General features: G+C 70.1%; 56 protein-coding genes, 1 pseudogene and 1 riboswitch. Of the genes and pseudogenes, 36 read left to right on the forward strand and 21 right to left on the reverse strand.

Features of this window, described 5'->3' with window-relative positions; translation table 11 throughout:
- The first annotated feature begins 196 nt into the window (after positions 1-196).
- The 10 genes from ACFYWI_RS21645 (at position 197) to ACFYWI_RS21690 (ending at position 10,290) form a co-directional block, all read left to right on the forward strand.
- The gene (locus tag ACFYWI_RS21645) at positions 197-805 is read left to right on the forward strand and encodes a CDP-alcohol phosphatidyltransferase family protein (RefSeq protein ID WP_389234859.1); all 609 of its coding nucleotides are present in this window, start codon (positions 197-199) and stop codon (positions 803-805) included.
- A gap of 112 nt (positions 806-917) precedes the next feature.
- Positions 918-3,413 (forward strand): sugar phosphate nucleotidyltransferase, encoded by a 2,496-nt coding sequence (locus tag ACFYWI_RS21650; protein ID WP_389234862.1) that lies wholly within the window; start codon positions 918-920, stop codon positions 3,411-3,413.
- 98 nt (positions 3,414-3,511) lie between these two features.
- Positions 3,512-4,441: a DUF881 domain-containing protein gene (locus ACFYWI_RS21655; protein WP_389234865.1), complete on the forward strand. Its 930-nt coding sequence runs from the start codon at positions 3,512-3,514 to the stop codon at positions 4,439-4,441.
- Positions 4,438-4,770, forward strand: a complete 333-nt coding sequence (locus tag ACFYWI_RS21660; protein WP_031069011.1) for a small basic family protein — start codon at positions 4,438-4,440, stop codon at positions 4,768-4,770. Before ACFYWI_RS21655 ends, ACFYWI_RS21660 begins: the two co-directional genes overlap by 4 nt.
- 5 nt (positions 4,771-4,775) lie before the next feature.
- Positions 4,776-5,642 carry a DUF881 domain-containing protein gene (locus ACFYWI_RS21665; protein WP_389234869.1) on the forward strand — a complete coding sequence of 289 codons (867 nt, stop codon included), beginning with the start codon at positions 4,776-4,778 and terminating at the stop codon, positions 5,640-5,642.
- A gap of 82 nt (positions 5,643-5,724) precedes the next feature.
- The gene (locus ACFYWI_RS21670) at positions 5,725-6,675 is read left to right on the forward strand and encodes an FHA domain-containing protein (protein WP_389235562.1); all 951 of its coding nucleotides are present in this window, start codon (positions 5,725-5,727) and stop codon (positions 6,673-6,675) included.
- A 17-nt stretch (positions 6,676-6,692) separates the two neighbouring features.
- A complete protein-coding gene (locus tag ACFYWI_RS21675; RefSeq protein WP_389234872.1) occupies positions 6,693-7,436 on the forward strand; it encodes a MerR family transcriptional regulator in 744 nt (247 codons plus the stop codon).
- Positions 7,437-7,489: 53 nt separating this feature from the next.
- On the forward strand, positions 7,490-7,963 hold the full coding sequence (locus ACFYWI_RS21680) for a bifunctional nuclease family protein (RefSeq protein ID WP_026281837.1): 474 nt from the start codon (positions 7,490-7,492) through the stop codon (positions 7,961-7,963).
- Positions 7,964-8,130: 167 nt separating this feature from the next.
- The gene (locus ACFYWI_RS21685) at positions 8,131-8,736 is read left to right on the forward strand and encodes a MerR family transcriptional regulator (protein ID WP_389234875.1); all 606 of its coding nucleotides are present in this window, start codon (positions 8,131-8,133) and stop codon (positions 8,734-8,736) included.
- Positions 8,737-8,772: 36 nt separating this feature from the next.
- Positions 8,773-10,290, forward strand: coding sequence for a DNA polymerase IV (locus ACFYWI_RS21690; RefSeq protein WP_389234878.1), 1,518 nt, complete (start codon positions 8,773-8,775; stop codon positions 10,288-10,290).
- On the opposite strand, the gene ACFYWI_RS21695 is transcribed toward ACFYWI_RS21690, so the two are convergent.
- Complete coding sequence (locus ACFYWI_RS21695; protein WP_389234881.1) at positions 10,200-10,583, reverse strand: PRC-barrel domain-containing protein; 384 nt, start codon at positions 10,581-10,583, stop codon at positions 10,200-10,202. The genes ACFYWI_RS21690 and ACFYWI_RS21695 overlap by 91 nt on opposite strands.
- A 113-nt stretch (positions 10,584-10,696) precedes the next feature.
- A riboswitch (glycine riboswitch) is annotated at positions 10,697-10,793 on the forward strand.
- A gap of 178 nt (positions 10,794-10,971) precedes the next feature.
- Between ACFYWI_RS21695 and gcvP the strand changes: the two genes are divergently transcribed.
- Positions 10,972-13,857 carry an aminomethyl-transferring glycine dehydrogenase gene (gene gcvP / locus ACFYWI_RS21700; RefSeq protein ID WP_389234884.1) on the forward strand — a complete coding sequence of 962 codons (2,886 nt, stop codon included), beginning with the start codon at positions 10,972-10,974 and terminating at the stop codon, positions 13,855-13,857.
- Between the two features lie 86 nt (positions 13,858-13,943).
- Here the strand turns inward: gcvP and ACFYWI_RS21705 are convergent, their stop codons facing one another.
- Positions 13,944-14,141: a DUF5999 family protein gene (locus tag ACFYWI_RS21705; RefSeq protein WP_389234887.1), complete on the reverse strand. Its 198-nt coding sequence runs from the start codon at positions 14,139-14,141 to the stop codon at positions 13,944-13,946.
- A gap of 297 nt (positions 14,142-14,438) precedes the next feature.
- Positions 14,439-15,026, reverse strand: a complete 588-nt coding sequence (locus ACFYWI_RS21710) for a hypothetical protein (protein ID WP_389234890.1) — start codon at positions 15,024-15,026, stop codon at positions 14,439-14,441.
- 479 nt (positions 15,027-15,505) lie between these two features.
- Here ACFYWI_RS21710 and ACFYWI_RS21715 point away from each other — a divergent pair, with 479 nt between their 5' ends.
- The gene (locus ACFYWI_RS21715; protein ID WP_389234893.1) at positions 15,506-17,017 is read left to right on the forward strand and encodes a glutamate-cysteine ligase family protein; all 1,512 of its coding nucleotides are present in this window, start codon (positions 15,506-15,508) and stop codon (positions 17,015-17,017) included.
- Positions 17,018-17,060: 43 nt separating this feature from the next.
- On the opposite strand, the gene ACFYWI_RS21720 is transcribed toward ACFYWI_RS21715, so the two are convergent.
- Positions 17,061-17,336 (reverse strand): hypothetical protein, encoded by a 276-nt coding sequence (locus ACFYWI_RS21720; RefSeq protein ID WP_389234896.1) that lies wholly within the window; start codon positions 17,334-17,336, stop codon positions 17,061-17,063.
- A gap of 419 nt (positions 17,337-17,755) precedes the next feature.
- Between ACFYWI_RS21720 and ACFYWI_RS21725 the strand changes: the two genes are divergently transcribed.
- Positions 17,756-18,511: a CPBP family intramembrane glutamic endopeptidase gene (locus ACFYWI_RS21725; protein ID WP_389234899.1), complete on the forward strand. Its 756-nt coding sequence runs from the start codon at positions 17,756-17,758 to the stop codon at positions 18,509-18,511.
- A gap of 97 nt (positions 18,512-18,608) precedes the next feature.
- On the opposite strand, the gene ACFYWI_RS21730 is transcribed toward ACFYWI_RS21725, so the two are convergent.
- Positions 18,609-19,430, reverse strand: coding sequence for a PhzF family phenazine biosynthesis protein (locus tag ACFYWI_RS21730; RefSeq protein ID WP_389234903.1), 822 nt, complete (start codon positions 19,428-19,430; stop codon positions 18,609-18,611).
- A 137-nt stretch (positions 19,431-19,567) separates the two neighbouring features.
- On the opposite strand from ACFYWI_RS21730, the gene ACFYWI_RS21735 reads away from it, so the two are divergent.
- Positions 19,568-20,170: a PadR family transcriptional regulator gene (locus tag ACFYWI_RS21735; protein ID WP_389234906.1), complete on the forward strand. Its 603-nt coding sequence runs from the start codon at positions 19,568-19,570 to the stop codon at positions 20,168-20,170.
- Between the two features lie 53 nt (positions 20,171-20,223).
- Here the strand turns inward: ACFYWI_RS21735 and ACFYWI_RS21740 are convergent, their stop codons facing one another.
- Positions 20,224-20,652 (reverse strand): SRPBCC family protein, encoded by a 429-nt coding sequence (locus tag ACFYWI_RS21740; RefSeq protein ID WP_389234909.1) that lies wholly within the window; start codon positions 20,650-20,652, stop codon positions 20,224-20,226.
- 315 nt (positions 20,653-20,967) lie between these two features.
- Between ACFYWI_RS21740 and ACFYWI_RS21745 the strand changes: the two genes are divergently transcribed.
- Positions 20,968-21,984 (forward strand): DMT family transporter, encoded by a 1,017-nt coding sequence (locus tag ACFYWI_RS21745; protein ID WP_389234912.1) that lies wholly within the window; start codon positions 20,968-20,970, stop codon positions 21,982-21,984.
- Between the two features lie 195 nt (positions 21,985-22,179).
- On the forward strand, positions 22,180-23,130 hold the full coding sequence (locus tag ACFYWI_RS21750) for a DMT family transporter (RefSeq protein ID WP_389234915.1): 951 nt from the start codon (positions 22,180-22,182) through the stop codon (positions 23,128-23,130).
- 186 nt (positions 23,131-23,316) lie between these two features.
- Here the strand turns inward: ACFYWI_RS21750 and ACFYWI_RS21755 are convergent, their stop codons facing one another.
- Complete coding sequence (locus tag ACFYWI_RS21755) at positions 23,317-23,997, reverse strand: pyridoxamine 5'-phosphate oxidase family protein (protein ID WP_389234918.1); 681 nt, start codon at positions 23,995-23,997, stop codon at positions 23,317-23,319.
- Between the two features lie 23 nt (positions 23,998-24,020).
- On the opposite strand from ACFYWI_RS21755, the gene ACFYWI_RS21760 reads away from it, so the two are divergent.
- A complete protein-coding gene (locus tag ACFYWI_RS21760; protein WP_389234921.1) occupies positions 24,021-25,352 on the forward strand; it encodes an aminotransferase class I/II-fold pyridoxal phosphate-dependent enzyme in 1,332 nt (443 codons plus the stop codon).
- On the opposite strand, the gene ACFYWI_RS21765 is transcribed toward ACFYWI_RS21760, so the two are convergent.
- A complete protein-coding gene (locus tag ACFYWI_RS21765; protein ID WP_389234924.1) occupies positions 25,343-26,353 on the reverse strand; it encodes a DMT family transporter in 1,011 nt (336 codons plus the stop codon). The genes ACFYWI_RS21760 and ACFYWI_RS21765 overlap by 10 nt on opposite strands.
- A 74-nt stretch (positions 26,354-26,427) precedes the next feature.
- Here ACFYWI_RS21765 and ACFYWI_RS21770 point away from each other — a divergent pair, with 74 nt between their 5' ends.
- Entirely contained in the window at positions 26,428-27,327 is a 900-nt protein-coding gene (locus ACFYWI_RS21770; RefSeq protein ID WP_389234927.1) for a LysR substrate-binding domain-containing protein, read from the forward strand.
- On the opposite strand, the gene ACFYWI_RS21775 is transcribed toward ACFYWI_RS21770, so the two are convergent.
- Positions 27,319-27,786, reverse strand: a complete 468-nt coding sequence (locus tag ACFYWI_RS21775; RefSeq protein WP_389234930.1) for a pyridoxamine 5'-phosphate oxidase family protein — start codon at positions 27,784-27,786, stop codon at positions 27,319-27,321. The two genes, ACFYWI_RS21770 and ACFYWI_RS21775, sit on opposite strands and share 9 nt — an antisense overlap.
- 126 nt (positions 27,787-27,912) lie before the next feature.
- On the opposite strand from ACFYWI_RS21775, the gene ACFYWI_RS21780 reads away from it, so the two are divergent.
- On the forward strand, positions 27,913-28,563 hold the full coding sequence (locus ACFYWI_RS21780) for a cysteine hydrolase (RefSeq protein WP_389234933.1): 651 nt from the start codon (positions 27,913-27,915) through the stop codon (positions 28,561-28,563).
- Between the two features lie 52 nt (positions 28,564-28,615).
- Here ACFYWI_RS21780 and ACFYWI_RS21785 read toward each other — a convergent pair whose 3' ends face one another.
- Complete coding sequence (locus tag ACFYWI_RS21785) at positions 28,616-29,071, reverse strand: Rieske (2Fe-2S) protein (protein WP_389234936.1); 456 nt, start codon at positions 29,069-29,071, stop codon at positions 28,616-28,618.
- Positions 29,072-29,473: 402 nt separating this feature from the next.
- On the opposite strand from ACFYWI_RS21785, the gene ACFYWI_RS21790 reads away from it, so the two are divergent.
- From ACFYWI_RS21790 to ACFYWI_RS21830, 9 genes are all read left to right on the forward strand, one after another.
- Positions 29,474-30,118, forward strand: coding sequence for a UdgX family uracil-DNA binding protein (locus ACFYWI_RS21790; protein ID WP_389235565.1), 645 nt, complete (start codon positions 29,474-29,476; stop codon positions 30,116-30,118).
- Between the two features lie 334 nt (positions 30,119-30,452).
- Positions 30,453-30,776, forward strand: a complete 324-nt coding sequence (locus ACFYWI_RS21795) for a plasmid stabilization protein (protein ID WP_389234939.1) — start codon at positions 30,453-30,455, stop codon at positions 30,774-30,776.
- A gap of 1,207 nt (positions 30,777-31,983) precedes the next feature.
- Positions 31,984-32,838 carry a HipA family kinase gene (locus tag ACFYWI_RS21800; RefSeq protein ID WP_389234942.1) on the forward strand — a complete coding sequence of 285 codons (855 nt, stop codon included), beginning with the start codon at positions 31,984-31,986 and terminating at the stop codon, positions 32,836-32,838.
- A complete protein-coding gene (locus ACFYWI_RS21805) occupies positions 32,835-33,218 on the forward strand; it encodes a DUF3037 domain-containing protein (protein ID WP_389234945.1) in 384 nt (127 codons plus the stop codon). Before ACFYWI_RS21800 ends, ACFYWI_RS21805 begins: the two co-directional genes overlap by 4 nt.
- Positions 33,219-33,421: 203 nt before the next feature.
- The gene (gene fabG, locus ACFYWI_RS21810) at positions 33,422-34,183 is read left to right on the forward strand and encodes a 3-oxoacyl-ACP reductase FabG (RefSeq protein ID WP_389234948.1); all 762 of its coding nucleotides are present in this window, start codon (positions 33,422-33,424) and stop codon (positions 34,181-34,183) included.
- 17 nt (positions 34,184-34,200) lie between these two features.
- A complete protein-coding gene (locus tag ACFYWI_RS21815; RefSeq protein WP_389234951.1) occupies positions 34,201-34,962 on the forward strand; it encodes an SDR family oxidoreductase in 762 nt (253 codons plus the stop codon).
- Between the two features lie 125 nt (positions 34,963-35,087).
- Complete coding sequence (locus tag ACFYWI_RS21820) at positions 35,088-36,668, forward strand: ABC transporter substrate-binding protein (RefSeq protein ID WP_389234954.1); 1,581 nt, start codon at positions 35,088-35,090, stop codon at positions 36,666-36,668.
- 83 nt (positions 36,669-36,751) lie between these two features.
- Entirely contained in the window at positions 36,752-37,435 is a 684-nt protein-coding gene (locus ACFYWI_RS21825) for a uracil-DNA glycosylase (protein WP_389234957.1), read from the forward strand.
- A gap of 124 nt (positions 37,436-37,559) precedes the next feature.
- Entirely contained in the window at positions 37,560-38,033 is a 474-nt protein-coding gene (locus ACFYWI_RS21830) for a hypothetical protein (RefSeq protein ID WP_389235568.1), read from the forward strand.
- 21 nt (positions 38,034-38,054) lie between these two features.
- On the opposite strand, the gene ACFYWI_RS21835 is transcribed toward ACFYWI_RS21830, so the two are convergent.
- The 3 genes from ACFYWI_RS21835 to ACFYWI_RS21845 all read right to left on the reverse strand — a co-directional run bounded on the left by ACFYWI_RS21835 (position 38,055) and on the right by ACFYWI_RS21845 (position 39,779).
- Positions 38,055-38,177, reverse strand: coding sequence for a hypothetical protein (locus ACFYWI_RS21835; RefSeq protein ID WP_389234960.1), 123 nt, complete (start codon positions 38,175-38,177; stop codon positions 38,055-38,057).
- A 404-nt stretch (positions 38,178-38,581) separates the two neighbouring features.
- A complete protein-coding gene (locus tag ACFYWI_RS21840; RefSeq protein WP_389234963.1) occupies positions 38,582-39,094 on the reverse strand; it encodes a DinB family protein in 513 nt (170 codons plus the stop codon).
- A gap of 40 nt (positions 39,095-39,134) precedes the next feature.
- Positions 39,135-39,779, reverse strand: coding sequence for a TetR/AcrR family transcriptional regulator (locus tag ACFYWI_RS21845; RefSeq protein WP_389234966.1), 645 nt, complete (start codon positions 39,777-39,779; stop codon positions 39,135-39,137).
- Positions 39,780-39,860: 81 nt separating this feature from the next.
- Here ACFYWI_RS21845 and ACFYWI_RS21850 point away from each other — a divergent pair, with 81 nt between their 5' ends.
- Together ACFYWI_RS21850 and ACFYWI_RS21855 are read left to right on the forward strand one after the other, a co-directional pair.
- Entirely contained in the window at positions 39,861-41,093 is a 1,233-nt protein-coding gene (locus ACFYWI_RS21850) for an FAD-dependent monooxygenase (RefSeq protein WP_389234969.1), read from the forward strand.
- Between the two features lie 11 nt (positions 41,094-41,104).
- On the forward strand, positions 41,105-42,028 hold the full coding sequence (locus ACFYWI_RS21855; protein ID WP_389235571.1) for a Gfo/Idh/MocA family protein: 924 nt from the start codon (positions 41,105-41,107) through the stop codon (positions 42,026-42,028).
- On the opposite strand, the gene lnt is transcribed toward ACFYWI_RS21855, so the two are convergent.
- Positions 41,934-43,592 (reverse strand): apolipoprotein N-acyltransferase, encoded by a 1,659-nt coding sequence (gene lnt, locus ACFYWI_RS21860; RefSeq protein ID WP_389234972.1) that lies wholly within the window; start codon positions 43,590-43,592, stop codon positions 41,934-41,936. The two genes, ACFYWI_RS21855 and lnt, sit on opposite strands and share 95 nt — an antisense overlap.
- A 174-nt stretch (positions 43,593-43,766) precedes the next feature.
- Positions 43,767-44,225 carry a nuclear transport factor 2 family protein gene (locus ACFYWI_RS21865; protein WP_389234975.1) on the reverse strand — a complete coding sequence of 153 codons (459 nt, stop codon included), beginning with the start codon at positions 44,223-44,225 and terminating at the stop codon, positions 43,767-43,769.
- A 285-nt stretch (positions 44,226-44,510) separates the two neighbouring features.
- Between ACFYWI_RS21865 and ACFYWI_RS21870 the strand changes: the two genes are divergently transcribed.
- Positions 44,511-45,128, forward strand: coding sequence for a flavin reductase family protein (locus ACFYWI_RS21870; protein WP_389234978.1), 618 nt, complete (start codon positions 44,511-44,513; stop codon positions 45,126-45,128).
- Between the two features lie 3 nt (positions 45,129-45,131).
- Here ACFYWI_RS21870 and ACFYWI_RS21875 read toward each other — a convergent pair whose 3' ends face one another.
- The 4 genes and pseudogenes from ACFYWI_RS21875 to ACFYWI_RS21890 all read right to left on the reverse strand — a co-directional run bounded on the left by ACFYWI_RS21875 (position 45,132) and on the right by ACFYWI_RS21890 (position 47,759).
- Positions 45,132-46,307 carry a methyltransferase gene (locus tag ACFYWI_RS21875; protein WP_389234981.1) on the reverse strand — a complete coding sequence of 392 codons (1,176 nt, stop codon included), beginning with the start codon at positions 46,305-46,307 and terminating at the stop codon, positions 45,132-45,134.
- Between the two features lie 64 nt (positions 46,308-46,371).
- Positions 46,372-46,584, reverse strand: a pseudogene (locus ACFYWI_RS21880) (hypothetical protein); the annotation flags it as partial.
- Between the two features lie 63 nt (positions 46,585-46,647).
- Entirely contained in the window at positions 46,648-46,821 is a 174-nt protein-coding gene (locus ACFYWI_RS21885; protein WP_389234984.1) for a hypothetical protein, read from the reverse strand.
- A gap of 62 nt (positions 46,822-46,883) precedes the next feature.
- A complete protein-coding gene (locus tag ACFYWI_RS21890; protein WP_389234987.1) occupies positions 46,884-47,759 on the reverse strand; it encodes an undecaprenyl-diphosphate phosphatase in 876 nt (291 codons plus the stop codon).
- A gap of 647 nt (positions 47,760-48,406) precedes the next feature.
- Here ACFYWI_RS21890 and ACFYWI_RS21895 point away from each other — a divergent pair.
- Positions 48,407-49,576 carry a thiolase family protein gene (locus tag ACFYWI_RS21895; protein ID WP_389234990.1) on the forward strand — a complete coding sequence of 390 codons (1,170 nt, stop codon included), beginning with the start codon at positions 48,407-48,409 and terminating at the stop codon, positions 49,574-49,576.
- Between the two features lie 54 nt (positions 49,577-49,630).
- On the opposite strand, the gene ACFYWI_RS21900 is transcribed toward ACFYWI_RS21895, so the two are convergent.
- Entirely contained in the window at positions 49,631-50,335 is a 705-nt protein-coding gene (locus tag ACFYWI_RS21900) for a TVP38/TMEM64 family protein (RefSeq protein WP_389234993.1), read from the reverse strand.
- Between the two features lie 49 nt (positions 50,336-50,384).
- Here ACFYWI_RS21900 and ACFYWI_RS21905 point away from each other — a divergent pair, with 49 nt between their 5' ends.
- The 4 genes from ACFYWI_RS21905 (at position 50,385) to ACFYWI_RS21920 (ending at position 53,446) form a co-directional block, all read left to right on the forward strand.
- Positions 50,385-51,083, forward strand: coding sequence for a DNA alkylation repair protein (locus tag ACFYWI_RS21905; RefSeq protein WP_389234996.1), 699 nt, complete (start codon positions 50,385-50,387; stop codon positions 51,081-51,083).
- A gap of 72 nt (positions 51,084-51,155) precedes the next feature.
- Entirely contained in the window at positions 51,156-51,290 is a 135-nt protein-coding gene (locus tag ACFYWI_RS21910; protein WP_389234999.1) for a hypothetical protein, read from the forward strand.
- 98 nt (positions 51,291-51,388) lie between these two features.
- Complete coding sequence (gene tuf, locus ACFYWI_RS21915) at positions 51,389-52,573, forward strand: elongation factor Tu (RefSeq protein WP_389235001.1); 1,185 nt, start codon at positions 51,389-51,391, stop codon at positions 52,571-52,573.
- Positions 52,574-52,600: 27 nt separating this feature from the next.
- The gene (locus ACFYWI_RS21920) at positions 52,601-53,446 is read left to right on the forward strand and encodes a spermidine synthase (protein ID WP_389235004.1); all 846 of its coding nucleotides are present in this window, start codon (positions 52,601-52,603) and stop codon (positions 53,444-53,446) included.
- Between the two features lie 74 nt (positions 53,447-53,520).
- Here the strand turns inward: ACFYWI_RS21920 and ACFYWI_RS21925 are convergent, their stop codons facing one another.
- A complete protein-coding gene (locus ACFYWI_RS21925) occupies positions 53,521-54,534 on the reverse strand; it encodes a hypothetical protein (protein WP_389235007.1) in 1,014 nt (337 codons plus the stop codon).
- Between the last annotated feature and the right edge of the window lie 85 nt (positions 54,535-54,619).

Consider the following 54,619-nt stretch of genomic DNA (forward strand, 5'->3'; position numbering starts at 1 on the left):
AGCGCCGATGGTACTGCAGGGGGGACCCTGTGGGAGAGTAGGACGCCGCCGAACAATCATTGTGGGAAAGCCCCGCACCATCTGGTGCGGGGCTTCCCTGCGTTCAGGAGGGCTCGGATACCCCTGTGTATGGGCCGGCGACGGCTGACGGTAAGGTCATGAGGCATCGTTGGCACGTTCCACAGGAGGCCCCCGGGTGGAGGTCCAGGAGACCCACGTTCAGACGGACCGGGTGCTCACCATCCCCAACATCCTCAGCATGGCCCGCCTCCTCGGCGTGCCTCTCTTCCTGTGGCTGATTCTTCGACCCGAGTTCGGCGGGCCCAAGAGCGATGGCTGGGCGCTGCTGGTGCTGATGCTGAGCGGCGTCACCGACTACCTCGACGGCAAGCTGGCCCGGCGCTGGAACCAGGTCAGCAGCCTGGGACGCATCCTCGACCCGGCCGCCGACCGTTTGTACATCCTCTCGACTCTGGTGGGACTGACCTGGCGGGAGATTCTGCCGCTCTGGCTGACGATGGCCCTATTGGCACGCGAGCTGATGCTGCTCGTGATGGTGGGAATCCTCCGCCGGCACGGCTATCCGCCGCCCCAGGTGAACTTCCTGGGCAAGGCCGCCACGTTCAACCTCATGTACGCCTTCCCCTTGCTGCTCCTGAGTGACGGGCCGGGGTGGCTTGCGTCACTCGCCGCAATTTTCGGATGGGCGTTCGCCGGATGGGGTACAACTCTGTATTGGTGGGCAGGGATCCTCTACGTGGTCCAGGTTCGCCGACTCGTCAAGGCGGACGCAGTGGCCGATTGACCTCGTCGCCGCGGTACCGAGCAGTGTCGCCGGCCGCGTATGACGCCAGAGCGCTCATTTGGGCGGGTGAAGTCGGCTAGACCGTCGTCTCTTCAAGGAGGACGCTTCCGACATGAAGGCCGTCGTGATGGCCGGTGGCGAAGGAACCAGACTTCGCCCCATGACTTCGAGCATGCCCAAGCCGCTCCTGCCGGTCGTCAATCGACCGATCATGGAGCATGTGCTGCGGCTGCTCAAGCGGCACGGGCTCAATGAGACCGTCGTGACCGTACAGTTTCTCGCCTCGCTGGTAAAGAACTACTTCGGTGACGGCGAGGAGCTCGGTATGGAGCTCACATATGCCAATGAGGAGAAGCCACTCGGCACCGCTGGGAGTGTGAAGAATGCCGAGGAGGCGCTGAAGGACGACGCGTTCCTCGTCATTTCCGGAGACGCTCTCACCGACTTCGACCTCACCGACCTGATCGCCTTCCACAAGGAGAAGGGCGCACTGGTCACCGTCTGTCTGACACGTGTGCCGAATCCTCTTGAATTCGGCATCACTATCGTCGACGAAGAAGGGAAGGTCGAGCGCTTCCTGGAGAAGCCCACCTGGGGACAGGTCTTCTCGGACACCGTCAATACGGGCATCTATGTCATGGAGCCCGAGGTCTTCGACTACGTCGAGGCCGATGTTCCCGTCGACTGGTCCGGAGACGTCTTCCCGCAGCTGATGAAGGAAGGCAAGCCGATCTACGGCTATGTCGCCGAGGGCTACTGGGAGGACGTGGGCACCCACGAGAGCTATGTGAAGGCGCAGGCCGACGTTCTCGAGGGCAAGGTCCAGGTGGAGCTGGACGGGTTCGAGATCTCCCCGGGAGTCTGGGTCGCCGAGGGTGCCGAAGTGCACCCCGACGCGGTGCTGCGGGGCCCGCTCTACATCGGCGACTACGCCAAGGTCGAGGCCGGTGCGGAAATCCGCGAGCACACCGTCATCGGCTCCAACGTGGTCGTCAAGAGCGGAGCCTTCCTTCACAGGGCCGTGGTCCACGACAACGTCTACATCGGCCAGCACAGCAACCTCCGCGGCTGCGTCATCGGCAAGAACACGGACATCATGCGTGCCGCGCGCATCGAGGACGGCGCCGTCATCGGTGACGAGTGCCTGGTCGGCGAAGAATCGATCATTCAGGGCAATGTGCGGGTCTATCCGTTCAAGACCATCGAGGCCGGCGCGTTCGTCAACACCTCGGTGATCTGGGAGTCCCGAGGGCAGGCCCATCTCTTCGGCGCCCGCGGTGTCTCGGGAATCCTCAATGTGGAGATCACCCCGGAGGTCGTGGTGCGCCTTGCCGGCGCGTACGCCACCACGCTCAAGAAGGGCGCCACCGTCACCACCGCGCGTGACCACTCGCGCGGTGCGCGGGCGTTGAAGCGAGCTGTGATCTCGGCGCTCCAGGCCAGCGCCATCGACGTACGGGACCTGGAGAACGTACCCCTGCCCGTCGCCCGGCAGCAGACCGCGCGCGGCAGCGCGGGCGGCATCATGATCCGTACGTCGCCGGGTGTGCCCGACTCCGTCGACATCATGTTCTTCGACGAGCGCGGTGCGGACCTCTCCCAGGGTGGGCAGCGGAAGCTGGACCGGGTGTATGCCCGCCAGGAGTACCGCAGGGCCTTCCCGGGCGAGATCGGTGATCTGCACTTCCCGTCCAGCGTCTTCGACTCGTACACCGGGTCCCTGCTGCGCAATGTCGACACGTCCGGGATCACCGATTCGGGCCTGAAGGTTGTCATCGACGCGTCGAACGGCAGTGCGGGGCTCGTCCTGCCCAGTCTCCTCGGACGCCTCGGTGTCGACGCGCTGACGATCAATCCGGGCCTGGACGAGTCACGGCCGACGGAGACCGTGGACACGCGCCGGTCGGGGCTGGTGAGGCTCGGAGAGATCGTCGCCTCCGCGCGGGCCGCGTTCGGCGTCCGCTTCGACCCCGTGGGTGAGCGGTTCTCCCTGGTGGATGAGCGAGGGCGGATCGTCGAGGACGACCGGGCGCTGCTGGTGCTGCTGGACCTGATTGCCGCCGAGCGGCGCAGCGGGCGGGTTGCCCTGCCGGTCACGACCACCAGGATCGCCGAGCAGGTGGCGGCCTACCACGGCACCCAGGTCGAGTGGACGACCACCTCGCCCGACGACCTCACCAGGGTCTGCCGGGAAGAGACCACGATCTTCGGGGGTGACGGCCGCGGCGGCTTCATCATCCCGGAGTTCAGCAGCGTCTTCGACGGATCGGCGGCGTTCGTGCGGCTCGTCGGTCTTGTGGCGCGTACGCAGCTCACGCTCAGCCAGATCGATGCCCGCATCCCGCGGGCGCATGTGCTGCGGCGTGACCTCGCGACGCCGTGGGCCGTGAAGGGCCTGGTGATGAGGCGAGTCGTCGAGGCGGCCGGCGACCGGGACGTGGACACGACCGACGGGGTCCGCGTGGTGGAGCCCGACGGCCGGTGGGTGATGGTCCTCCCGGACCCGGCCGAAGCCGTCACTCATCTGTGGGCAGAAGGGCCCGACGACGCTTCGGCGCAGGCCTTGCTCGACGAGTGGTCCGCCGTCGTGGACAGCGCAGGTCACTGAGGTGTGAACCGGTGTGCCAGGGGTCGTTCGCGGACGGCTTCCGGCACACCGGTGGGGCCATTCGGCGGTAGTGGCCGCGACGTGCGACGATGTGCGGCATGTCGCAGCAGCCCCCCGTTCGGAGCACCGGTTCCCCGCCCCCGCGCCCCGATGCGTCCATGTCGCTGCTGACGAACGTCATGGAGCACAGCCTCGACGACGGATACGCGGAGGCGACGGCACGCCGGGAGGCCGAGGGCGGGGGACTGCCGCGCACGCTGCGCGCCAAGCTCGGCCTGGCCGCGGGGCTGGTGCTCGCGGCCGTGATCGTCACCGTCGGCGCCGCGCAGGCGCAGATATCGGCACCGGTGCTGGCCAAGGAGCGCGAGGAGCTCATCGACCGTGTCGAGGCGCAGACCGATGCCGTCGACGAACTCGGGCGCAGCGTCGACGGGCTGCGCGGCGACGTCGAGGAGCGGCAGCGCAAGGCCCTCAAGGCGCAGGGCGGGGACCGGAGCGATCTTGTCGCGTTGCTGGCCGGGGCGACGGAGGTCACGGGGCCGGGGGTGAAGCTCGTCATCGACGACGCCAAGGAATCCGACCAGGGCGGCGGCGAGCCGCGGGAGAGCACAGGCTTCTCCGACACGGGACGGGTGCGGGACCGCGATATGCAGCGGGTCGTCAACGGCCTGTGGGAATCGGGTGCCGAAGCGGTCGCGATCAACGGGCAGCGGCTGACGGCCCTGTCGGCGATCCGCGCGGCGGGCGACGCCATACTGGTGGACAACAGGCCGCTGGTGCCGCCGTACACCGTGCTGGCTGTGGGGGACGGGAAGAAGCTGAGCACCGCGTTCCAGGACAGCGCCGACGGGCAGTACCTGCACGCTCTGCAGGAGAACTTCGGGATCCGTTCCAGCATCTCCGATGAGGAAACGGTGCGTCTGCCCGCGGCCCCGAGCTTGATCGTACGTACAGCAGAGCCGAAGACCGCCGACGCCGGCAAGAGCGACGGGCCGGAGACGGCAGACACAGGGAAGGGCACATCGTGATCGCCGTACTGGGCCTCGTCGTGGGAGTCGTGGTCGGACTGTTCGTCCGGCCCGAAGTGCCGGCGGTGGTCGAGCCCTATCTCCCGATCGCGGTCGTGGCCGCCCTCGACGCCGTGTTCGGCGGTCTGCGCGCCATGCTCGACGGGATCTTCGTCGACAAGGTCTTCGTCGTCTCCTTCCTGTCGAACGTCGTGGTCGCCGCGCTGATCGTGTTCCTGGGCGACAAGCTGGGTGTCGGCGCCCAGCTGTCCACCGGAGTCGTCGTCGTGCTCGGTATCCGGATCTTCTCCAACGCCGCCGCGATCCGTCGGCACGTCTTCAGGGCGTGAACCGGATGAACAGCGAGGAGAACCCGAAGGGCGAGGAGCCGGTGGTGCCGCAGCCGCAGCCGCAGCCGCAGCCGCAGCCTCCCGCCGCCCCGCAGTCCGACACGCGAGATGCCGATGAGCCGCCGACGGCCCCGGTGGTTGCCGCCGAGCCGCAGACCGGCCGTCAGCGGCTGCTTGCGGTTCTGTGGCCGCCCCGGGTGACGCGGGCCCAACTCATTGTCGCTGTACTGCTGTTCGTGCTCGGCCTCGGACTCGCCATCCAGGTCCGCTCGAACAGCGACAACAGCGCACTGCGCGGCGCACGCCAGGAGGACCTGGTGCGTATCCTCGACGAGCTCGACAACCGCACCCAGCGGCTCGAGGACGAGAAGCAGCGACTGGAGGACCAGCGCACCGAGTTGGAGAACAGCTCGGACCAGGCGGAAGAGGCACGCAGGCAGACGCTGCAGAAGGAGCAGCAGCTGGGGATCCTGGCCGGAACGGTCGCCGCCGAGGGCCCCGGCATCACACTGACCATCCTCGATCCGAACGGCATCGTGGAGCCGGACATGCTGCTGGATGCGATCCAGGAGCTGCGCGCTGCCGGCGCCGAGGCGATTTCGGTCAACGACGTGAGGGTGGTGGCCGACTCGTACTTCTCCGGGACGGCGGGCGACATCCAGGTGGACGGCAAGCGGATCACCGCGCCGTACCGCTTCAAGGTCATCGGCAAACCGCAGGACCTGGAGCCCGCCCTGAACATCCCGGGCGGTGTGGTGCAGACACTGGAGAAGGAGCAGGCCACAGCCACTGTGGCCCGTTCGGACAAGATCGTTGTCGATGCCTTGCGACCGGCGGAGCGGCCTGACTACGCTCGGTCGTCGTCGCAGTGAGACGGGGGAACATGAGGTCTGCCGGACCAGGGCAGTGGCATGCAGGGGGTCGACGCCTCAGAAGTGTGGCGCGTGGTGGAAACTGTCTGGCGGATACGGACGTTGTGAGGGTGTCCGGGTCGGCAGGTGTGTTCGTCAAGGATTCGTCCTGCCCCACGGGCGGGTCTATTTCGGTCAAGGGGAATCGCCCGTGAAGTTGTTTGGGAAGTTGTTCGGCAAGAGCGCACGCGAGGACGGCGGCAACGCCAGGCATCGCGCGCCGCGCGACGGCCAGAGTGAGGAGCGGGGCGCCGAGCGGCCGCTCTTCCGGGATGAGGTCGCTGGTCCAGGCGGTGACATTTCGGGTGGGCAGGGCGCGTCGTCTGTTGACCCTGCCGGTCCTGGCCGCATAGGTTTCGGGGAACCATCAACCTCAAGTACGGGTGGAGGGTTTACCTCCGACCCGTATGCCACCAACCCCCGCGCGGGACAGCCGGGGCAGGAGGATCCGTCCATGGCGGGCTTGCCGGTTTGTACGAGGTGCGGGCACCGGAACACCGAGGCCGGCCGATTCTGCTCCAACTGCGGTGCGCCGCTGCGTGGCGGAGCGCCGGCGGAGCGTCCCTCGGAGACGACCTCGACCATCTCCATCTCCGGTATCGAGGCGTATGACGCCGAGGTGACGGGTCAGACCGCGGTTCCTTCGCTCTCACCCGAGGCCCAGGCAGCCGTCGACGCCCTGCCGCTCGGCTCGGCTCTCCTCGTGGTGCGCCGCGGTCCGAACTCGGGCAGCCGCTTCCTGCTGGACGGCGAGCTGACCACGGCCGGCCGTCACCCGCAGAGCGACATCTTCCTCGACGATGTGACGGTCTCGCGGCGGCACGTGGAGTTCCGCCGGAGTCCGGACGGCCTTTTCAGCGTCGCCGATGTCGGCAGCCTGAACGGCACGTACGTCAACCGTGAGCGGATCGACTCGGTGGTCCTGGCCAACGGCGACGAGGTTCAGATCGGCAAGTACCGGCTGGTCTTCTACGCGAGCCAGCGGGGCGTGTGACCCCTCAGGGAAGGTCCATGCTGCGAACACCGACGGGAGGTGCCGGTCACGGCACCGTCACCGGGGGCGACAGGCTGATGAGCATCGGCACGGTGCTCGCGCAGCTGCGCGACGAGTTTCCCGAGGTCACGATCTCCAAGATCCGTTTTCTTGAGGCCGAGGGACTCGTCGAGCCGCGGCGGACGCCGTCGGGGTACCGCAAGTTCACCTCGCGGGACGTCGAGCGGCTGGCTCTCGTACTGCGGATGCAGCGCGACCACTACCTGCCGCTCAAGGTGATCAGGGAGCAGATCGACGCTCTCGAGCGCGGCGAGCCGCTCCAGCTGCCCGTGCAGGGACCGCAGCGGGAGCTGTTCGACGGCACCTGGGAGCCGGAGGGCGAGCGTCCCACCGCTGCCCGGGTCGGGCGCGCGGAGCTGCTGGCCGCCGCCGACGTCCCCGAGGAGCAACTGGCCGAGTGGGAGTCGTACGGCCTCCTGGCGCCGGATGAGGAGGGCGGATACGACTCCGAGGCGGTCACGGTCGCCCGGTTGGTCGCGGATCTGGGCAGATTCGGTCTCGAACCGCGTCATCTGCGCGCCATGAAGGCATCCGCGGAGCGGGACGCGGGTCTCGTCGAGCAGGTCGTGGCACCCCTTCGGCGGCATCGGAATCCGCAGACCAGAGCGCATGCCGAAGCGACCGTCAAGGAGCTCGCGGCACTGTCCGTACGGCTGCACGCCGCATTGGTGCAGACCGCGCTCGGGGTCCGGCTGCACTGATCATGGGGGAGCCCGACTACCCAAACCGGTCGGGCACGTCCTAGGGTTGCTGTGTGAACGAGCTCGACGTTGTGGGTGTCCGGGTCGAAATGCCCTCGAACCAACCGATCGTGCTCCTGCGTGAAGTGGGAGGCGATCGGTACCTCCCCATCTGGATCGGTCCCGGGGAGGCGACCGCGATCGCCTTCGCCCAGCAGGGCATGGCCCCCGCCAGGCCGCTGACCCACGACCTGTTCAAGGACGTGCTGGAGGCAGTCGGGCAAGAACTCACCGAGGTCCGCATCACGGACCTGCGTGAAGGCGTGTTCTATGCAGAGCTCGTCTTCGCCAGCGGCGTGGAGGTGAGTGCCCGGCCGTCCGATGCCATAGCGCTCGCACTGCGCACCGGTACGCCGATCTATGGCAGTGACGGCGTGCTGGACGACGCCGGCATCGCGATCCCGGACGAGCAGGAGGACGAGGTGGAGAAGTTCCGCGAGTTCCTCGATCAGATCTCGCCCGAGGACTTCGGGTCCAGCAGTCAGTGACGGTGCGGCCTTCCGGCCTCGGCGCATTCGCGGAGCCTTTCCCCGGATCGGGGCACGAGAAACCACTCTCAGGGTGATTATCACTCGGCGTGCCGAGTGTGGCGATCGTTGACGCACCCCTGGCGACTGCCTACCGTCGAGGAGGCAGGTCAAGGACGGAGGTCGGCGTGAGAAGCAGCGGCGACAGTACGGCTGGGGGCGGCACCGGACACGTTCCGGTGGAAGGCGGGCCGTATCCGCTGCACAGCAGCGCGGCCGACCCCTCCGAGGGTACCGAGGACACCATCGGGTACCGAGGACCCACCGCGTGCGCCGCGGCGGGCATCACCTATCGGCAGCTCGACTACTGGGCGCGTACGGGCCTGGTCGAGCCGAGCGTGCGGCCTGCGTACGGATCGGGCACCCAGCGGCTCTACAGCTTCCGTGACGTGGTGGTCCTCAAGATCGTGAAGCGATTCCTGGACACCGGTGTCGCTCTGCAGAACATCCGCACCGCTGTGCAGCATCTGCAGGCCCGCGGATTCCGGGACCTGGAACGCATGACGCTGATGAGCGACGGCGCCACCGTGTACGAGTGCTCGTCGCCCGACGAGGTGGTCGATCTCCTCCAGGGCGGCCAGGGCGTCTTCGGGATCGCCGTGGGCGTCGTCTGGAGGGATGTCGAGGCCGCTCTCTCGCAGCTGCACGGGGAGCGCGTCGACACCGGTGAGACGCTGATCGGGAACAACCCCACGGACGAGCTGGCCAGACGCAGGCGCGACCGCGCGGTCTGAACGCCGTTGTCAGTGGCGTAGGGCAGCATCGATGGTGTGAGAACCGCGCCGACGATTCTGCATCTGGACATGGATGCCTTCTTCGCTGCCGCCGAACAGGCGGCGAAGCCTTCGCTGCGCGGCAAGCCGGTGGTGGTCGGCGGGCTCGGGCCACGCGGCGTCGTCGCCACCGCTTCATACGAAGCCCGGCGCTTCGGCGTGCACTCTGCGATGCCGATGGCGCAGGCCAGACGGCTTGCGCCGAATGCGGCGTATCTGATGCCCCGCTTCTCTCTCTACCGCGCGGTGAGCGAGCAGGTGATGGAGCTGCTGGGCCGGCTCTCGCCGCTGGTGGAGCCGCTGAGCCTGGACGAGGCCTTCGTCGATCTGGAGGCGGGCGGCGCGGCGGACGACGCCGCATCGGCACGGGCGAGCGGCGAGCGGCTGCGGGAGGACATCCGAGTGGTCACCGGGCTCACCGGCTCGGTCGGTCTCGCCGGTTCCAAGATGCTGGCGAAGATCGCCTCCGAGCAGGCCAAACCCGACGGGCTTGTGCTGATAGCACCCGGCACGGAGCGTGAGCTGCTCGGCCCGCTGCCCGTGCGCACCCTGCCCGGCGTGGGGCCGACGACGGGGGAGCACCTGCGGCGGGCCGGTATGACGACGGTGGCAGACCTCGCGGAGGCGGGGGAGGACGAGCTCGTGCGGCTGCTGGGGAGGTCGCACGGGACCGCGCTGTTCCGGATGGCGCTCGGGTACGACGACCGGCCGGTGGTGGCCGAGCGTGATGCGAAGTCGGTGTCCGTGGAGGACACCTTCGACGTGGATCTGCATGAGAGGACGCGGATCCGGCTGGAGGTGGAGCGGCTCGCGGAGCGGTGTGTGCGGCGGCTGCGGGCTTCCGGCCACTCGGGGCGGACGATCGTGCTGAAGGTGCGGCGGTACGACTTCTCGACGCTCACGCGTTCGGAGACGCTGCGCGGCCCCACGGACGATGCCGGGGTGGTGCGGGAGACGGCGGGACGGCTGCTGGAGGCCGTGGACACCACCGGGGGAGTGCGGCTGCTGGGGGTCGGTGTCACGGGGCTCACGGACTACACCCAGGAAGATCTGTTCGCCCAGGCCGCCGCAGAGGAGCACGCCGGAGCAGCGGGGGCCGAGGCGGGCAGCGACGGGCATCAGGAGGCGTCGGTGGCGGGCCTGGGCGAGGCGCAGGGGCACGACGGGGACCATGCCGCCGGCATACCCGGAACCGGGCCCGGGCTCCCCGCCGAGCGGCGCTGGCCGGCCGGCCACGATGTGCGGCACGCGGTGTACGGGGCGGGCTGGGTGCAGGGCAGCGGCGTCGGCAGGGTCACCGTCCGTTTCGAGGAGCCCGGATCGCGGCCGGGGCGGGTGCGCACGTTCCGGATCGACGACCCCGAGCTGGAGCCCTCGGATCCGCTGCCGCTGGTGGCACCGCCCGCGCCCGGGAGTGAGGCGCCTCAGTCCTCCTGGCCACGGACACGGCCGAAGGTCCGGTCACCCGAGGAGGGAGCAGGCGTCTCGGGCGGCCCGGAGATGTCGAGTCCGTAGTGGTGGTAGAGCTGCAGCTCCTGCTCGGGCGATAGATGGCGGCCGACCCCGAAGTCGGGGGCGTCCTTGATCAGTGCGCGCTCGTAGGGCACGCGGAGGGCGTTGTCGACGACCTTGCTGGGCTCCAGAGGGACGAAGGCATCGCGGCCGAACAGGCCCGTGCGGACGGCCGCCCATTCGGGAATTCCGGTGGCATCGTCCAGGTACACCTCGTCAACGGTGCCGATCTTGGTGCCGTTGCTGTCGAACGCCTTGCGGCCGATCAGGCTGCGCGGATCGATGTCGGTCTGCACGGTCCCTCCAACAGGTCGCAACTGCTCTGTAAGCACTACAGAAGTGCACATTACGGGTGTCGGCCACTTGAGCGATCGGCGAGGGGGCGCGCTGGTACGCTGACATCGGCTGTTGACCCTGTGCGGGAGAGTCCCCGGTGAAAGTGCCGGCGGCGCCGAAGGAGCAAATCCTCCCCGGAATCTCTCAGGCCCCTGTACCGCACGGACGAGGTCACTCTGGAAAGCAGGGCGGGCGTCGGACGGCATCCGCTCTCACCGACGGTGAAAGCCGGGCCGCCTCAGGGCGTTCCGGTGAAGCTCTCAGGTTGAGATGACAGAGGGGGAGGCCGTCCGGGCATCCGCGCCGCGATGCCCCTCGTAGGTCGTGCAAGACCAGGAGGCCTCCCACATGACCGCCAACCGGATTCCGCTTACCCAGCTGGAGCGGGGCATTCCCTTCGAGCAGCGTCACATCGGGCCCGACGCCGAGGCGCAGGCGAAGATGCTCGCGCAGGTCGGCTACGGCTCGCTCGACGAGCTGACCGCCGCCGCCGTGCCGGATGTGATCAAGAGCACCGAGGCACTCGACCTCCCCGACGCTCGCACCGAGGCCGAGGTGCTCGCCGAGCTGCGCGCGCTCGCCGACCGCAACAAGGTGCTCGCTCCGATGATCGGGCTCGGCTACTACGGCACCTTCACTCCGCCGGTCATCCTGCGCAACGTCATGGAGAACCCGGCCTGGTACACGGCCTACACGCCCTATCAGCCGGAGATCTCACAGGGCCGCCTCGAGGCGCTGCTGAACTTCCAGACCGTGGTGGCCGACCTGACCGGTCTGCCCACCTCCGGCGCCTCGCTGCTCGACGAGGCCACCGCGGCCGCCGAGGCCATGTCTCTGGCCCGTCGGGTCGGCAAGGTCAAGGACGGCGTCTTCCTGGTCGACGCCGACGCCCTGCCGCAGACCATCGCCGTGATCGAGACCCGTGCCGAGCCGACCGGCGTCGAGGTCGTCGTCGCCGACCTCAGTCAGGGCATCCCCGCCGAGATCGCCGGGCGCGGTGTCTTCGGCGTTCTGCTCCAGTACCCGGGCGCCTCCGGTGCCGTACGGGACCTGAGGCCGGTCGTCGAGCAGGCACACGAGCTCGGTGCGATCGTCACGGTCGCCGCCGACCTGCTGGCGCTGACCCTGCTCACCTCGCCCGGCGAGCTCGGTGCGGACATCGCGGTCGGCACGACTCAGCGCTTCGGCGTCCCGATGGGCTTCGGCGGCCCGCACGCCGGCTACATGGCCGTCCGCGACAAGTTCGCGCGCAGCCTGCCCGGCCGCCTTGTCGGCGTCTCCGTGGACGCGGACGGCAACAAGGCCTATCGCCTCGCCCTGCAGACCCGCGAGCAGCACATCCGCCGCGAGAAGGCCACCAGCAACATCTGCACCGCCCAGGTGCTGCTCGCCGTGATGGCGGGCATGTACGCCGTGTACCACGGCCCCGACGGCCTGCGGACGATCGCGCGGCGGACCCACCGCTACGCGACCCTCCTCGCCGAAGGTCTGCGGGCCGGCGGCGTGGAGGTCGTGCACGGGTCGTACTTCGACACGCTGACCGTCCGGGTGCCGGGCAAGGCCGCGGACGTCGTGGCCGCCGCCCGCGAGGACGGGGTCAACCTGCACCTCGTCGACGCCGACCAGGTCTCCATCGCGTGCGACGAGACCACCGGCCGTACGCAGCTGGCCGCCGTCTGGGCGGCCTTCGGGGTGCGCGGTGACATCGACGCGCTCGACGCCTCCAATGCCGAGGCGCTGCCTGCCACGGTGCTGCGCAGCGACGACTACCTCGCCCACGCGGTCTTCCACCAGCACCGCTCCGAGACCGCGATGCTGCGCTACCTGCGCCGCCTCGCCGACCGTGACTATGCGCTGGACCGGGGCATGATCCCGCTCGGCTCCTGCACGATGAAGCTGAACGCGACCACCGAGATGGAGCCGGTGACCTGGCCGGAGTTCGGCCAGATCCACCCCTTCGCTCCCGTGGAGCAGGCACAGGGCTATCTCACCCTGATCCGCGAGCTGGAGGAGCGTCTCTCCGAGGTCACGGGCTACGACAAGGTGTCCATCCAGCCCAACGCCGGATCGCAGGGCGAGCTCGCCGGCCTGCTGGCCGTACGCGCCTACCACCGTGCCAACGGTGATGAGCAGCGCACCGTCTGTCTCATCCCGTCGTCCGCGCACGGCACCAACGCCGCCAGCGCCGTGATGGCAGGAATGAGGGTCGTGGTGGTCAGGACCGCCGACGACGGGGAGGTCGACGTCGAGGACCTGCGTGCCAAGATCGAGCAGTACCGCGACGAACTGTCGGTCCTGATGATCACCTACCCGTCCACGCACGGCGTGTTCGAGGAGCATGTCGCCGACATCTGCGCGCAGGTGCACGAGGCCGGCGGCCAGGTGTATGTCGACGGTGCCAACCTCAATGCGCTGGTCGGTCTCGCCAAGCCGGGCAAGTTCGGCGGCGACGTCTCCCACCTCAACCTGCACAAGACCTTCTGCATCCCGCACGGCGGCGGCGGTCCGGGCGTGGGACCGGTGGGCGTGCGCGCCCACCTCGCCCCGTACCTGCCCAACCACCCCCTTCAGCCCAGCGCGGGCCCCGAGACGGGCGTCGGCCCCATCTCGGCCGCCCCGTGGGGCTCCGCCGGCATCCTGCCGATCTCCTGGGCGTACGTACGCCTCATGGGTGGCGAGGGCCTCAAGCGCGCGACCCAGGTCGCGGTGCTGGCGGCCAACTACATCGCCAAGCGCCTTGAGCCGCACTACCCGGTGCTCTACACCGGGCCGGCCGGTCTGGTCGCGCACGAGTGCATCGTCGACCTGCGTCCGCTGTCCAAGGCGACCGGGGTCAGCGTCGACGACATCGCCAAGCGGCTCATCGACTACGGTTTCCACGCCCCGACGATGTCGTTCCCGGTGGCCGGCACGCTGATGATCGAGCCCACCGAGAGCGAGGACCTGACCGAGCTCGACCGCTTCTGCGACACGATGATCGCGATCCGTGGCGAGATCGAGAAGGTGGCGTCCGGCGAGTGGCCCGCCGACGACAACCCGCTGCGCAACGCGCCGCACACGGCGTCCGCGCTCGGCGGTGACTGGCAGCACGCCTACAGCCGCGACGAGGCGGTCTTCCCGGCCGGCGTGAGCACTGCGGACAAGTACTGGCCGCCGGTGCGACGGATCGACGGCGCGTTCGGTGACCGCAACCTCGTCTGCTCCTGCCCGCCGCTGGACGAGTACGACAACTGACGCGCCGGCGCGCGTACGAGCGCGCACATGTGTCGGGGCCGGTGCGGGGGAAACCTCCGGGCCGGCCCCTCGTCGTACCGGCCGTCCTAGGCGGCGGTCATGGCCTGCCGCGGCCGGTGCGGCGCGATGATCTGTCCGTCCGGCAGCAGCTCACCTGTGTCCTCGAAGAGCAGAACCCCGTTGCACAGCAGGCTCCATCCCTGTTCCGGGTGGTGCGCCATCAGGCGGGCCGCCTCCCGGTCGGCTGAGTCGGATGTCGGGCAGGCTGGCTGGTGCTGGCACATGGGTGGGTTCTTTCGCTGCGATGTGGTGAGTGTCCTGCGGCTTGATGAGGTGTTCATGGCCGCCCCCCGTATCTGTCGGTCCGATCCCAGTGTTGCCCCACGGGCGTCGATCCGCAGGGATTTCACGGCAGCAGTTCTTACTGGTTGATGACGTATCACCCGCGCGGACGGTTCAGTTCAACAGGCTGTCCTTTCGGGTGGTTCTGAGTGACCCGGACGGGCTAGTCCGGGCGGGCAGGCGTGCGCCCCGCGTCCGGGGGTGGACGCGGGGCGCGAAGTAGGCTGCTCAGCGGGCCGTCAGGCCGGCGTGCCGAGTAATGGGGCGGGGCTCAGACGCAGCGTCATCACCGGCAGCAGGTCGGCGACGAGGTGGGGCAGATGTGCGGCGATGCCCGGCGGTGCCGGCGCCAGTGGCACCAGCACGTCCGTCGGCCGGGGCGTGCCGGCCGATGCGTCACTTTCCGTGTCGCTATGGAGCCAGAGCGTGAGCATATAGAGCTCCGGGATGGACAGCAGGCGCGGCTGGAAGTCGGGGGCGAGTGACTCGGCCTGGCCCAGGGCTCGTTCCGTCGAGTTCAGATAGGGCCCCTCGAAGAAGTGCGAGAAGGTCCAGCCGTCCGGCGTCAGCACGGTATCCGCGGCCGCCACGGCGCGATCGCCACTGCGGATGAGGAAGCGCCAGCCGGTGAGGCGGGTGTACGGTGCGCGGCCGCTCGGGACGATCTGGTCCAGTACATGGACCGGGAGCGGAAGTTCGGGGCACAGAGTTCCCTGGACGGACCTCAGGGCCGGGGTACGGGCCTCGCTGACGGCTGTGGGGGAATGGAGAGCCGCGAGGACGCTGCGCAGGGCGGGCGCGGGGGCAGGGGGGACATGCAGCGGCATGGTGGGTCGCCTCTCGCTCAAGAGACACGGTGATGCGGGGCAGGTGCGGACGGCACTGTCGCGTGCGGGGCCAGAGGAAGGCCGGAAGGCCACCGGGCACCACTCTCTGCCTCGTTCGCGGAGTTTATACGACGCGTGTTCAGGCAGTGTTTCCGCTAGTCGACTCCCGTATTTCCGTGAAGGTCGCTATCGGACTTTCTTTCGCCGGAATTTCAGTAAATTTCACGGGGCGCAGAGCTGCGGCCTGCGGCTTCGTCGATTGCGCGGTAGGCCGAAACCGATCGTGTTATCGCCGGGTGCGCGGTGGCGGAAAGTGACGCCTGCATCATGCCGAGGGAATGTGCCGAGTGAGCGACGAGTCCAGACTATCGGTCGCGAGCCGCTCCCGGGGGCGTTATGGATCAGAGAGTCTGGGCATTATCGTCCGTGACATGAGCGGCCGAGGCTGCGTGGCTGCCCACTCGAGGAGGGACGCTTCGATGGGGGAGAAGGTCGTGGCAGGCGGATTCGACCTGTCCGATCGGCAAAGGTACCGGCGGAAGTTGCAGCAGTGCCTGGCGGGACTGGGGCGACTCCTGGAAGAGAAGAGGTTCGACCGGCCCAGGAATCTGATGGGGCTCGAGATAGAGCTGAATCTCGCCGGTGCCGACGGCATGCCCCGGATGAGGAATGCCGAGGTGCTGGAGCGCATCGCGAGTCAGGATTTCCAGACCGAGCTCGGGATGTTCAATCTGGAAGTGAACGTTGTGCCGCACCGGCTGGACGGGCGGGTACTGGATCAGCTCGCCGAGGAGCTGCGCACCGGTCTTGGATATGCGCACCGCAAGGCGCAGGAGGCGGGTGCCGGGATAGTGATGATCGGAATTCTCCCGACTCTGCGCCAGCACGATCTGGTCAGCGCGAATCTCTCCGAGGTCGACCGCTACATGCTGCTCAACGACCAGATCGTCGCCGCCAGGGGCGAGGACTTCAGCCTCGACATCTCCGGCGTGGAGCGCCTCAACTGCACCTCGGCCTCCATCGCCCCGGAAGCAGCCTGCACCTCGGTGCAGCTGCATCTCCAGGTGACGCCCGGACGCTTCGCCGACGTATGGAACGCTGCGCAGGCGGTGGCCGCGGTACAGGTCGCGGTCGGCGCCAACTCGCCCTTCCTGTTCGGCAGGGAGCTGTGGCGCGAGTCCCGTCCGCCGCTGTTCCAGCAGTCCATCGACACCCGCCCGCCCGAACTCCAGGCGCAGGGCGTGCGTCCGCGCACCTGGTTCGGTGAGCGCTGGATCGACTCGGCGTACGACCTCTTCGAGGAGAATCTGCGCTACTTCCCCGCCCTGCTGCCGATCTGCGACGAGGAGGAGCCGCTGCGGGCGCTCGACGACGGCCGCGTACCCGCATTGCAGGAGCTCGTCCTGCACAACGGCACCGTCTACCGCTGGAACCGACCGGTGTACGGGGTCGTCGACGGTGTCGCCCACCTGCGGGTGGAGAACCGGGTGCTGCCCGCCGGCCCCACGGTGACGGACGTCATCGCCAATGCCGCCTTCTACTACGGGCTGGTCCGTGCCCTCGCCGAGGAGTCACGCCCGGTGTGGACCCGCCTGCCCTTCGCCGCCGCGGCCGAGAACTTCGACATCGCGTGCCGTCATGGCATCGACGCCGAACTCAGCTGGCCACGCCCCGGCCGGGGCGGCGGCCTCACCACAGTGCCGGCCGTCAAACTCGTGCGGGAGGAGCTGTTGCCGCTGGCCGCTGCCGGGCTCGACGCATGGCACATCGAGCCGGCCGACCGCGATCTGTATCTGGGGGTGATCGAGGAGCGGTGCCGGCGGCGGGTGAACGGGGCGTCGTGGCAGGCGGAGACATACCACCGCGCACGGGAGGCCGGGTTGGAGCGGGACGCGGCGCTCGAGGCCACCACGCGGCGCTACTGCGAGCTCAGCCACGAAGGGGAACCGGTGCACACCTGGCCGGTGGGCTTCCCCGGATCCCAGTCCTGACCTGCGGGCCCCGTCCGACCGTTGGTCGGGATCGCCTTGAGGATCACGCCCTGGATCTCCCCGGGATCGCTGCCCGGCGGCCGGTGCCTCCCGTCACCTCGGCGATCCGACCGAGCTCCTGCAGGTCGGTGTCCGGTCCGACGGCGACGGCGATCACCGGCAGCGGGTGTCCGGGATCACCGGGCGCCTTCGGCTCGGAGATCGGCGCACCGCGGGGGATGCCGAACCGGTCCCGGTCGGATCCGTCGGCGAGGACGCTTCGGCGGCCCGTCGATGGCGTCCGCGTGTCCGCGAAGGCCGCCTGCTCCGCCAGGAACACGGCCTGGCTGCGCGTCGGATGGCCCCCGCCTTCGCCCGAGTCCTCGGGCCAGGGTGCGCGACGCCCGGGGCAGGCCGTCTGCGCGGCGGCCCCCCGTCCCCGCTGCGCGGCGGCACGAGCAGCGCGGTGACGGCGGCCGTACGGCGGTGGGCGGCCGGGACCTGCCTCCGTCCGCCATGTCGTCGTCGGGCAAGCTGTGATGTCCCATGCGGTGGCGACCCTCCTTGAGCGAAGTGCAAGGGACAAGAGGGACCCGCGTCGTCGCATGAGGTGTGTCCCCCGGCTTGTCGCGCACGATCTTCGTACCTGTATTCGAGACCCTGGCGGGGCGAGGATGAGGACGAGGCGGGATTACTCAACTGGAGGCAGGTGTGCAGGCGCAGGCGGGTGGCGTGGCTGGTTCTCTCCCCCAGGAGGGCATGTCACGAAGGACCCTGCGGTCCGAGACCGTACTTGTTCTCGCGCTCTCGCTGGGCGCGAGCGCGATGTCATCGCTGATCAGCTTTGTCGGATCGCTCACGAAACCAGGTGGTCTGAAGGAGCAGGCCGCGACGCTGAACGGGTCGTACGCACCGGGGCGTCCATGGCTCGACCTGGCCTGGCAGCTGTTCGGGATCACGACGGCCCTGGTGCCGGTCGCGCTGGTAGCGCATCTGCTGATCAGGGAGCGCGCCGGCGGGATGCGGGCGATCGGCTTCGACCGGACCAGGCCCTGGCAGGACCTGGGGCGGGGCGCACTGGTCGCCGCGGCCATCGGCAGTGCGGGACTCGCGTTCTATCTGGTGGCCCGGGCGGCCGGGGCCAATCTCACCGTGGTGCCCGAATCGCTGCCCGAGGTGTGGTGGAAGTACCCGGTGCTGATCCTCTCGGCGATCCAGAACTCCGTGGTGGAGGAAGTGATCGTCGTCGGGTATCTGCTGCGCCGGCTGGACCAGCTGGGGTGGACACCGATGGCCGCTCTGGCGGCCAGTGCGGCGCTGCGGGGCTCGTACCACCTCTACCAGGGCATCGGTGGTTTCGTCGGCAACATGGTGATGGGCGTCGTCTTCGTGCTGCTGTACCGGCGGTGGGGGCGGGTCGGGCCGCTGGTCGCGGCCCATGCGCTGCTCGACATCGTCGCGTTCGTCGGTTACGGGCTGCTGGCCGGGAAGGTCGGGTGGCTGCCCACGCCGTGAGAGCGGCGGGGTGTATCGGCGCAGGCTGCGTGGCATCGGGTGAGGGGCGTACGGCACAGGCCGTACGCCCCTCACCCGATATCGGTGCATCGCCGGGTCAGGGCGCGGTGAGCAGCTCGCCGTCGATCACCGTCACGGCCCGGCCGGTGAGCAGCGTGCGCTCGCCGCGCAGTGTGGTGCGGACCAGTCCGGAGCGGGCCGAGGCCTGCAGTCCGGTCAGCTCGTCGTGTCCGAGCCGGGCGGACCAGAACGGCGCGAGTGCCGTGTGCGCGCTGCCGGTGACCGGGTCCTCGTCGATGCCGACCCGTGGGAAGAAGCCGCGCGAGACGAAGTCGTAGCCGGCCGAGGGGTCATCGGCGGCGGCCGTGGCGATGATGCCGCGCTCGGACAGCTCCACGAGGGCGGCGAAGTCGGGGTCGAGGCCCCGTACGGCCGACTCGTCGGGCAGTTCGGCCAGCAGATCGCCGATGTGCGGGCCTGTGTCGTGCGCCGTGACCACCTCGGCGCCCAGTGCCTCGGCCAGGCCGTCCGGGATCTCGACGGGCGTGAGCGGCGAGGTCGGGAAGTCCAGGGTGAGTGTGCCGTCCTCGTCGGCGGCGGCGGTCAGGATGCCGCAGCGCGCCGCGAAGCGGACCGTGCCGCTCGCCGTACCGGTGGTGTGCAGGACATGGGCTGTGGCGAGCGTGGCGTGGCCGCACATGTCGACCTCCGTGGCCGGGGTGAACCAGCGCAGCGCCCAGTCCGCCTCGCCGCCGGCGGGCAGCGGGTGGGCGAACGCGGTTTCCGAGAGGTTCACCTCGGTTGCGACGTGTTGGAGCCAGGAGTCGTCCGGGAAGCCGTCGGAGTCCAGCAGCAGGACTCCGGCGGGGTTGCCGGCGAAGGGGCGGTCGGTGAAGGCGTCGACGATTCGAATCCGCATGCAGCGACGGTAGAGGCGCCCAAAGCCGCAGGCCAAGGCCAATTTGGGGCCGATGGACCGATCGCCCATTGCCAGGCGACACATTCCGATATATCGTTGACGCATCGCGACAGATCAACGATGGAAGGAGCGTAGCGATGCGTTCACATGGACACGAACACGGTCAGGGGCAAGGGCACTGCGGGCCCGGCCATCAAGGTCGTGGCGAGTACGAGGGCCGGCGCGCGGCATTCGGGCCGTGGGGACCGCCGTTCGGCGGGCCTTTCGGCGGCGGACGCGGTCGCGGCGGTGGCCGGGGCAGGGCGCGGCGCGGCGATGTGCGCGCCTCGATCCTGGCTCTGCTGAAGGACCGGCCGATGCACGGCTACGAGATGATCCAGGAGATCGGTGAGCGCAGCGGCGGGGCGTGGAAGCCCAGCCCGGGCTCGGTCTATCCGACGCTCCAGCTGCTCGAGGACGAGGGGCTGATCGTCAGTGAGAGCGAGGGCGGCAAGAAGCTTTTCACGCTCACCGATGCCGGGCGTACCGAGGCCGAATCGGGGCCGGAAGCCCCGTGGGAAGAGGCCGGGCGCGGCGTCGACTGGGACACCGTCAACGAGATCCGGCAGGCCGGATTCGGTTTGATGGAGGCGTTCGGGCAGGTCTGGAAGACCGGCAGTGCCGAGCAGCGGCAGAAGGCCGTCGCGGTCATCAACGAGGCCCGCAAGAAGCTGTATCTGATCCTCGCCGACGAGCACTGAGCCGATACGCCCCGAGGGCCCCGCGCGTCCGCGCGGGGCCCTCGGGGTGTGAGTCAGGTGACCAGGCCGCCCAGCTTGCGCAGCGACTCGTTGAGTGCGGCGGTCGCCGAGTCCTTGAGTTTGCCGGCCATCAGAGAGACCGCGGCGCCGGTGAACTCCCCGTCGATACGGACCGTGGTGGCGTCCCCGTCCGGAATGAGTACGTACCGGGTGCCCACGATGACGGACATGGGGCCCTTGCCCCTGATGGCGAACACCCGCTCCGACTCCAGCTCCTCGATGGTCCAGGTCACTTCGGCGGGGAAGCCCATCAGTTTCATGTTCTCCGTGAAGGTGGCGCCCACCGCGAGTGTGTCCGGACCGCCTTGGGGAAAGCTGGTGTGGGTCGCGTTCCAGCGGCCGTACGAGGTGAAGTCCGTCAGCTGCGCCCAGACCTTTCCGGCCGGGGCCTCGATGCGTGCCTCCGCGCTGACTTCGGCCATGCGACCACCCCTTCAGGTCGGGTTACCGTGTCGCGGAACGTAGCCGCAGGCGTGCGAATATTCAATACTGATGAACTGTCAGACTGCGGGGGAAGGCGATGTCAGGACGGTGCGCCCGGGCGCGGTCTCGCGGCGATGTGCGCGTCCAGGGCACCGATGTCCTCGCCTGTGTCCCATGGACCCCCGGCGCCGGGCCGCCGAGGTGCCACGGCGGGCCGGGATCGACACAGGGCTGCCGGCAGGGCGAATCCCCGACGCATCCCGACATGCGTCACCGGGGTGACGGTCCTGACTCGCCCCTGCCATGATGTGCGCATGCGTGCGTCTCAGGGAAGGAGCGCCGGCCTGGGACTCGCCCTGGGTTCGGCGTTCGCGTTCGGTGGATCAGGTGTGGCGGCCAAGCCGCTGATCGAAGCGGGGCTCGACCCGCTGCATGTGGTGTGGCTGCGGGTGGCCGGCTCCGCGCTCATCATGCTGCCGGTGGCCTGGCGCCACCGTGATCTGCTCATCCGCAAGCCGGCGCTGCTGGCCGGGTTCGGCCTGCTGGCCGTGGCGGGAGTACAGGCCTGCTACTTCGCGGCGATCTCCCGGATTCCCGTCGGCGTCGCCCTGCTCATCGAATACCTCGGCCCCGCACTGCTGCTCGGCTGGATCCGCTTCGTCCAGCGCAGGCCCGTCACCCGGGCCGCGGCGGTCGGTGTCGTCCTCGCCGTCGCCGGTCTCGCCTGTGTCGTCGAGGTGTGGTCGGGGCTCGGCTTCGACGCTCTCGGACTGCTGCTGGCGCTGGGGGCCGCGTGCTGCCAGGTCAGCTACTTCGTCCTCGCGGACCACGGCGCCGGTGACGAGGACGCGGCCGACCCGCTGGGGGTCATCGCCTACGGACTGGTCATCGGCGCGGTGGTGCTCACGGTCGTGGCGCGGCCGTGGACGATGGACTGGACGCTGCTGGGCGGCAGCGCGGACATGAGCGGTACGGCAGTGCCCGCGGCGCTGCTGCTCGGCTGGGTCGTACTCATCGCGACCGTGCTCGCGTACGTCACCGGAGTCCTCTCGGTGCGTAAGCTCTCGCCGCAGATCGCGGGAGTGGTGGCCTGCCTCGAGGCGGTCGTGGCGACCGTGCTGGCGTGGGTGCTGCTGAGCGAACATCTGTCGGCCCCGCAGATCGCAGGCGGTGCGCTCGTGCTGGCCGGCGCGTTCATCGCGCAGTCGCAGGCACCCAAGGCGCCGTCCGGGCCCGTCGCGTCGGGCGGGCCTCGGAGCACGCACGAGAGCGCTGGTGGCGAGGGCGCGCCCGCGGGACGCGAGTTGTCGGCCCAGAACCCCACGACGTAGGGTGGCGATCATGCATTCGACCGTACTTCCGCCGCCTGCCGCTTAGCGCGGGCGGTGCTTCTGTGACGAAGACCGGGCTCGGGTTGTCCCCGAGCGGTTCGTCGCTGCCCGCGTGACGGAGCCGAGCGACCAACCCTTCTGTTCTTCACACGGAGAAGTCACGTGTCGAATCCATCATCAACTCCTGCTGCCGGCATGCCTGTCGAGATGCCCGTCGCGCGGAGTCTCATTTATCTGATCCTGGCCGGGGCCGCCTGGGGGACCGCGGGCGCGGCCGCCTCGCTCGTCTTCGCGGTGAGCGACCTCGGACCTCTCGCCCTGTCGTTCTGGCGCTGCGTGGGCGGGCTGGTACTGCTGCTCGGTGTGCTGGCGGTACGCGGCCGGCGCCGTGACGTCGCAGCCGATGCGGAACCACGGCGCAGGCGGCTGGTGCGCATCGTCGGTACGGGCGTGGGGCTCACCGTCTTCCAGAGCGCGTACTTCTCCGCCGTGGAGGCGACCGGACTCGCGGTCGGCACCGTCGTCACCCTCGGCGCGGGTCCCGTACTCATCGCCCTCGGCGCGCGTCTGACCATGGGGGAGGGGCTCGGGCGCGGCGGAGTTCTCGCCGTCGCGGGGGCGCTCGCCGGCCTCGCCGTGCTGGTGCTGGGCGGCGACGGGGGCGCGGTGCGGCCCGCCGGCGTGCTGCTGGCGCTGCTGTCGGCGGCCGGGTACGCCGCGATCACGCTGCTGACACGCCGGCTGGGGCGCGAAGGGGGCGGCGGCGACTCGCTGTCCACGACGGCGTGGGCGTTCGCGATCGGGTGCGCCGGGCTGCTGCCCATGGCCGCCGGGGAAGGGCTGCTGCCGCACACGGCGGACCTGGCGCGGGTGGTCTGGCTCCTGGTGTACGTGGCCGCGGTGCCGACGGCGCTGGCCTACGTCCTGTACTTCGCGGGAGCGGCTGTGGTCCGTGCGGCGACGGTCTCCGTGATCATGCTCCTGGAGCCGGTGAGCGCGGCGCTGATCGCGGTGACGGTGCTCGACGAGCGACTGACGGCGGCGACCGTGGCGGGAACGCTGCTGTTGCTGACGGCGGTGACGGGGCTCGCGGTGGCGGAGGCGCGGGGGGCGGCTGTGCGGCGCAGGGCCGTCGCCCCGGCGTAGGGCCGCGCCTGCGGTGGACGATCCGGGACCGGGGTACGCCCCCGGTCCCGGATGTCCCGGGTGAGGGCGCGCGGACCGGACAGGGCGCTGACCCTCGCCCGGTGGCCGCCGTTGAGGGCCGACCGTTCGTCGGGACCGGTGAACCCGTCGTGCCGTTCGGCGACGGTACGGCGGAGGGAACGCTGGTCAGGGTCGGCCGGTCAGATACGAGGGGACGGGTGTCGCGTCCGACAGGTCCGCGGCCGGGATCGCGGCGCCGTACTCGGTCGCGACCGGGATGACGCCCGCCCAGTACGGCAGCGTCAGGTCCGTGAGCTCGTCGTTCGGGCCGCCGGTGCGGGTCTTGGCGGAGACCTCTCTCAGGTCGAGGCGGGCCACCGCCGTGGCTGCAAGTTCCTTCGCGTTCGCCGGGCGGGAGTCCGTGGAGCGGCCCGGGACGGCGTGGTCGACGAGGGCGTCCAGGGCCGTGCGCTTCTCCGCCGGGTCCGTGACCTGGTGGGCCGTGCCGTGGACCACCACCGAGCGGTAGTTGAGCGAGTGGTGGAAAGCGGAGCGTGCGAGGACCAAGCCGTCGACATGGGTCACCGTCAGGCAGACGGGCAGTCCCGGGTCCGCCTCGCCCGTCATGCGCAGGGGGCGCGAGCCAGTGGAGCCGTGGACGTACAGGGTCTCGCCCACGCGGGCGAAAAGTGTCGGCAGCACGACGGGCGCGCCGTCCCGTACGAAGCCGAGGTGGCACACATAGGCCTGGTCGAGTATCGAGTGCACCAGCTCGCGGTCGTACGACGCGCGCTCCCTGGCGCGGGTGGGCTCCGTGCGGGCGGTCGGTTCATAGGCTTCGGGGAGGTCCGGCATTGCGCTCTCCATTGCACTAGTGCATAATATTGTTTGTGCTAGGAGAGTATCGGATCGTCGGGCGACGTGCATCGGAGATTGCCGCGAGCATCGAACACGCCGTCGGCTCAGGAGACCTCGAACCGGGCCAACTGCTCCCGCCCATGCGGGAGCTGGCCACCGAGCTGGGTGTCAACCCCAACACCGTCGCGGCCGCCTACCGCACCCTGCGCGAGCGCGGAGTCATCGAGACCGCGGGCCGCAGGGGCAGCCGTGTCCGTCCCCGCCCGGCCAGTACCGCACGGGGTGCCATCAGGGTCGAGGCGCCGCCCGGCGTGCGGGATCTCGGCGAGGGCAACCCCGACCCGTCCCTCCTGCCGCCGCTGCACGAGGCGCTGGCCGCCGCGGCCCGGCACCATGCCGAGCAGCCCGGTCTGTACGGACAGTCGCCCCTGGACGCCGATTTCGCGCGGCTCGCCCGGGAGGCGATGGATGCCGACGGTGTCCCCGCCGGGCCTCTCGCCGCGACCTCCGGCTCCCTCGACGCCATCGAACGTGTGCTGACCGCGCATCTCAAGCCCGGTGACGCCGTCGCCGTCGAGGACCCGGGGTGGGGCAGTCTGCTGGACCTGGTGTCGGCCCTGGGTCTGAGGCCCTTGCCCGTGGCCCTCGACGACGAGGGCCCGCTCCCGGATGCCGTGGAGCGGGCACTGGCGGCAGGAGCCCGGGCGATCGTGGTCACGGACCGGGCGCAGAACCCGACCGGCGCGGCCGTGAGCCGCGAGCGCGCCCATCACCTGCGATCCGTCCTTGGGCGGTTCCCGCACGCCGTTCTCATCGAGGACGACCACGGCCACGCCATCGTCGAGCAGCCGCTGCACCCGCTCGCCGGGGTGAGTGACCACTGGGCGTTCGTACGCTCCACCGCCAAGGCGTACGGCCCGGATCTGCGCGTCGCCGTGCTCACCGGCGACGCCGTGACCGTGGACCGGGTGCTCGGGCGGCAGAGCCTCGGTCCCGGCTGGGTCAGCAGGCTGCTGCAGTGTGCGGTCGCCGAGCTGTGGAGGTCGGACGCGGTCGATCCGCTCGCGGTCGCCCGCGCCTACGGAGCCCGGCGCGACGCGCTCGTCGAGGCGCTCGCGCGGCGGGGCGTCGAGGCCCATGGGCGCAGCGGGATGAATGTGTGGGTGCCCGTCCCCGACGAGACCGGCGCGGTGGCGCGTCTGCTGAACGCCGGGTGGGCGGTGGCACCCGGGGCGCGGTTCCGGATGTCCGCGCCCCCGGGTGTACGGCTCACCGTCTCGGGCCTGGCGCCGTCCGACATCGAGCCGCTCGCCGAAGCAGTGGCCTCGGCGAGCGGCCCGCTGCCGGTGCGCAGCTACGGCTGATCCGCCGCGGAGGGCGTCGCGGGCCGCCTGGGCCGGCTCTGGGTGAGCGCGGCGCCCGCCAGGACGATCAGGGCGCCGACCGGAGTGTTCCAGCCGAGCTGCTCGTCGAGCAGGGCGACACCGGCCGCCGTGGCGATGACGGGGATGAAGTACGTGACCATCTGCGCGGTCGTGGGCCCCACTTCGACAACCAGCCCGTACTGGATCAGCAGGGCGAAGCCCGTTCCGAGCGTACCGAGCGCGAGCACCGCGAGCAGCGGAGCGAGGGGGAAGGAACTCGGGAAGGTGGTGAACAGAGGCGTCACAACAGCGAGTTGGATCGTGGCGAGACCCAGCTGCGCGCCGGTCAGTGACAGGTTCGAGTAGCTGGACCCGGCCAGTGTGCGGCGGACGTAGATCCAGCCGACCGGGTAGCACAGCGAGGCGAGCAGCGCCATCATCGTGCCGCCGACGTCCAGTCCGGAGAAGCCCTGCCAGGCTCCCAGGACGGTGAGGACGCCGAGGAAGCCGATGCCGAGCCCGGCGACCCGCCGCCGGGTGGGCCGGTCCTCCGAGAGCGCCACCAGGGAAAGGACCATGCCCCACAGCGGTGAGGTGGCGTTGCAGATACCGGCGAGGGTCGACGGGATCGTCAGCTCCGAGTAGGCGAAGAGAGAGAACGGCAAGGCGTTGAGCAGGAGCGCCGCGACCGTCAGATGGGCCCAGGTGCGCATCCCGCGCGGCAGCCGGTCCCTGCGCACCGCGATGGCGACGGCCAGCACCGCGGTGCCGAACAAGAGCCGCCCGAAGGTGACTTGAAAGGGTGCGAACGCCCCCGTCCCCACTTTGATGAACAGGAAACTGAATCCCCACACCGTGGAGAGGGCCGCGAACCGGATGCGCCAGTCGACGACGCGTCGGCGTGGGGGAGGGCCGACCGGGGAGGAGGTGGCCGACGCGGCGTCGGCGCGGGTGGTGCGGAGGTGGCCGGACCCGGCCCGGGAAGGGGTTGCGGTGGTCATGACGTCCACGATCCAGGCATCAACCTCGTAGCACAAGCGAGAAATAATTGAGCTGTTAGCTTAGAGTTGCTTACATGTTGAACCTGGAGCGCCTGCGCACACTCGACGCCCTCGCCCGGCACGGCTCGGTGAGCGCCGCCGCTGAGGGTCTGCATGTCACGACCTCGGCGGTCTCCCAGCAACTGGCCAAGCTGGAGAGGGAGGTCGGCCAGCGGTTGCTGGCCAAGAACGGCCGCGGGGTGCGTCTCACCGACGCCGGCCAACTGCTTGCCGACCACGCCGCGCGCATCCTGTCCCAGGTCGCTCTCGCCCAGTCCGACATCGAGGCACAGCGGGGACAAGTGGTCGGCGAAGTCAGGATCGGGGCATTCCCGACAGCGGCCCGCGGCCTGTTCCCGTCGGCGATCTCCGAACTGCGCCGGGCCCACCCCGATCTGCGCGTCCAGTCACGCGAGCTCGAGCCCGAGCAGGGCATCCGCGACGTCATCAGGGGCGACCTCGACCTCGCGGTGGTGCTCGACTGGAGCAACAAGCGCCTGCCCGTCCCCGGTGGACTCGCCCAGGCGCACCTCCTCGACGACGTGCCCGATGTCGCCATGCCCGAGGACCATCCGCTGGCCGGCCGGGCGGAGGTGGACCTCGAAGAGTTCGCCGACGACGAATGGGTCTCCTGGCCGGAGGGCGAGTTCTGTCATGACTGGCTGGTGTTCACCCTGCGCTCCAAGGGGTTCGAGCCGCGCATCGGGCATCTGGCGGGCGAGCACCACACCCAGCTGGCCCTGATCGCCGCCGGACTCGGTGTCTGCGTCGCACCACGTCTCGGCCGTGGCCCCGTCCCCGACGGCGTCGCACTCGTACCCGTACGCCAGCAGATGCGCCGTCATGTGTACGCGGTGTGGCGCACGGACGCCGACCGCAGGCCGTCCATCAGGGCGGCGGCCCGGGCGCTGCGCACGGCCGCGGGCTCAGAGTAATGACAGCTTCCGGAAGTCCCAGGACGCGACGGACTCGGGGGTCAGCCGCAACCAGGCGTGCCGGCCGTCGTGCGGCATGGTGTCCACGTCGAAGTACTTCCGGGCGAACAGGCGCTCCGGTACGTCCAGTTCGGGGCAGGGGGCGCCGGTGCGCGGGGCCTCGCCGACGAACACGGCCGCTCCGGACAACTCGGCGCCGCGCAGCTCCCCGTACTCCTCGCCGTCGTCGACCACGACGGCGATCCGCGGATCGCGGCGCAGCTGGGCCCAGCGGCGGCTGCGCGTGATGGAGTACAGCCACAGCGCATCGCCGTCCCAGGCGAACCACAGCGCGCCGACGTGCGGCCGGCCGTCAGTGGAGACGGTCGCCACCCGGCAGGTGCGCTGCTCGGTCAGGAAAGCGTCCAACTCGCCGGGCGACATCATGATGCGACGGCCCCGGCGTTGTGTGACGGCCATCTGCGACTCCTCCGGCGACAGCTGACTGATTGTCAGAAATCATGGACGCTCTTCCGCCGTCGCGCAATGGCGGATACTGTCGCGCGCCCGGTCCCGGCCGCAGGACATCCATCTCAGGGGGAGCCTTTGCCGTCCTACGAACAACTCGCGGAGCAGCTCGAGGCGTCCGCCACGGTCCTTCTCACCGTCGAGTGTCAGCAGGGCGTCGTCGGAACGGACAGCGCCCTGCCCGAACTGGCCGATGCGGCCCGGTCCTCGGGAGCCCTGAACAATGTCGCCCGTCTGGTGGCGGCCGCCCACGAAGCAGGCGTCCAGGTGATGCACGCCGTCGCCGAACGGCGGCCCGACGGGCGCGGCGCCAGCCACAATGCCCGGCTGTTCCGGGCCGCCGCCCGGCTTCCGGTGCAGCAGCACAGCGGCTCCACGGCGGTACGTGTCGCACCGCCGATCGAGGTCGCCGACGAGGATCTCGTGGTACGCAGGCTGCACGGGCTCTCGCCCCTCGCCGGTACCGACGTCGACGCCCTGCTGCGCAATCTGGGCTGCCGCACCCTCGTCGTCACCGGCGTCTCGGCGAACGTCGCCGTCCCGAACGCGGTCTTCGACGCGGTCAATCTCGGCTACACGGCGGTCGTCGTGGCGGACGCCATCGCGGGGGTGCCGGCCGACTACACCCCCGCGATGATCCGCAACACGCTGGCACTGGTATCCACGGTCGTCACCAGCGACGAGGTGCTCGCCTGCTGGAAACGGCAGCGCCGGGCCACGCGTGCCTGACCGAGCCCGCGTCACCCCCCGTGCGGCGCGGGCTCGATCGAGCTTCGGATCCCTACGCGAGCTTGATCGATTCGCCCTCGACCGTGATCGCGGCGGGCGGCAGCGGTGAGGTGGCGGGACCCGCCTTCACGCTGCCGTCCGCCACGTCGAACCGGCTGTTGTGGCACGGGCAGTTGATGGTGCCGTCGGCGATGCCCTTGACCGCGCAGCCCCGGTGCGTGCACTTGGACGAGAATGCCTTGAACTCGCCCGCACGCGGCTGCGTGACCACCACAGCGCCGATGACCTTCCCGCCGCCCTCGGGGATGTCGGTGGTCCTGGCCAGCACCGTGCCGGCCGCACCCCCGTCCGCCGTTCCGCCCGTCGGCTGCTGCTGCTGCGACGCGGGCGGGCCCGAGTCGTCCGCGTTGCCGCACGCGCTCAGCGCTCCGGCGAGACCGGCCCCGCCCACCGCGGCGACGACCGTTCGCCGCGCCACGGCCCGGGTGTTCCCCTGCGATCCGGTCATGCTGGCTCCCATCACTGCCGGCCCCTGCTCCGGCCGGTTCATGAGGGTGTACGGGCTGCCGCTGGGCGTTGTTCAAATGATCGAGGATTACTGTGGGGGCAATGCTCTCCGAAGTCACAGCATCCCGCTATGTCACGCCCCCGCGTGAGGGTGGCTCGCTCCCGGGCATCGTCGAGGTCGACGATCTCGGTACGTAGGTCATGAGGCCCCTCGGCCTGGCCTGCGGGGGTGGCCCTGCATCCGGATCCGGGAGCCCCGGAGCGGGTGTGCTGCCCAGCGCGGGGTACCCGGCCGACATGTGGAGCCCTGACCCGACCATGGCCGTACCCAGGCTGGAAACCCTGGGAGGAGGACGTGCCGGAACTGCCGGACATCGAAGGCTGGTACGGCGGGACGCTGGTCATGAGCGGAACCTCTGACGTGGCACCTGACGTGGGGGAGGGGCAGGCGTACGACGCCACGCCGTTCCTTCCCGGTCGGCGCGCGGGCCTGCCCGGGCTGCGGAAGGCGGCCGCCGACTGTCACGGATGCCCGTTGTACCGGGACGCGACGCAGACCGTGTTCGGCGAGGGCGACACGGGGGCGCGCGTACTGCTCCTGGGTGAGCAGCCGGGCGACCAGGAGGATCGGCAGGGCAGACCTTTCGTAGGCCCGGCCGGGAAGGTGCTGGCGCGGGCCCTCGCAGACGCGGGCATCGACCCGGAGCGGTCGTACGTCACCAACGCGGTCAAGCACTTCAAGTTCACCGTCCCGGAAGGCCGCAAGCGCCGTATTCACAAGGCCCCGAACCTGCGCGAGATGACGGCCTGCAGGCCCTGGCTCCTCGCCGAACTGCGGCTCGTGTCCCCCGAGGTGGTCGTGGCGCTCGGCGCGACCGCAGGAAAGGCCCTGCTCGGGTCGGCGTTCCGTGTGACCGAACAGCGCGGAGTCCTGCTGCCCTGGCCCGATCTCGACGAGGACGGTGAAGCCGATACGGGGATCAGGGGGCTGGTGGCGACGATCCACCCGTCCGCCGTGCTGCGTGCCGACGATCGCGAGCCGGTGTAGGAGGGACTGGTCTCCGACTTGCGGCTCGTCGCGGACGTCCTGGCCGGCGCCGGTAAAGGCGGCGCGAAAGGCGGCAGGAGCCGATGACGATTCAGCGCTCCGGCCTGCGGAAAGACAGGCCCGGTCGCGGGGAGCAGGACCGGGGCCTGCAGAGGGTGGCGACCCGGCCCGGTGAGGACCCTGCTCAGCATGTCGCGGTCGCGGTCGGTGTAACCGGAGAGGGATGGGGAACCGGCTTTGCCTACCACCATGTGCGGCCGTGTCCGGGGCCGCGCAGGGTGAGTGGCACATCAGGGTGAGTGGCACATCCCCACATCTGGTTCAAGGAGTGGTCATGCCTCGAGGTTCGAGCCCCAAGCGGGAACGTCAGTACGAGCACATCAAGGAAAGCGCTGAGCAGCGCGGAGAGAGCACGAAGCGGGCCAAGGAGATCGCCTCCCGCACCGTGAACAAGGAACGGGCCCGCTCGGGGGAGTCAAAGACGGCGAGCAAGACGTCGACGCAGGACAAGTCCTCGTCGAAGCGTGGCGGCGAGCGCTCGCACAGCGGGGCGGAAGGCCCCACCTACGACCAGCTGTACCAGGAGGCAAAGAAGCGCAACATCAAGGGCCGCTCCTCGATGAACAAGTCCGAACTGAAGCAGAAGCTCGGTCACTGAACCCGGTCACCGGACCCCGCCACGAAGGGGAGTGCCGGACGTCTCGTGAAAGCATTGATCACCAATTGCACCCTCAAGCCTCCAACACCCACGCCCTGGCGGAGGTCGTCGCCGAGAAACTCGGTGAACTCGGCACCGAGGTCGACTTCGTTCATTCCATTGATCTCGGCATCAAACCCGGCACCTCCGGCGCGGGCGACGGTGACCAGTGGCCCCGGCTGCGGGTGAAGCGCCTCCTGCCGTCGGGGAACAGTCCAATCGGCCCCGGCCACGTCCTGCGGAGGTGTCGAGACAGCCGGGATTCCAGAAGCCAGGACCCCGTTGCTAATCGTCACTGCGGACGATGTTCCATTCCAGCCCGGCGTCCGCAGGGCCTTCCGGCTCCCCCTCCCGTCGCGCGATCGCCGGGCGGCATGTTCGCACCCGTTCTTCAGCGGGAACCCGGTGGCTTATTGGCTCGGTGTGAGTCAGCGTGTCCACGGCGGCTGTCTCCTTGGGATGTGCGCTTCTCAGCAAGGTTGGCCGACGGTTGCTACCACGGCCACCATGCGGTTACCCCTTCGGAGGCCGCTCACTCAAGGCGCAGTAGGGCGGTGTGTGAGGGAGGGGAGCTGTGTGACGCCGGCCGCACATCTGACCTTTCGGCACCCGAACGGAGATGAACATGGATCAGCTCGGAGAAAAGCCGGAACAGGTCCGCAAGCGGCTTGAGGACGAGAAGCGCCAGGCTGAACGGAAGCAGAAGGCCAGGTCTGCCCGCGGCAAGGAGGCGAGGTCTGCAGACTGTCGGAGCCCGGGCGGGCCGAGGGGGACGACAGGGATGAGCCGTAACCCGTGGTTCGGCCGCTTCGCGAACCGGTCACCGACGCCGACCGTGACGCCGCCATGTGCGGCCCGGCCTGGATGGTGAAGGCGCCGTTCCGCAGGCAGTGGCGACTAATGATGCTGCCGCGCCCGGTGCGGGTGGCTCCGTGGGCGAGGTCGGGATTCGCCGGCAGCAACCGGCGTCGGTCGGCCTGCGTGATCCTCGAGGGAACGCGGCCGTGGGCGCCGGTCGTCCAACGTCCGCTGGGCAGCAGGAGAGTGAGGTTCGGAGCCGAAACTCCCCAGATTGTCCCCGGCTCACCCCAGGTTGCGGGGGAGGAGTGGGCTTCGGTCCGCACCGTTGCTCGTGAAGACCGGACGTTGGGCCCGATAGCTTGGGAAAATGCTCACAGAAGTCACCGCGACCCGCTACGTCACACCCTTGCGGGAGGGCGGATCACTGCCTGGAATTGTAGAGGCCGACGATCTCGGTACGTACGTCATGAAGTTCACCGGCGCGGGACAGGGCCGCAAGACCCTGGTCGCCGAGGTCGTCTGCGGGCAGCTCGCCCGCCGGCTCGGGCTGCGGGTGCCGGAGCTGGTCAGCATCCAGCTCGACCCGGTCATCGGACTGTCCGAGCCCGACCAGGAGGTCCAGGAGCTGCTGAAGGCCAGCGGCGGACTGAACCTCGGCATGGACTTCCTGCCGGGCTCGCTGGGTTTCGATCCGCTCGCGTACGAGGTGGATACGGCCGAGGCGGGCAGGGTCGTCTGGTTCGACGCGCTGATCAACAATGTGGACCGCTCCTGGCGCAACCCCAACATGCTGGTGTGGCACGGGGACCTGTGGCTCATCGACCACGGTGCCACGATGATCTGGCACCACAACTGGCCGGGTGCCGCCGCCTCCGCCGCGAAGCCCTTCGACGCCTCCGACCATGCCCTCGCCCGCTTCGGCCCCGACGTCGATGCGGCCGCCGCCGAGCTCGCGCCGCTGGTGACCGAGCAAATGCTGACCGAGGTCGCGGCGGATGTCCCCGACGAGTGGCTGGTGGACGAGCCGGGCTTCGAGTCCACCGATGCCCTGCGCCGGGCCTACGTGGAGGCGCTGCTGCCCCGTGCGGCGACCATCCATGAGCGCATCAGCCTCGGGCCGCGGACCGAGCGCAAGCCGTCGCAGGCTCCGGGCTGGCTGACCGAGCAGGCGACCCCCTGGCCCCACGCGACCAAGCAGAGCACTAAGGACAGCGACCAGTGAGCGACCGTGACGTCTTCGAGTACGCGGTGCTGCGCGTCGTGCCCCGCGTCGAGCGCGGCGAGTTCTTCAACGCGGGTGTGGTGCTCTACTGCCGGGCCAAGGCGTTCGTGGCCGCCCGTACCCATCTGGACGAGGCCAAACTGACGGCGCTCGACCCGCAGGCGGACGTGACCGGGGTACGGGCGGCGCTGCACGCCGTCGAAGGGGTCTGCCGGGGCGGCGAGGACGCCGGCCAGGCGGCGCGCGACGACGCCGGACGGCGCTTCCGCTGGCTTATCGCACCCCGCTCGACGGTGGTCCAGCCGAGCCCGGTCCACACCGGCCTGACAGCGGATCCCGAGGCCGAGGTCGAGCGTCTGCTCGATGTGCTCGTGCGCTGAGAAGGGGCCGTATGCGGTGTGACATGCGCCGGGCAGCCCTGGCGGCGTTGACACCGAGTGCCAGGGCTTCTAGCGTCACGTCTGCCGAAGGTACTAAGCGGTTGCTCAGTGAGCGAGCCGTGAGCGGCCACCGGCAGAGGATTCCACCGTTGCAAGCCAGGGCAACAAGGGCTTCAAGGACTTCAAGGGCGAGGAGAACCAGCATGTCGACCACCGAGCAGCGTGTCGCCATCGTGACCGGGGCGGCGCGGGGCATTGGCGCAGCGACCGCCGTACGGCTGGCGGCGGAGGGCCGCGCCGTGGCCGTACTCGACCTCGACGAGGCGGCCTGCAAGGACACGGTCGAGCAGATCACCGCGGCCGGCGGCAGCGCCCTGGCCGTCGGCTGCGACGTGTCCGACAGTGCCCAGGTGGAGGCGGCGGTGGCGCGGGTCGCGGCCGAGCTCGGCGCGCCGACGATCCTGGTGAACAACGCGGGCGTGCTCCGCGACAACCTGCTGTTCAAGATGAGCGAGTCCGACTGGGACACCGTGATCAACGTCCACCTCAAGGGCGCGTTCCTGATGGCGAAGGCCGTCCAGAAGCACATGGTGGACGCGGGCTTCGGCCGGATCGTGTCGCTCTCCTCGTCCTCCGCGCTCGGCAACCGGGGCCAGGCCAACTACTCCGCGGTCAAGGCCGGTCTGCAGGGCTTCACCAAGACCCTCGCCAAGGAGCTCGGCAAGTTCGGCATCACCGCCAACGCCGTCGCCCCCGGCTTCATCGTCACCGAGATGACGGCCCAGACGGCCGCCCGCGTCGGTATGGGCTTCGAGGACTTCCAGGCCGCCGCCGCCACCCAGATCCCGGTCCAGCGCGTCGGCAGGCCCGAGGACATCGCCAACGCCATCGCCTTCTTCACGGGCGAGGACGCAGGCTTCGTCTCGGGCCAGGTCCTGTACGTGGCCGGCGGCCCGCTCAACTGAATCGGGGTACGACGAACATGACTGCACAGATCGTGGACAGCGGAAAGGTCGCGCTGGTCACGGGCGCGAGCCGCGGCATCGGATACGGCATCGCCGAGGCGCTCGTCGCCCGTGGCGACCGGGTGGTCATCACCGGGCGCGGTGAGGAAGCCCTCAAGGAAGCGGTGGAAAAGCTCGGCGCCGACCGGGTGATCGCTGTCGCGGGCAAGGCCCACGACGAGGCTCACCAGGCCGCCGCGGTCGAGGCCGCGATGGACGCCTTCGGGCGGGTGGACTTCCTGATCAACAACGCCGGGACGAATCCGGTCTTCGGGCCCATCGCCGAGCTCGACCTCGGTGTGGCGCGCAAGGTGTACGAGACGAATGTGATCTCGGCGCTCGGCTTCGCCCAGCAGACCTGGAAGGCATGGCAGAAGGAGAACGGCGGTGCGATCGTGAACATCGCATCGGTCGCCGGCGTCTCCGCCTCGCCCTTCATCGGCGCCTACGGCATGAGCAAGGCGGCCATGGTCAATCTGACCCTCCAGCTCGCGCACGAGATGGCGCCGGGGGTCCGGGTCAATGCGATCGCTCCTGCGGTGATCAAGACCAAGTTCGCCGAGGCCCTGTACGAGGGCCGGGAAGCGGAGGCCGCGGCGGCCTACCCGCTGGGCCGGCTCGGAGTGCCGTCGGACATCGGTGGCGCGGCCGCTTTCCTCACCTCCGACCAGTCGGGCTGGGTCACGGGCCAGACGCTGGTCGTGGATGGCGGTATCTTCCTCAATGCGGGTGTCCACTGACACCACCGGCCCATCTGAGCCGGTTTGTTCCTGAATGATCCAAGTGCCCCGCCGGGCTCATGGCTTGACCCGGTGGGGCGCTGCGGTAAGGTCGGCCGACTCATGGCTGAACGAGGAGCGTGCACGTGTTCAACCGGACCTGTCTGCAGGCCGCTGCAGCCCTAGCGTCCATGTCTCTGCTGGCGGGATGCGGCCTCTTCTCCGACGAGGAAGCCGACCGCGAGCAGAAGATAGCCGTCGGTACGATGAGTGAGCCGACCACTCTCGATCCGGCCGCTGCCTGGGACGGTTCATGGGAGTTGTACCGGAATGTCTTCCAGACGCTGGTGAGTTTCCCGACCGGGAGCACCACTCCGCAGCCGGACGCCGCCGAGGGCTGCCGGTTCACGGACACCAGCAATCAGATATTCGAGTGCAAGCTCCGCGAGGGCCTGACCTTCTCCAACGGCGACAAGCTGGACGCGGCTGCCGTCAAGCACTCCATCGACCGCATCCGGAAGATCGACGTACAGGGTGGCCCCAACGGTCTGCTCGGCTCTCTCGACAAGGTCGACACGACCGGTGACCGCACCATCACGTTCCGCCTGAACAAGCCCGACGCCACGTTCCCGTTCATCCTCGCCACGCCCGCCATGTCGCTCGTCCCGCCGTCGGAGTACCCGGCCGACAAGCTGCGCGAGGACGGCAAGCTCACCGGCTCCGGGCCGTACCTCATGGACTCGTACTCCAAGGGCGAGCGCGCCGAGCTGACGAAGTTCGGCAAGTACAAGGGCTTCGCGAAGGTCCGGAACGATGCGGTCACCATCCGCTACTACCAGGACTCCGACGTCATGATGGGAGCCCTGAAGAAGAAGCAGATCGACGCGATCAACCGCGGTCTGACCGCGGAGGAGGTCGTCGAACTGCAGGAGAAGCGCCCCGAGAACGACCACCTCCAGCTTGTCGAGACGGTCGGCGCCGACATCCGCTACCTCGTCTTCAACCCCAAGGACCCGTTCGCCGGCAAGCTCGCCGTGCGCAGGGCGATCGCCCAGGTCCTCGACCGCGGCGCGCTCGTCAACAAGGTCTACCAGGGCACGGCCGAGCCGCTGTACTCCATGGTCCCCAAGGGCATCGCCGGGCACACCACCGAGTTCTTCGACCGCTTCGGTGAACCCAATGTGACCAAGGCGCGGGAGATCCTCGAGGCGGCGGGCATCACCGGGAAGGTGCCCCTGACCTTCTGGTACACCACCGACCGCTACGGCTCCGCCACCGCTCCGGAGTTCGCCGAGCTCAAGCGGCAGCTGGACGCCTCGGGTCTGTTCAAGATCACCATCCAGGGCAAGCCGTGGCAGGAGTTCCAGGAGGGCTACAAGAAGGGTGACTACCCGGTCTTCGGCCGCGGCTGGTTCCCCGACTTCCCCGACCCGGACAACTTCGTCGCTCCGTTCGTCGGCCCCAAGAACGTGCTGGGCACCCCGTACGAGAGCCCCGTGATCACCGAACAGCTGCTGCCGCAGTCCCGGCGTGAGAGCGACCGCGGCGCGGTCACCTCGCAGTTCGAGCGGGCCCAGAAGATCCTCGCCGACGACGTCCGGCTGCTGCCGGTGTGGCAGGGCAAGCTGTATGTGGCGGCCAGCGAGGAGATCGGCGGCGGCGAGCGCTCGACCGACCCGCAGACGATCATGATGATGTGGGAGCTGTACCGCAAGGCCAGCTGGTAGCCACGATTGTCAGTGGCCGCGGGTAGGTTCTGAGATCTCGGAGACGAGATCTCGGAACTGATCCCTTACCGGAGGTTGTTGACGTGACCGACACCGACATGCTGCCCGAGTCCTGGCGCGGCGTCCTCGGCGAAGAGCTGCAGAAGCCGTACTTCAAGGAGCTCATCGAGTTCGTCGAGAAGGAGCGGGCGAACGGTCCGGTCTACCCTCCCCGGGCCGAGGTCTTCGCCGCCCTCGAGGCCACCCCGTACGACCGGGTGAAGGTGCTCATCCTCGGCCAGGACCCGTATCACGGAGAGGGGCAGGGGCACGGTCTCTGCTTCTCGGTGCGGCCGGGCGTCAAGACCCCGCCCTCCCTGCGCAACATCTACAAGGAGATGCAGGCCGAGCTCGGCCACCCCGTCCCGGACAACGGCTATCTGATGCCGTGGGCCGAGCAGGGCGTCCTGCTGCTCAACGCCGTGCTGACGGTCCGCGCCGGTGAGGCGAACTCCCACAAGGGCAAGGGGTGGGAGAAGGTTACCGATGCGGTGATCCGCGCGCTCGCCTCGCGGCCCGACCCGGCCGTGTTCGTCCTGTGGGGCAACTACGCGCAGAAGAAGCTGCCGCTCATCGACGAGGAGCGGCACGTCGTCGTCAAGGGTGCGCACCCCTCGCCGCTGTCGGCGAAGAAGTTCTTCGGTTCCCGCCCCTTCACCCAGATCAACGAGGCGGTCACGGCGCAGGGCCATGCCCCGATCGACTGGCGGATCCCCGACCTGGGCTGAGCGCATTCGCGCACCCGGCTGACAGGCTCGGGCCCGCGCCCGAGCCTGTCCGGGATTGCCAGGACCGGCGGCTAGCGTCGGACCACGGGGGAGCGCAATCGCCGTTCTGATGTGGGAGGCCGCAGTGATGGAGCAGCAGGAGGCGTCGGAGGACGCCGTCATGACCCGGATCGGGCAAGCGATCATGCTGCTGCACGGCGGGGACCGTGAGGAGGCGCGCAATCGCTTCGCGGTGCTGTGGTCGGAGATCGGCGAGAGCGGGGATCCCCTGCACCGCTGCACCCTGGCCCACTACATGGCCGACACCCAGGACGACCCTGGCGACGAGCTGGCCTGGGATCTACGGGCCCTGTCGGCGGCCGACGGGCTGAGTGAGGAGCGGCTGGCCCGGCACCAGCAGGCGCCCGCGATGCGGGCCTTCTACCCCTCGCTCCATCTCAACCTCGCCGCCGACTATGTGAAGCTGAACCGTCCGGAGACGGCGCGGGTCCATCTGGACCTGGCGCGAACGGCGACGGGCGCCCTGACGGACGACGGATACGCAAGCGGCATCCGGACCGCGATCGACCGGCTGGAGCGCTCGCTGGACGCACCCTGACGCGTCGGGCGCCACCTGACGTCAACCCCCGTAGGCGTCCCGGCAGATCCTGGCCCCGGGGCTGTCCGGCCGCCAGCCGCCGTATCCCTCGCCCAGCGCGCAGACGTCCCGGCCGACGGCCGGCACCGGGGGAACGGAGGGCACGGCGGGCCGGCGTACATCCGGCACCCGTGGGGCCCGCGGCTCGTCGGCAGGCTCATGCGGCGGTGGAGGTGAGGTCGCCGCCCTGCGGGCCGGCGGCGGCGTGGGCGCGGGGGACGGGTCCGGAAGCGCCGCTTCGAGAGCCTCACGAGCCGGGCCCTGCACGATCTGCGGATCCCCCGCCTGCCCCGGCCGCGCGCTGGGTGCCGACGGCGATACGGGACCTGGCCGCGCCTCGACCGACACGCAGCCGGTCGCGGCCCAGGCCGCCGCCATCCCCACCATTACTCTCGCTGTGATCTTTGATCGGTGCACCCGCGTAACTCTGCTGTGTGCCCGGTGCGTTCTTCACCCGGACAGGCCGAGAATGGCCCGCACGGGTGATGCCGGACGTCAGGCGGGCGCGGTCACTCGCCGGTGGCGCCGTCGATCCGCTCGCGCAGGAGGTCCGCGTGGCCGTTGTGACGGGCGTACTCCTCGATCATGTGCGTGATGATCCAGCGCAGACTGAAGGACTTGCCGCTGGAGCTCTTCGCGCCGCTCAGGTCGTCGAGACCGATGTGAGCGACGGCCTCACGGGCCGCGGCGACCTCGGCGCGCCAGGTCTCGTGCGTCTGCGCCCATGTGTTCTCGTCCGTGACGCGGAAGTCCCCGTCCGGGTCCTCCTCGCTGTAGTACAGGGCCGCGATGTCCTGGCCGGTCATGATCTCGCGGAACCAGTAGCGCTCGACGTCCGCGAGATGGCGGACGAGGCCCATCAGCGTGAGCGCGGACGGCGGCACCGATGCCGTCCGCAGCTCCTCGTCGCTCAGGCCGGCGCATTTCAGGATCAGGGTCTCGCGGTGGTACTCCAACCAGCCCTCCAGCATGTCGCGTTCGGCGGCGGTGGTGGACGGCTCGGGGCGATCATCAGTTGTCATGACCGCCATCTTGTGGCACCGCCCCGCCTGCCGCCAGCGCTTATCTTCCCTGTCCGGCTCGTGGGCCGAGCATGCCGCGCAGCAGCTCGTCGAATCCGGTACGCAGTTCGTCGCGGCTGGGGACGGCGGAGTGGTAGGAGCCCACGGCGCAGGAGAACATCAGGCCCTCGCACCACGCGATCAACGACAGTGAGTGGCGCTCCGGTTCGGGTGATCCCGCCGCCGCCATCAGTGCGTTGAGCGGGCCTCGGAACCGGCTGCCGGCCTGGTCGTAGAACGTCCGCAGCTCCGGCCGCCGGCTCGCCTCCAACGCCAGCTCGTAGCGGGCGATGAGGAGTTCGCGGTGGGCGGTCAGGTACCGGTGCAGGGCGAGGGCGAGTCCATCGAGGATGTCGCCCCCGAGATCGCCACGACCGTCGAGACCGCCCCGGCCGTCGAGCGCCGCCGGCAGTTCCTCCACGGCCAGTACGGCCGCCTCGCGCTCGGCCAGCCGCCGCACTGCCGTCTCGAGCAGTGCCTGACGGGTGCGGGCGTGGTTGGACGTCGAGCCCTGCGGAAGCCCGGCCGTCTCGTCGACCGCGCGATGGGTCAGCCCGCGCATCCCGCGCTCGGCGAGGAGCCGCAGTGCGGCATCGGCGATCAGTTCGGCGCGGGGGGTGTCCCCGGCGGTGGTGCGTGCGGTCATGAGCACAACCTATCGCGCGAACTACGGCTGTAGTACGGTGTGGAGGTCACTACAGGTGTAGTTCGACTTCGAGGAGCAGCCATGCCCGCACCACGCGCCGCAGCCCACGCCGTCGTCATCGGCAGCGGAATCGGCGGACTGACCGCCGCGGTAGCCCTGCATCGGAGCGGCTGGCATGTCACCGTCCTGGAACGTGCCCCCTCGCTGGAGCCCGTCGGCGCCGGTATCGCACTCGCCCCCAACGCCCAGCGCGCCCTCGACGTCATCGGCCTCGGCGACGAGATCCGGGGCCTGGCCGCCTGGCAGGGCGACGGCAGCATGCGCACCCCCGGCGGCCGCCGGCTCGCCCTGACCAGCAGTGCCGCCGCGGCCGAACGGTTCGGCGGTCCTTTGGTGCTCGTCCACCGCGCCATCCTCATCGACGCTCTCGCCTCCCGGCTGTCCGCCGGCGCCGTCCGCACAGGCAGCCCGGCCCAGCTCACCGACCCCGGTGTCGCCGACGGTCGCGCGGCCCGCGTCGCCACACCGGACGGCGAGCTCGAGGCAGACCTCGTGGTCGGCGCGGACGGGGTCCACTCAGCAGTACGCCACGCCCTCTTCCCCGGCCATCCCGGCCCGACCTACGCCGGATTCACCACGTGGCGCGTCGTCGTTCCCGCACCCGACAAGCCCTTCGAGCCTCATGAGACCTGGGGCGCCGGACTGCTGTGGGGCACCCAGCCGCTGAAGGACGGCCGGATCTACGCCTATGGGGCCGCCGTCGCGCCCGCCGGGAGTCATGCCGCGGACGACGAGAAGGCCGAACTGCTGCGCCGGTTCGGCGATTGGCACGACCCCATCCCGTCGATCATCGCCGCCGCCGAACCCGACGGGGTGCTGCGCAACGACGTCCACCACATCATCGAACCGCTGCCGGCCTTCCACCGCGGCCGGACCGCGCTGATCGGCGACGCCGCCCACGCCATGGCGCCCACCCTCGGTCAGGGCGGCAATCAGGCAATCGAGGACGCGATCGTCCTTGCTCATCACGCGGCCCCGCGCGGCGACCTCGGCGGCTGCCTCGCCGTGTACGGCGCCGAACGCCTCCCACGCACCTCGGCGATCGTCCGCAAGTCCGCCCGGGTCTCCCGGCTGATGGCGCTGAGCAGCCCCCCGGCCGTCGCCGCACGCAACACCCTGATGTCCGCCGCCTCCCGGCTCGGCCCCGGCCTGGTGCTGCGTACCTTCGACTCCATCGCCGACTGGCGGCCGCCGCAGCGCACGTATGCTGCCGGAGCGAAGGACGCGCACCGGGAACTACCGGCACAGCAATGAGGGAGGCCCCTGTGAAGGTCGGCTGCATCGGGCTCGGCGACATCGCGCAGAAGGCCTATCTGCCCGTCCTCACCACCGTGCCCGGGGCCGAACTGCACCTGCAGACCCGTACACCCGCAACCCTCGCCCGGGTCGCCGATACCCATCACATCCCTGCCGCCCGCCGCCACACCGACCTCGAATCCCTCATCGCCCAGGGCCTGGACGCGGCCTTCGTGCACGCCTCCACCTCTGCCCACCCCGAGATCGTCACCCGGCTCCTCGAGGCGGGCGTCGCCACGTACGTCGACAAGCCCCTCGCCTACGAACTCGCCGATTCCGAGCGGCTGGTGGCGCTGGCCGAGGAGCGGGGCACCAGCCTCGCCGTCGGCTTCAACCGCCGTCTCGCCCCCGGCTACGCCCAGTGCCTGGAGCACCCGCGCGAACTGATCCTGATGCAGAAGAACCGCGTCGGGCTGGCCGAGGACCCGCGCACCCTCGTCCTGGACGACTTCATCCATGTCGTCGACACCCTGCGCTTCCTGCTGCCGGGACCCGTGGAGCACACCGACGTACAGGCACGGATCGTCGACGGCCTGATGCACCATGTCGTGCTCCAGCTCTCCGGGGACGGCTTCACCGCGATCGGGATGATGAACCGGATGAGCGGCTCCACCGAGGAGATCCTCGAAGTGTCCGGACAGGACTCCAAGCGCGAGGTCCGCAATCTCGCCGAGATCGTGGACCACAAGGGCCAGCCGAGCGTCCGGCGGCGCGGGGACTGGGTGCCGGTCGCCCGCCAGCGTGGCATCGAACAGGCGGTGCACGTATTCCTCGACGCCGTACGCGCGGGCAAGCTGCTCAGCGCGCGGGACGCGCTGGAGACCCATCAGCTGTGCGAACGGGTGGTTCAGCGAGCCCTGGAGCACTCCGGGACGGCCCGTCCGGGCGCCTGAGCCGGCGCGCCGCCCCGGTGGCACACAGGCCCGCGAGCACGGCCACCGCGCCGTAGACGGCCCAATCCCCATAGGTGACGTACAGCGTTGTACCGCGTGCCAGCGGGACCTCGTAGACGAGCGCACCGCTGCCGTCCGTGCCCATCCGCTCGCCCACCTGCCGGCCGCCCGGCCCGTACACCGCGCTGACCCCGGTGAGGGTGGCGTGCACCATTGGCCGGCCGCTCTCGGCCGCCCGCAGCGCCGCCAGCGAGGCGTGCTGCTCCGGGGCCCAGCTCCCCTGGAACGACGAGGTCGCCGACTGGGCGATCAGCACCTGTGCGCCGTCCCTGCTCAGCTGCCGGCTCATGTCGGGGAACGCCGACTCGAAGCACACGAGCGGCCCCAGCCGCAGCCCGCGCGGGCCGCCCTCCCGGTCGCCGGGCGGCAGCGTCATCACCACCGGAGTGTCGCCCCGCAACCGGTCCTCGCCCGCCGCCTTGCCCACCGACGTCGCCCAGCCCAGCACGGCACGGGCCGGGATGTACTCGCCGAACGGGATGAGCCGCATCTTGTCGTAGCGGTCCCCGGTCGGGCCCTTCGGACCCACGAGCACGGAACTCTTGTAGATGCCGGCCTGCCCGGACGTGCCCTCGCTCCTGGCGTCCACGTTCACCAGCACCCCGGCACCGACCCTACGGGCGAGTGCCGCGAGCCGCCCCGCGAGATCGGGACGCTGCCGCAGATCCGCGCCCACGCTGCTCTCGCCCCAGACCACCAGATCCGGTTGGCTGCCGCGCAGCCGCCGCGTCAGCTCCTCACCACGGTCGAAGCGCCGCTCGACGCTGTCCATGCCGTCCACGACTCCCGGCTGTACGACCGCGATCCGGACGGTCCCGGCCTCCCGCGGCTGCGGTGCCCACATCCACGCCGATGTCACGGCCAGACCGCACACCACCGTGCCGGCCACCGCGGGAGTCCGCGCCCCGCGCACCGCCACCAGCATCACGCCCGCGGTGTTCACCGTCAGCACGAGGAGGCTCACCAGCCAGACGCCGCCCACCGACGCGAGACGCAGGGCAGGCGTCACCTCCCACTGGCTGGCGCCGAGCAGTCCCCAGGGGCCGCCCAGGCCCTCCCAGGACCGCACAAGTTCGATCATGAGCCAGCCCGAGGGGACCACGGCGAGGGCGGCGGTCGCGCGGGCCGCCGACGGCGTCCCGCCGAGCATCGTCCGCACCAGCACGCCCCATGGCGCCCACATCAGCCCGAGCAGCGCGGCGATCACCAGCAGGAAGACATGCAGGCTCGGCAACAGCCAGTGATGCACCGCGATCACGAACCCGATGCCGCCCAGCCAGCCCTCGACCGCTGCCCGCCGCCCGGTGGGCGCGCTGCGCACCAGCAGCAGCCATGGCATCAGAGCGACGTAGGCGAACCACCACAGCGACGGCTCCGGAAAGGCGAGTGCCGGCAGCGCACCGGCCACGACCGCTGCCGCGCTGCGTGTCCCGGAGGACTCCAGCAGCCGCTCCGACCGCCCGCGCCACCGCTGTCGCGCCGGCCGGCCGACCGGAATCCGCATGCCGCGCCTCCTCGTCCCGCCTCGCAGGGCCGGCCGGGCCGCCCGCCGCCGGCAAGGCCGAAGGACCGCGGGTCAAGAGCAGCCCGAGATCCACGAGCCCGTTCACCACCAGTGTGCGGGAAGGACGCGGCCGGGGACAGGGCGCCTCGCCCGTCCCGCAGTTCGCCGCGCGCCTCAGCCGTCGCCGAGGCCCCCACCCGCGCGGCGCCATTTCTCCTGGATCGCCACCGAGCTCAGTCGCCAGCCGGCGTCCGTACGCAGCAGACCGAACGTGTATCGCCCGCCCGAGACGAAGTCCTCTCCGGACTCCGTCCGCATCGGATTGATGTAGTCCGCCCGCACCTCGGCGCGATCACCCGGATAGCCCCCGAGGTCCTGGAGGCGCAGCTGCCGGTTGACGATCAGGTGCTGGCGCACCGGGAACAGCCCCATCGCCTTCGCGAGCCACTCGGCGATCTGTGCCGCCGGGCCCTCGATACCGCCGGAGCCGCGGTAGTCGGCGCGCCCCTCAGGGGTGAACAGGGCACGGTAGGCACCCCAGTCGCCGTCGTCCACGGCCACCGCGTAACCGGTGACCACCTCGTCGATGGCCAGCCGGTCCATCACGGTCGCGAGATCCACACGCTGCGTCATCGGCACAGTGTCGGGGCAGGCGGCATGACACGCCAAGAGCCGTGCACGCCGTCGTGTCCGTTCGGGAAGGCGTAGGCGTCGGGCGGCGACAGGCTCCGCCGGACGTCGTTGTTGTCACGGCGCCGGTACCGGTGCGCGGTCGGCGGGTGCGCGGAGCGGCGAAGGCGCCGACCGCGCGCGGACCGTCCCGTGCGGGCGCTCGCGGGTCACGGGGGTGGTGGGCGGCGTGGAACAAGCCGTCCGGGCCGGGGATTTCGCCCGCGGCCTGCGTGGATACTGGTCGCCATGCGCATCGATTTCGACCCCGTCCACTGTGACCGGAACACCTTCTACCGGCTGATGACCGCCACCGTCGTGCCACGGCCGATCGCCTGGATCTCCACCACATCGGCCGAAGGCACCGACAATCTCGCCCCGCACTCCTTCTTCACCATCTCGTGCGTTCAGCCGCCGGTGGTCCAGTTCACGTCGGTGGGGCGCAAGGACTCCCTGCGCAACATCGAGGACACCGGAGCCTTTGTGGTCAACTTCGCGCCCGAATCGCTGTTCGAGCAGATCAACGCGACCGCCACCGACTTCCCGCGCGGCATCAGTGAGTTCGACACGGTCGGCGTCGAAAGGGAGTCGAGCCTGCGGGTGAAGCCGCCGCGGGTCGCGGCCTCACCGGTCGCTCTGGAGTGCGAACTGCACAGCACCGTGCGCCTTGGAGACTCGACCGTCGTGTTCGGCAGGGTGGTGCATGCCGCGGTCAGCGAGGAGGTCATGGTGGACAGGCACCCCGAAGTGACCAGGCTGGCACCGCTGTCGCGGCTCGGCAAGGACGAGTGGGGCACGCTCGGGGACGTACGCGAGCTCAGCCGCGTCCCTTACACGGAATGGCAGAGCCGCGGGGTGAGCGGCTGACGCTCACTTCCTGACCGCGCGCAGAACCACGAACTTCGGGTCGGCGGCGACGACTTCGCAGTTCCCGAAGAGCCGGCGCAGCCGTACGTGGTAGCCGAGGTGGCGGTTGCCGATGACCCACAGCTCGCCACCGGGCCGCAGAACCCGGCGTGCATCGGCGAACATCCGCCGGGCCGTTGTGTCGGTCGTCGCCCGGTGCGAGTGGAACGGCGGATTGTTGAGAACCAGGTCCGCCGACCCGTCCGCGAGCGCGGACAGGCCGTCGCCGACCAGGAACTCGGCCTGGGCGGCGGGTGCGTTGTCGTGGAAGGTGGCCTCGGCCGATGCCACGGCGGAGAACGACTCGTCGACGAACGTCACCTCGGCCTCGGGGTTGGCCATCGCCACGGCGGTGCCGACCACGCCGTTGCCGCAGCCCAGGTCCACGACCCGCTCCGGGCCGTGCCGGCGCGGCAGGCTCCGCAGGAAGAAGCGGGTGCCGATGTCCAGGCGCTCGGCGCAGAAGATGCCGGCGTGGTTGGTGACCGTGCGGCCCGCGAGCGTGCCGATGTCGGCGGGCAGGGCGTACCGGAGCGGCCACGGGCTCGGCGTGCGGACGAGCCCGGTGTCCGGAGTGCAGAGGATGAGCCGGGCCTTCTTGGCCGCCAGGGACGTCCTGGTCGGCCCGATGATCCGCTCGAAGAGTTTGAGGGTGGAGGTGTGGATCTCGCTGACCATGCCGGTGCCCACGACGACGGTGCTCTCGTGGACGGCCGGAGCGAGCCGGTGCAACTGGTCCTCCAACAGCGCCAGGCTCTTGGGCACCCGCACCAGCAGGACGTCGATCCGCTCCGGCGGTGTGTCCCTGGCCGACAGCAGCCGTACGCGGTCCGCGGTGATGCCGCCCCGCTCAAGATTGGCGCGGGTCGCCTGCTGGCCGAGGTAGGAGTCCGTGATCTGTACGACAGGGTGCTCCGGCCGGGCCGGACGGCGCGCGGCGAGCGCGGTGACCAGTGCGCCCCAGCGGTCGCCGACGACGCTCACCGCACCGGTCAGATCTGTCGGCGGCGCGTCCTCGGTGCCCTGCAGATGCCGCAGCAGATACTCGTCGGCGGCGTCCCAGGCGCGGAGCGTGTCCCGGGGGTCCTCGGGGAAGCGGGCGAGGTCGAACGCGCCCCATGGCGTGGTCAAACGGTTCATCGTGCACTCAGGCTAGCCGAGCGCGGACATCTGCCGGTCCCCTCGCACGTGCGAGGGGACCTAAGGCGGCGTACCCCTGGTGGGCGCTCCCGCCGCGCCACTCCACCAGGTGTGGATCGTCGAGGATCATGTCGGCGTCCTCGAGACCGGCCCTCCGCAGGAACTCCACGAGGTCCTTGTCGCTGCGTGCCAGTCCGACGATCTCACCGCGCACGGTGACGGGCCGCCCGCCTTCCGGAGACGGCGGATGCACCACGATCGGAGCCTGCCAGGCCATAACCCCAGGGTGCACGGGGGCAGCCGAAAGTGCAGCCCGAAGCTGGGCCGTGGCAGCCGGAGGCTACGCGGCGGGCTCTACGTCCTCGCGTGCCGCGGCGGCCCACTCCACCACCAGCGCCTCGTACTCCGGGCGCCGGTCCTCCGGCAGCTCCCCGTCGGCCCACAGCTCACGGATCCGGGCGTTCAGTTCGGCGGCGGACAACGCGGAAACGGACTCGCTGGGAAAGGCGGACATGGCACAAGGCTAAGGCCTCCCTGTGACAGCGTCTCCACCACGAAGCCGTCGGCCGGTGGGCCTCACTGGGCCGAATCGCCGGCGTGGGGGCTCAGCACATCCGTGCCGACCAGCACGAACAGCGCGATACCCAGCAGCACTCGGTAGATCACGAACGGCATGAAGCTCTTCGTGGTGATGTATTTCATGAACCAGGCGATCACCGCGTAGCCGACACCGAAGGCGATGATCGTCGCGAAGATCGTGGGCCCCCAGGAAACATGGCCACCCTCGCCCGCGTCCTTGAGTTCGAAGAGCCCGGACGCCAGCACGGCGGGGATCGCCAGCAGGAACGAGTAACGTGCCGCCGCCTCACGGGTGTAGCCCATCAGCAGACCGCCGCTGATCGTCGCACCGGACCGCGAGACACCGGGGATCAGCGCCATCGCCTGGCAGACGCCGTAGATCAGACCGTCCCGCACGCTCAACTCCTGGAGCGACTTGCGCTCCTTGACCGCGCGGTGCTTGCCGCCGTCCTCGTCGCGCGCGGCCAGCCGGTCCGCGATGCCGAGCACAAGGCCCATGACGATCAGCGTGGTTGCGATGAGCCGCAGATCGCGGAACGGGCCCTCGATCTGGTCCTTGAGCGTGACTCCGAGCACACCGATCGGGATCGAGCCGATGATCACCAGCCAGCCCATCTGCGCGTCATGGTCGCGGCGCATCTCCCTGTCGGTGAGCGAGCGGAACCACGCGGAGATGATCCGTGCGATGTCCTTGCGGAAATAGATGAGAACGGCCGTCTCCGTGCCGATCTGCGTGATCGCGGTGAACGCGGCACCCGGGTCGTGCCAGCCGGCGAATGCCGCGGTGAGCCGCAGATGCGCGCTGGAGGAGATCGGAAGGAACTCGGTCAGCCCCTGCACGAGCCCGAGGATGAATGATTCGAACCACGACATGAAAGCTAAGCCATCCCCGTGCTGGTCAGGTTGGAAGATACGGTGCGGGCCGCGATCATGCGTCCGTCGCGTGGCAGCGTAGCGTCATCGGATGAACGGTCCACGAGCGGGCTGTCGCCCGGGGGAGCAGCACAAGATCAACGCTGCGCCGCTCGCGGAGATCCGGCCGGTGCCGGTGCCGGGGCGGCACGTCACTCCATCCGCGTCCTGAGCGCCCTCAAGTGACCTGTGGTCCCGGCTTGTTCGGGTCCGGGTCTGCCGACGCCCCGCCGATCAGGCCTTGATGGGCTGCCTGGAGCCCGGCCACGAGCCGGCGCATCCATGTCTCTGCGCGCCCCCGCTCGACGGTGTGCCGGGCGACTTCGAGGCGGCGGGCGAATGCCTGGTCGCGAGCCTCGGGTCCGGGCGCCCGATGCCCATGATCCGCTCCCTCGCGCACTGCCTGTCGGGATACCGGCTCCGACGGCAGGCGGGGGCGATGGCCCCGACCGCCGACCGCCGACCGCCGACCGCCGACCGCCGACCGGCGACCGGCGGGCTTCGGGCTTTGTTCCCTCCGAGGGTTTGAATTCCCAACTTACATGGCTACTGTTGGGTAGTAAGCGAGTTCAGATTTCCAACTCACCCGTAGCGAGGAGGCGCGCTCCATGCGTGACGCCGTCATCGTCGAAGCAGTCCGCACACCGATCGGGAAGGGCAAGGAGACCGGAACCCTGGCGGGATTCCACCCGACCGAGCTGCTGTCCCACACCCTGCGAGCCCTCGTCGAACGGAGCGGAGTCGATCCGGCCCTGATCGACGACGTGATCGGCGGGACCGTCGACCAGGTCGGTGAGCAGGCCATGAACACCACGCGGTACGCCTGGCTGGGCGCCGGGTTCCCCGACTCCGTGCCTGCCACCACCGTCGACCGCCAGTGCGGCTCCTCGCAACAGGCCGTGCACTTCGCGGCGCAGGGCGTGATGGCGGGCGTGTACGACGCCGTCATCGCCTGCGGCGTCGAGTCCATGAGCCGCGTACCGATGTGGTCCAACGTGCCGGCGGGCGTGGACCCCTTCGGGCCGGGGGTCGCCGCACGCTACCCGGAGGGACTGGTGCCGCAGGGGATCAGCGCCGAACTCATCGCCGCCAAGTGGTCCATCGATCGCGAGGCGATGGACCGGTTCGCGGTGGATTCACACCAGCGCGCGGCACGGACCTGGGCGGACGGGCTGTTCGACGCCGAAGTCGCGCCCATCGGCGGCCTGACGCGGGACGAAAGCGTACGGGCGGACACGACGGCCGCGATTCTCGCCGGGCTGCGGCCCTCGTTCGAGGACCCCGTCTTCGCCGAGCGGTTCCCGCAGATCGAGTGGTCGGTCACGGCGGGCAACAGCAGCCCGGTCAACGACGGCGCCTCCGCCGTACTGATCACATCCGGCGAGGCCGCAGAGCGGCTGGGTCTGCGCCCCCTCGCCCGGCTGCACAGCTTCGCCGTCACCGGATCCGATCCCCTGCTGATGCTCACGGGGGTGCTGCCGGCGACCGAGAAGGTCCTCGCGAAAGCCGGCCTCGCGCTCGACGACATCGATCTGTTCGAGGTGAACGAGGCGTTCGCGAGCGTGGTGCTGGCCTGGCTCCAGGAGACCGGCGCCGATCCCGCCAAGGTCAATGTGCACGGGGGCGCCCTCGCCCTCGGCCACCCCCTCGGCGCGAGCGGCACCCGCCTGATGACCACCCTGGTCCACGCGATGCGCCTGCGCGGCGCGCGCTACGGCCTCCAGACGATGTGCGAGGCCGGCGGCCTCGCCAACGCCACCGTCCTGGAGGCGATCTAGGGCCGGGGCCGCGACCCCGGCACAAGGGTCGCGGACCCTGCCCGCCGTCGTGGGTCAGGCGCTGCGCAGGCGGTGGCGCTTGGCCCACGCGACCGCGACCGCGGCCAGGGCGGACACCACGATGAAGCCCGTCGCGGCGAGGAACACCGGTGAGGTCGGGGACGCCGCGCTGCTGCCCGCGACGACGTACGCCGCCGTGTTCGGCACGGAGCCGATACCCGTCGCCAGGAGGAAGGGCAGGCAGCCCATCCGGGACACCGCTGCGCAGTAGTTGGCCGCGGCGAACGGGACACCCGGGAACAGCCGGACGGCCAGCATCGAACGGAAGCCGTGGCGGCTCAGCTGCCCGTCGGCGGCCTTCAGCCAGCGCCCCCGCAGCAGGGGCCGCAGCGCGTCCTGTCCCAGCAGCCTGCCCAGCGCGAAGGCGATACCGGCCCCCAGCACCGTCCCCGCGATCGCCGAGACCAGACCGGCCTGCGAGCCGAACAGCGCGCCCGCCGCCAGATTCAGCAGGGGGCGCGGCACGAACGCCGCCGTGCACACGCCGTAGCCCACACCGAACAGCACCACCGCGGCCGGACCGCTCACCTGGGGCGGCCAGCCCGCCGAGAGCAGCCGCTGCGGCTCGTACAGCACCACCGTCACCACCGCGGCGGCCAGCACCATCACGAGCAGCGACAGCCGGGACCACGGCGAGAACAGCGCTCTGGAGCAGCGGACGGCAAGACCGGATGCCGGCCTGGGGACGGGGTCGAGCATCCGGGGAGAGTAACCGACCCGGGCATGTGATCGCCGTAATGTGGGCTCCATGAAGTACGCCGGCCCGCGCAGCCATCTTGCCGACACGGTCATGGAACGGCTCACCGCCGTGTACCCCACCGGGGCGGACGCGGCCAGGGCCGTGCGGGCCGCCGCGTACATGAAGGACGTCGCACCTTTCCTCGGCATCCCCACACCGGAGCGCCGCGCGCTGTCCCGGACCGTCCTCGCGGGGACCGGCCGGCCGGGCGAGGCGGACTGCGCCGCGATCGCCCTGCGCTGCTGGGAACTGCCCGAGCGTGAGTACCACTACTTCGCGTCCGACTACCTGCGCCGCCATGTCGGGCGCTGCTCGTCGGGCTTTCTGCCCGTCGCCCGGCGCCTCGTCGAAGCGGCCCCCTGGTGGGACACCGTCGACACGCTCGCCGTGCATGTCGTCGGCCCCCTGGTGGCCGCCGACCCCGTGCTGACAGCCGACATGGACGCCTGGATCGACGACGAGAACCTCTGGGTCTCGCGTACGGCTCTCCTGCACCAGCTGCGCCGCAAGGAGACGACCGACGCCGAGCGGCTCTTCGGCTACTGCCTGCGCCGCGCCGGCCACCCGGACTTCTTGGTCCGCAAGGCGATCGGCTGGGCCCTGCGCGAATACGCGAAGACCGACCCGCAGGCGGTGCGGGACTTCGTCGCCGGATCCCGTGACAGGCTCTCACCTCTGTCCGTACGCGAGGCGCTCAAGCACCTGTGACGGGTGTGACCTGAACTCCCGCACCGGGAAAACCGTTCGACGCCGCCCGGGCCGTGAGCGATGATCAGCGACATGTTCCGGTACGCCTTCCTCGCAGCGCCGTCCGCAGTCGCGGACGCGCCGAAGGCTGCCGCGTTCCCCGCGACGGCCGCGGCACCCGCCGCAGCAGCCGTTGCCGCAGCGCCCTTCGACGGCGCCCGAAGCTGACCCTTCCCGGATCGTCCGGCGGACCCCACAGGGGGAGGGTCGGCAAGGCCCAGGGGTCCACCACACGCTTCGAGTTCCGGGAAGGAACCATCCCAGTCATGCCCAAGACGGCATACGTGCGGACCAAGCCGCACCTGAACATCGGCACCATGGGCCACGTCGACCACGGCAAGACCACCCTGACCGCCGCCATCACCAAGGTTCTCAGCGAGCGCGCCGGCAGTGGCACCTCGTACGTCTCCTTCGACCGGATCGACCGGGCGCCCGAGGAGGCCGAGCGGGGCATCACCATCAACATCGCGCACGTCGAGTACGAGACCGAGACCCGTCATTACGCGCATGTGGACATGCCGGGCCACGCCGACTACGTCAAGAACATGGTCACCGGTGCCGCGCAGCTGGACGGGGCGATCCTCGTCGTCTCCGCGCTCGACGGCGTCATGCCGCAGACCGCAGAGCACGTCCTGCTCGCCCGCCAGGTGGGCGTCGACCACATCGTCGTCGCCCTGAACAAGGCGGACGCCGGGGACGACGAGCTCACCGACCTGGTCGAGCTCGAGGTCCGGGAGCTGCTCACCGCCCATGGATACGGCGGGGAGGCGGCGCCCGTCGTCAGGGTGTCGGGGCTGAGGGCGCTACAGGGCGACCCGCGCTGGACCGCGGCGGTCGAGGCCCTGCTCGACGCCGTGGACACGTATGTACCCATGCCTGTCCGGTACACGAACGCGCCCTTCCTGCTGTCGGTGGAGAACGTGCTCACCATCACCGGACGCGGCACGGTCGTCACCGGAGCCGTCGAGCGCGGCACCGTACGGGTCGGTGATCGTGTGCAGGTGCTCGGTGCGGACGCCGGTCCGCAGATGAGCACGGTCACCGGGCTGGAGACCTTCGGCAAGCCGATGGAGTCCGCCGAGGCGGGGGACAGCGTGGCGCTGCTGCTGCGCGGAATGCCGCGCGACGCTATACGGCGAGGGCATGTGGTGGCCGCGCCCGGCAGCGTCGAGCCCCGCCGGCGCTTCACGGCGCGGGTCTACGTCCTCTCCGCGCGCGAGGGCGGCCGGACCACCCCGGTCTCCACCGGATACCGGCCGCAGTTCTACATCCGCACCGCGGACGTCGTCGGTGACATCGACCTCGGCGAGACGGCCGTGGCGCGGCCGGGTGACACGGTCACACTGACCGTGGAGCTCGGACGTGACATACCGCTGGAGCCGGGCCTCGGCTTCGCGATCCGCGAGGGCGGGCGCACGGTAGGGGCCGGGACGGTCACCGCCCTGCTGTGAGGGGTTCCCCGCAGGCACAATGAGACGGTGAACGAGCAGATCCCCGTCCTGCGGGCCGTCGACGGCGGCACCGCCAAGCTCATGCCCGACGTGGACCGGGAGCGGGCCTGGCTGCTGACCGTCGACGGTGCGCCGCAGTCGTACGTCGACCTGGACGAGCCCACGCACCTCGAATTCGAGTACGCGCGCAGGCTCGCCCATGTCGTCGACTGCGCGGCCGAGGAGGACGCGCCGCTGGATGTGCTGCACCTCGGGGGCGGGGCGCTCACGCTGGCCCGTTATGTGGCGGCCACCCGGCCGGGCTCGCGCCAGGACGTGGTCGAGGTGGACCACGGCCTGCTCGCGCTCGTCGCCGAGCATCTCCCGCTCCCCGCGGACGCGGGCATCACGGTCCACGCGGCGGATGCGAGGGCCTGGGTGGAATCCGCGCCGCCGTCCTCGGCGGACGTGCTGATCGCGGACGTCTTCGGCGGCTCGCGGGTCCCGGCGCCTCTCACGACGCTGGCCTACGCCCGCGCCGCGCAGCGCGTACTGCGACCGACGGGCATCTACGCGGCCAACCTCGCGGACGGCGCGCCGTTCACCTTCCTCCGCTCCCAACTGGCCACCTTCGCCGAGGTCTTCACCGAGCTGGCCCTGATAGCGGAACCGGGAGTGCTGCGGGGCCGCCGCTTCGGCAACGCGGTGCTGCTGGCGTCCCGGGCCCCGATCGACACGGCGGCCCTGGCCCGTCGAACGGCATCCGACGCGTTCCCGGCGCGCGTGGAGCACGGCAGTGCGCTCGCACGGCTGGTGGGCGATGCGGCGGCGGTCGAGGACGCGCACGCGGTGGCGTCACCCGAGCCGCCGGACGGGGCGTTCAGCGTGGGCTGAGCGGGCGCTGCGGTGACGGATCGTGATCGTCGTCCGTCACCGCCACCCGGCCGTTGCCGGTGGGCGCCCGCCGGTCAGGGGGCCGTGGGTTCGACCAGGCGCACCGTGCTCAGGATCTTCTGGATGGTCGTGTCCGGGATCTCGTCGGGGATGCCTGTGTGACCGAAGAAGACCCAGCTGGCGAAGTCACCCTTGGAATTCTTGAAGGAGAACGCGACCGCCTTGCCGTCCGTCGAGCACTTGTTCTTCTTCTTGACGCCGGGAGCCTTGGCCGTTGACACGCTGCCCTTGAGCCCGGACTTGGTGGTGTAGTCCACGGACTTGGTGACCTTGACCGTGCCCTTGGGCTCTGTCTGGGCGTATCCGGCCCAGACCCAGTTGCCGGCCTCGTTGTACGCGGCGTTCGCCGTGTCCTTGGCGCCCTTGCCGCCCTTGGTGCCGACCGAGCCCAGGCCGAACTCCTCGACGGTGCCGTCCTTGTCGGTGTCGATCGTGCACCACTTGCTCTTGTAGTGCGCCGGTGCCGACATGACGACGACCGGGGTGCCGTCGCCCTTCTTCTCGTCCTCGAAGAAGGTGCTCGTGCCCGACCCCTGGACCTCCCACTCGGCCGGAACGTCGAACTGCGTGCCGTGCTTGGGGTTGGTGACGACCTTCCAGCCTTCGATGGTCGGCTTGGCGCCCTCACCGCCGCGCGGGTTCGCGGTCGGTGAGGGTGAAGTCTCCTTCGCCGGGGGCGTCTTGGACGCCGTGGCCTGTCCGCCCTTGTCCGAGGCGCCCTTGTCGTCGTCCTTGAGCACGATCACGCCGGTGACGACAGCGGCGGCGACCACGGCCGTCGCGGCGACGATGGCGACGATCGTCGTCTTCTTCCGGTCGTCGTTCGGCGGCTGCGGCGCTCCGGGCATCTGACCGGGCACCGCGTACTGCGGAGCTGTCGGCTGCTGGTAGCCCTGCTGCGGGTAAGGGTTGGGCTGTTGGTACCCCTGCTGCTGGTACGGGTTGGGCTGTTGGTACCCCTGCTGCTGGTACGGGTTCTGGTTCTGCGGGTTCTGCTCGCCCCCGGGCGGCTGCTCTCCTGGCCACATGGCCCGTAACGATAGAGGTGCACCATGACCGGATCCACGGCCGCCCCCGCAGAGGGATTCCCAAGCGCGGCTACTCATGGGTAAC

It is taken from the genome of Streptomyces sp. NPDC002889 (assembly GCF_042888425.1).
Taxonomy (GTDB): domain Bacteria; phylum Actinomycetota; class Actinomycetes; order Streptomycetales; family Streptomycetaceae; genus Streptomyces.

What these genes read in the sequence shown, in the direction of transcription:
- ACFYWI_RS21845 (WP_389234966.1), bottom strand. Translation starts at nt 39,779, where the DNA reads ATGACCGCACGCACCACCGCCGGGGACACCCCCCGCGCCGAACTGATC.
- ACFYWI_RS21730 (WP_389234903.1), bottom strand. Translation starts at nt 19,430, where the DNA reads ATGCGGATTCGAATCGTCGACGCCTTCACCGACCGCCCCTTCGCCGGC.
- ACFYWI_RS21865 (WP_389234975.1), bottom strand. Translation starts at nt 44,225, where the DNA reads ATGACGCAGCGTGTGGATCTCGCGACCGTGATGGACCGGCTGGCCATC.
- ACFYWI_RS21870 (WP_389234978.1), top strand. Translation starts at nt 44,511, where the DNA reads ATGCGCATCGATTTCGACCCCGTCCACTGTGACCGGAACACCTTCTAC.
- ACFYWI_RS21840 (WP_389234963.1), bottom strand. Translation starts at nt 39,094, where the DNA reads ATGACAACTGATGATCGCCCCGAGCCGTCCACCACCGCCGCCGAACGC.
- ACFYWI_RS21785 (WP_389234936.1), bottom strand. Translation starts at nt 29,071, where the DNA reads ATGACCGGATCGCAGGGGAACACCCGGGCCGTGGCGCGGCGAACGGTC.
- ACFYWI_RS21655 (WP_389234865.1), top strand. Translation starts at nt 3,512, where the DNA reads ATGTCGCAGCAGCCCCCCGTTCGGAGCACCGGTTCCCCGCCCCCGCGC.
- ACFYWI_RS21675 (WP_389234872.1), top strand. Translation starts at nt 6,693, where the DNA reads ATGCTGCGAACACCGACGGGAGGTGCCGGTCACGGCACCGTCACCGGG.
- ACFYWI_RS21710 (WP_389234890.1), bottom strand. Translation starts at nt 15,026, where the DNA reads ATGCCGCTGCATGTCCCCCCTGCCCCCGCGCCCGCCCTGCGCAGCGTC.
- ACFYWI_RS21765 (WP_389234924.1), bottom strand. Translation starts at nt 26,353, where the DNA reads ATGACCACCGCAACCCCTTCCCGGGCCGGGTCCGGCCACCTCCGCACC.
- ACFYWI_RS21740 (WP_389234909.1), bottom strand. Translation starts at nt 20,652, where the DNA reads ATGGCCGAAGTCAGCGCGGAGGCACGCATCGAGGCCCCGGCCGGAAAG.
- ACFYWI_RS21770 (WP_389234927.1), top strand. Translation starts at nt 26,428, where the DNA reads ATGTTGAACCTGGAGCGCCTGCGCACACTCGACGCCCTCGCCCGGCAC.
- ACFYWI_RS21705 (WP_389234887.1), bottom strand. Translation starts at nt 14,141, where the DNA reads ATGTGCCAGCACCAGCCAGCCTGCCCGACATCCGACTCAGCCGACCGG.
- ACFYWI_RS21850 (WP_389234969.1), top strand. Translation starts at nt 39,861, where the DNA reads ATGCCCGCACCACGCGCCGCAGCCCACGCCGTCGTCATCGGCAGCGGA.
- ACFYWI_RS21715 (WP_389234893.1), top strand. Translation starts at nt 15,506, where the DNA reads ATGGGGGAGAAGGTCGTGGCAGGCGGATTCGACCTGTCCGATCGGCAA.
- ACFYWI_RS21800 (WP_389234942.1), top strand. Translation starts at nt 31,984, where the DNA reads ATGCTCACAGAAGTCACCGCGACCCGCTACGTCACACCCTTGCGGGAG.
- ACFYWI_RS21900 (WP_389234993.1), bottom strand. Translation starts at nt 50,335, where the DNA reads ATGCTCGACCCCGTCCCCAGGCCGGCATCCGGTCTTGCCGTCCGCTGC.
- ACFYWI_RS21905 (WP_389234996.1), top strand. Translation starts at nt 50,385, where the DNA reads ATGAAGTACGCCGGCCCGCGCAGCCATCTTGCCGACACGGTCATGGAA.
- fabG (WP_389234948.1), top strand. Translation starts at nt 33,422, where the DNA reads ATGTCGACCACCGAGCAGCGTGTCGCCATCGTGACCGGGGCGGCGCGG.
- ACFYWI_RS21650 (WP_389234862.1), top strand. Translation starts at nt 918, where the DNA reads ATGAAGGCCGTCGTGATGGCCGGTGGCGAAGGAACCAGACTTCGCCCC.
- ACFYWI_RS21750 (WP_389234915.1), top strand. Translation starts at nt 22,180, where the DNA reads ATGCCTGTCGAGATGCCCGTCGCGCGGAGTCTCATTTATCTGATCCTG.
- ACFYWI_RS21910 (WP_389234999.1), top strand. Translation starts at nt 51,156, where the DNA reads ATGTTCCGGTACGCCTTCCTCGCAGCGCCGTCCGCAGTCGCGGACGCG.
- ACFYWI_RS21795 (WP_389234939.1), top strand. Translation starts at nt 30,453, where the DNA reads ATGCCTCGAGGTTCGAGCCCCAAGCGGGAACGTCAGTACGAGCACATC.
- ACFYWI_RS21815 (WP_389234951.1), top strand. Translation starts at nt 34,201, where the DNA reads ATGACTGCACAGATCGTGGACAGCGGAAAGGTCGCGCTGGTCACGGGC.
- ACFYWI_RS21755 (WP_389234918.1), bottom strand. Translation starts at nt 23,997, where the DNA reads ATGGAGAGCGCAATGCCGGACCTCCCCGAAGCCTATGAACCGACCGCC.
- ACFYWI_RS21775 (WP_389234930.1), bottom strand. Translation starts at nt 27,786, where the DNA reads ATGGCCGTCACACAACGCCGGGGCCGTCGCATCATGATGTCGCCCGGC.
- ACFYWI_RS21895 (WP_389234990.1), top strand. Translation starts at nt 48,407, where the DNA reads ATGCGTGACGCCGTCATCGTCGAAGCAGTCCGCACACCGATCGGGAAG.
- ACFYWI_RS21885 (WP_389234984.1), bottom strand. Translation starts at nt 46,821, where the DNA reads ATGTCCGCCTTTCCCAGCGAGTCCGTTTCCGCGTTGTCCGCCGCCGAA.
- ACFYWI_RS21745 (WP_389234912.1), top strand. Translation starts at nt 20,968, where the DNA reads ATGCGTGCGTCTCAGGGAAGGAGCGCCGGCCTGGGACTCGCCCTGGGT.
- ACFYWI_RS21925 (WP_389235007.1), bottom strand. Translation starts at nt 54,534, where the DNA reads ATGTGGCCAGGAGAGCAGCCGCCCGGGGGCGAGCAGAACCCGCAGAAC.
- gcvP (WP_389234884.1), top strand. Translation starts at nt 10,972, where the DNA reads ATGACCGCCAACCGGATTCCGCTTACCCAGCTGGAGCGGGGCATTCCC.
- ACFYWI_RS21890 (WP_389234987.1), bottom strand. Translation starts at nt 47,759, where the DNA reads ATGTCGTGGTTCGAATCATTCATCCTCGGGCTCGTGCAGGGGCTGACC.
- ACFYWI_RS21725 (WP_389234899.1), top strand. Translation starts at nt 17,756, where the DNA reads ATGTCACGAAGGACCCTGCGGTCCGAGACCGTACTTGTTCTCGCGCTC.
- ACFYWI_RS21790 (WP_389235565.1), top strand. Translation starts at nt 29,474, where the DNA reads ATGAGCGGAACCTCTGACGTGGCACCTGACGTGGGGGAGGGGCAGGCG.
- tuf (WP_389235001.1), top strand. Translation starts at nt 51,389, where the DNA reads ATGCCCAAGACGGCATACGTGCGGACCAAGCCGCACCTGAACATCGGC.
- ACFYWI_RS21735 (WP_389234906.1), top strand. Translation starts at nt 19,568, where the DNA reads ATGCGTTCACATGGACACGAACACGGTCAGGGGCAAGGGCACTGCGGG.
- lnt (WP_389234972.1), bottom strand. Translation starts at nt 43,592, where the DNA reads ATGCGGATTCCGGTCGGCCGGCCGGCGCGACAGCGGTGGCGCGGGCGG.
- ACFYWI_RS21875 (WP_389234981.1), bottom strand. Translation starts at nt 46,307, where the DNA reads ATGAACCGTTTGACCACGCCATGGGGCGCGTTCGACCTCGCCCGCTTC.
- ACFYWI_RS21665 (WP_389234869.1), top strand. Translation starts at nt 4,776, where the DNA reads ATGAACAGCGAGGAGAACCCGAAGGGCGAGGAGCCGGTGGTGCCGCAG.